Origin of the sequence: Mangrovibacterium sp., assembly GCF_041596335.1 — a bacterium.
Taxonomy (GTDB): domain Bacteria; phylum Bacteroidota; class Bacteroidia; order Bacteroidales; family Prolixibacteraceae; genus Mangrovibacterium.
On the sequence record NZ_JBFHIT010000032.1, the window covers coordinates 1 to 55,644 of the forward strand.

Annotated in this window: 59 protein-coding genes; 13 read left to right on the plus strand and 46 right to left on the minus strand. The window is 42.4% G+C overall.

The features are described 5' to 3' along the window. Positions 1–168: 168 nt before the first annotated feature. The 6 genes from ABZD21_RS12070 to ABZD21_RS12095 all read right to left on the minus strand — a co-directional run bounded on the left by ABZD21_RS12070 (position 169) and on the right by ABZD21_RS12095 (position 7,265). Positions 169–1,371, minus strand: coding sequence for a DUF3883 domain-containing protein (locus ABZD21_RS12070; RefSeq protein WP_372775260.1), 1,203 nt, complete (start codon positions 1,369–1,371; stop codon positions 169–171). A gap of 167 nt (positions 1,372–1,538) precedes the next feature. Further along, on the minus strand, positions 1,539–2,687 hold the full coding sequence (locus ABZD21_RS12075; protein ID WP_372775261.1) for an HNH endonuclease: 1,149 nt from the start codon (positions 2,685–2,687) through the stop codon (positions 1,539–1,541). 170 nt (positions 2,688–2,857) lie between these two features. Further along, positions 2,858–4,390, minus strand: a complete 1,533-nt coding sequence (locus ABZD21_RS12080) for a hypothetical protein (protein ID WP_372775262.1) — start codon at positions 4,388–4,390, stop codon at positions 2,858–2,860. Beyond that, positions 4,387–5,982, minus strand: a complete 1,596-nt coding sequence (locus ABZD21_RS12085; protein ID WP_372775263.1) for an O-antigen ligase family protein — start codon at positions 5,980–5,982, stop codon at positions 4,387–4,389. The genes ABZD21_RS12080 and ABZD21_RS12085 overlap by 4 nt, the downstream gene beginning before the upstream one ends. Positions 5,983–6,058: 76 nt before the next feature. After that, complete coding sequence (locus tag ABZD21_RS12090; protein WP_372775265.1) at positions 6,059–6,484, minus strand: hypothetical protein; 426 nt, start codon at positions 6,482–6,484, stop codon at positions 6,059–6,061. Between the two features lie 4 nt (positions 6,485–6,488). Further along, the gene (locus ABZD21_RS12095) at positions 6,489–7,265 is read right to left on the minus strand and encodes a hypothetical protein (RefSeq protein WP_372775266.1); all 777 of its coding nucleotides are present in this window, start codon (positions 7,263–7,265) and stop codon (positions 6,489–6,491) included. A 992-nt stretch (positions 7,266–8,257) separates the two neighbouring features. Here ABZD21_RS12095 and ABZD21_RS12100 point away from each other — a divergent pair. Further along, the gene (locus tag ABZD21_RS12100) at positions 8,258–12,508 is read left to right on the plus strand and encodes a hypothetical protein (protein WP_372775267.1); all 4,251 of its coding nucleotides are present in this window, start codon (positions 8,258–8,260) and stop codon (positions 12,506–12,508) included. Between the two features lie 120 nt (positions 12,509–12,628). Here the strand turns inward: ABZD21_RS12100 and ABZD21_RS12105 are convergent, their stop codons facing one another. From ABZD21_RS12105 to ABZD21_RS12145, 9 genes are all read right to left on the minus strand, one after another. After that, positions 12,629–13,180 carry a 2-oxoacid:acceptor oxidoreductase family protein gene (locus ABZD21_RS12105; RefSeq protein WP_372775268.1) on the minus strand — a complete coding sequence of 184 codons (552 nt, stop codon included), beginning with the start codon at positions 13,178–13,180 and terminating at the stop codon, positions 12,629–12,631. Continuing rightward, positions 13,177–13,992 (minus strand): thiamine pyrophosphate-dependent enzyme, encoded by an 816-nt coding sequence (locus ABZD21_RS12110; RefSeq protein WP_372775269.1) that lies wholly within the window; start codon positions 13,990–13,992, stop codon positions 13,177–13,179. Before ABZD21_RS12110 ends, ABZD21_RS12105 begins: the two co-directional genes overlap by 4 nt. A 3-nt stretch (positions 13,993–13,995) precedes the next feature. Then, positions 13,996–15,090, minus strand: a complete 1,095-nt coding sequence (locus ABZD21_RS12115) for a 3-methyl-2-oxobutanoate dehydrogenase subunit VorB (protein ID WP_372775270.1) — start codon at positions 15,088–15,090, stop codon at positions 13,996–13,998. Between the two features lie 23 nt (positions 15,091–15,113). Continuing rightward, positions 15,114–15,344, minus strand: a complete 231-nt coding sequence (locus ABZD21_RS12120) for a ferredoxin family protein (protein WP_372775271.1) — start codon at positions 15,342–15,344, stop codon at positions 15,114–15,116. 190 nt (positions 15,345–15,534) lie between these two features. After that, positions 15,535–16,095: a Crp/Fnr family transcriptional regulator gene (locus ABZD21_RS12125; RefSeq protein ID WP_372775272.1), complete on the minus strand. Its 561-nt coding sequence runs from the start codon at positions 16,093–16,095 to the stop codon at positions 15,535–15,537. 14 nt (positions 16,096–16,109) lie between these two features. Continuing rightward, a complete protein-coding gene (locus ABZD21_RS12130; protein WP_372775273.1) occupies positions 16,110–17,426 on the minus strand; it encodes an aminotransferase class I/II-fold pyridoxal phosphate-dependent enzyme in 1,317 nt (438 codons plus the stop codon). Between the two features lie 129 nt (positions 17,427–17,555). After that, complete coding sequence (locus tag ABZD21_RS12135) at positions 17,556–18,086, minus strand: flavodoxin (RefSeq protein ID WP_372775274.1); 531 nt, start codon at positions 18,084–18,086, stop codon at positions 17,556–17,558. An 11-nt stretch (positions 18,087–18,097) separates the two neighbouring features. After that, the gene (locus ABZD21_RS12140) at positions 18,098–18,937 is read right to left on the minus strand and encodes a prephenate dehydratase (RefSeq protein WP_372775275.1); all 840 of its coding nucleotides are present in this window, start codon (positions 18,935–18,937) and stop codon (positions 18,098–18,100) included. 181 nt (positions 18,938–19,118) lie between these two features. After that, on the minus strand, positions 19,119–20,387 hold the full coding sequence (locus ABZD21_RS12145; protein WP_372775276.1) for a hypothetical protein: 1,269 nt from the start codon (positions 20,385–20,387) through the stop codon (positions 19,119–19,121). Positions 20,388–20,644: 257 nt separating this feature from the next. On the opposite strand from ABZD21_RS12145, the gene nrfH reads away from it, so the two are divergent. The 6 genes from nrfH (at position 20,645) to ABZD21_RS12175 (ending at position 27,696) form a co-directional block, all read left to right on the plus strand. Continuing rightward, positions 20,645–21,217 carry a cytochrome c nitrite reductase small subunit gene (gene nrfH, locus ABZD21_RS12150; protein ID WP_372775277.1) on the plus strand — a complete coding sequence of 191 codons (573 nt, stop codon included), beginning with the start codon at positions 20,645–20,647 and terminating at the stop codon, positions 21,215–21,217. An 11-nt stretch (positions 21,218–21,228) separates the two neighbouring features. Next, entirely contained in the window at positions 21,229–22,743 is a 1,515-nt protein-coding gene (gene nrfA, locus ABZD21_RS12155) for an ammonia-forming cytochrome c nitrite reductase (protein WP_372775278.1), read from the plus strand. A 16-nt stretch (positions 22,744–22,759) separates the two neighbouring features. Next, positions 22,760–23,977 (plus strand): hypothetical protein, encoded by a 1,218-nt coding sequence (locus ABZD21_RS12160; protein WP_372775279.1) that lies wholly within the window; start codon positions 22,760–22,762, stop codon positions 23,975–23,977. A 113-nt stretch (positions 23,978–24,090) separates the two neighbouring features. Further along, complete coding sequence (locus ABZD21_RS12165) at positions 24,091–25,335, plus strand: cytochrome c biogenesis protein ResB (protein WP_372775280.1); 1,245 nt, start codon at positions 24,091–24,093, stop codon at positions 25,333–25,335. Further along, on the plus strand, positions 25,322–26,122 hold the full coding sequence (ccsA, locus tag ABZD21_RS12170; RefSeq protein ID WP_372775281.1) for a cytochrome c biogenesis protein CcsA: 801 nt from the start codon (positions 25,322–25,324) through the stop codon (positions 26,120–26,122). Before ABZD21_RS12165 ends, ccsA begins: the two co-directional genes overlap by 14 nt. A gap of 53 nt (positions 26,123–26,175) precedes the next feature. Then, entirely contained in the window at positions 26,176–27,696 is a 1,521-nt protein-coding gene (locus ABZD21_RS12175) for a PepSY domain-containing protein (protein WP_372775282.1), read from the plus strand. On the opposite strand, the gene ABZD21_RS12180 is transcribed toward ABZD21_RS12175, so the two are convergent. Continuing rightward, the gene (locus tag ABZD21_RS12180) at positions 27,693–30,032 is read right to left on the minus strand and encodes a BamA/TamA family outer membrane protein (RefSeq protein WP_372775283.1); all 2,340 of its coding nucleotides are present in this window, start codon (positions 30,030–30,032) and stop codon (positions 27,693–27,695) included. The genes ABZD21_RS12175 and ABZD21_RS12180 overlap by 4 nt on opposite strands. Positions 30,033–30,411: 379 nt before the next feature. On the opposite strand from ABZD21_RS12180, the gene ABZD21_RS12185 reads away from it, so the two are divergent. After that, positions 30,412–31,173 carry a TrmH family RNA methyltransferase gene (locus ABZD21_RS12185; protein WP_372775284.1) on the plus strand — a complete coding sequence of 254 codons (762 nt, stop codon included), beginning with the start codon at positions 30,412–30,414 and terminating at the stop codon, positions 31,171–31,173. Between the two features lie 94 nt (positions 31,174–31,267). Here the strand turns inward: ABZD21_RS12185 and ABZD21_RS12190 are convergent, their stop codons facing one another. From ABZD21_RS12190 to ABZD21_RS12205, 4 genes are all read right to left on the minus strand, one after another. Beyond that, positions 31,268–32,821: an FAD-dependent protein gene (locus ABZD21_RS12190; RefSeq protein ID WP_372775285.1), complete on the minus strand. Its 1,554-nt coding sequence runs from the start codon at positions 32,819–32,821 to the stop codon at positions 31,268–31,270. A 150-nt stretch (positions 32,822–32,971) separates the two neighbouring features. After that, complete coding sequence (locus ABZD21_RS12195; protein WP_372775286.1) at positions 32,972–33,799, minus strand: outer membrane beta-barrel protein; 828 nt, start codon at positions 33,797–33,799, stop codon at positions 32,972–32,974. A 49-nt stretch (positions 33,800–33,848) separates the two neighbouring features. Next, complete coding sequence (ubiE, locus tag ABZD21_RS12200; protein WP_372775287.1) at positions 33,849–34,571, minus strand: bifunctional demethylmenaquinone methyltransferase/2-methoxy-6-polyprenyl-1,4-benzoquinol methylase UbiE; 723 nt, start codon at positions 34,569–34,571, stop codon at positions 33,849–33,851. Beyond that, positions 34,571–35,608 (minus strand): AIR synthase-related protein, encoded by a 1,038-nt coding sequence (locus tag ABZD21_RS12205; RefSeq protein WP_372775288.1) that lies wholly within the window; start codon positions 35,606–35,608, stop codon positions 34,571–34,573. The genes ubiE and ABZD21_RS12205 overlap by 1 nt, the downstream gene beginning before the upstream one ends. A 113-nt stretch (positions 35,609–35,721) precedes the next feature. Here ABZD21_RS12205 and ABZD21_RS12210 point away from each other — a divergent pair, with 113 nt between their 5' ends. The 3 genes from ABZD21_RS12210 to ABZD21_RS12220 all read left to right on the plus strand — a co-directional run bounded on the left by ABZD21_RS12210 (position 35,722) and on the right by ABZD21_RS12220 (position 38,632). Continuing rightward, complete coding sequence (locus ABZD21_RS12210) at positions 35,722–36,480, plus strand: SDR family oxidoreductase (protein ID WP_372775289.1); 759 nt, start codon at positions 35,722–35,724, stop codon at positions 36,478–36,480. 80 nt (positions 36,481–36,560) lie between these two features. Beyond that, complete coding sequence (locus ABZD21_RS12215) at positions 36,561–37,640, plus strand: Ldh family oxidoreductase (protein WP_372775290.1); 1,080 nt, start codon at positions 36,561–36,563, stop codon at positions 37,638–37,640. 353 nt (positions 37,641–37,993) lie between these two features. Further along, positions 37,994–38,632: an RNA polymerase sigma factor gene (locus tag ABZD21_RS12220; protein ID WP_372775291.1), complete on the plus strand. Its 639-nt coding sequence runs from the start codon at positions 37,994–37,996 to the stop codon at positions 38,630–38,632. Position 38,633: 1 nt separating this feature from the next. Here ABZD21_RS12220 and ABZD21_RS12225 read toward each other — a convergent pair whose 3' ends face one another. Beyond that, positions 38,634–39,770 (minus strand): OmpA family protein, encoded by a 1,137-nt coding sequence (locus ABZD21_RS12225; RefSeq protein ID WP_372775292.1) that lies wholly within the window; start codon positions 39,768–39,770, stop codon positions 38,634–38,636. Positions 39,771–39,967: 197 nt separating this feature from the next. Between ABZD21_RS12225 and ABZD21_RS12230 the strand changes: the two genes are divergently transcribed. After that, positions 39,968–42,424: a hypothetical protein gene (locus tag ABZD21_RS12230; RefSeq protein ID WP_372775293.1), complete on the plus strand. Its 2,457-nt coding sequence runs from the start codon at positions 39,968–39,970 to the stop codon at positions 42,422–42,424. Positions 42,425–42,517: 93 nt separating this feature from the next. Next, positions 42,518–42,940, plus strand: coding sequence for a hypothetical protein (locus ABZD21_RS12235; protein ID WP_372775294.1), 423 nt, complete (start codon positions 42,518–42,520; stop codon positions 42,938–42,940). 121 nt (positions 42,941–43,061) lie between these two features. Here ABZD21_RS12235 and ABZD21_RS12240 read toward each other — a convergent pair whose 3' ends face one another. The 25 genes from ABZD21_RS12240 to rplV all read right to left on the minus strand — a co-directional run. Continuing rightward, positions 43,062–44,108, minus strand: coding sequence for a glycosyltransferase family 9 protein (locus ABZD21_RS12240; protein WP_372775295.1), 1,047 nt, complete (start codon positions 44,106–44,108; stop codon positions 43,062–43,064). A 1-nt stretch (position 44,109) separates the two neighbouring features. Next, complete coding sequence (locus tag ABZD21_RS12245) at positions 44,110–44,484, minus strand: DUF6165 family protein (RefSeq protein WP_372775296.1); 375 nt, start codon at positions 44,482–44,484, stop codon at positions 44,110–44,112. Positions 44,485–44,809: 325 nt separating this feature from the next. Continuing rightward, on the minus strand, positions 44,810–45,307 hold the full coding sequence (rplQ, locus tag ABZD21_RS12250; protein ID WP_372775297.1) for a 50S ribosomal protein L17: 498 nt from the start codon (positions 45,305–45,307) through the stop codon (positions 44,810–44,812). A gap of 6 nt (positions 45,308–45,313) precedes the next feature. Then, a complete protein-coding gene (locus tag ABZD21_RS12255) occupies positions 45,314–46,306 on the minus strand; it encodes a DNA-directed RNA polymerase subunit alpha (protein WP_372775298.1) in 993 nt (330 codons plus the stop codon). A gap of 20 nt (positions 46,307–46,326) precedes the next feature. Beyond that, on the minus strand, positions 46,327–46,935 hold the full coding sequence (gene rpsD, locus ABZD21_RS12260; RefSeq protein ID WP_372775299.1) for a 30S ribosomal protein S4: 609 nt from the start codon (positions 46,933–46,935) through the stop codon (positions 46,327–46,329). 19 nt (positions 46,936–46,954) lie between these two features. Beyond that, positions 46,955–47,344 carry a 30S ribosomal protein S11 gene (gene rpsK, locus ABZD21_RS12265; protein WP_372775300.1) on the minus strand — a complete coding sequence of 130 codons (390 nt, stop codon included), beginning with the start codon at positions 47,342–47,344 and terminating at the stop codon, positions 46,955–46,957. Positions 47,345–47,358: 14 nt separating this feature from the next. Then, positions 47,359–47,736 carry a 30S ribosomal protein S13 gene (gene rpsM / locus ABZD21_RS12270; protein ID WP_372775302.1) on the minus strand — a complete coding sequence of 126 codons (378 nt, stop codon included), beginning with the start codon at positions 47,734–47,736 and terminating at the stop codon, positions 47,359–47,361. A gap of 27 nt (positions 47,737–47,763) precedes the next feature. Beyond that, entirely contained in the window at positions 47,764–47,880 is a 117-nt protein-coding gene (gene ykgO, locus ABZD21_RS12275; protein ID WP_081782363.1) for a type B 50S ribosomal protein L36, read from the minus strand. A 10-nt stretch (positions 47,881–47,890) separates the two neighbouring features. Next, on the minus strand, positions 47,891–48,112 hold the full coding sequence (gene infA / locus ABZD21_RS12280) for a translation initiation factor IF-1 (protein WP_107820959.1): 222 nt from the start codon (positions 48,110–48,112) through the stop codon (positions 47,891–47,893). A gap of 84 nt (positions 48,113–48,196) precedes the next feature. Next, positions 48,197–49,540 (minus strand): preprotein translocase subunit SecY, encoded by a 1,344-nt coding sequence (gene secY, locus ABZD21_RS12285; RefSeq protein ID WP_372775304.1) that lies wholly within the window; start codon positions 49,538–49,540, stop codon positions 48,197–48,199. 5 nt (positions 49,541–49,545) lie between these two features. Further along, positions 49,546–49,992, minus strand: a complete 447-nt coding sequence (gene rplO, locus ABZD21_RS12290; protein ID WP_372775305.1) for a 50S ribosomal protein L15 — start codon at positions 49,990–49,992, stop codon at positions 49,546–49,548. Between the two features lie 20 nt (positions 49,993–50,012). Further along, positions 50,013–50,192, minus strand: coding sequence for a 50S ribosomal protein L30 (gene rpmD, locus ABZD21_RS12295; protein WP_372775306.1), 180 nt, complete (start codon positions 50,190–50,192; stop codon positions 50,013–50,015). A 5-nt stretch (positions 50,193–50,197) separates the two neighbouring features. Beyond that, positions 50,198–50,713, minus strand: coding sequence for a 30S ribosomal protein S5 (gene rpsE / locus ABZD21_RS12300; protein ID WP_120272517.1), 516 nt, complete (start codon positions 50,711–50,713; stop codon positions 50,198–50,200). A gap of 5 nt (positions 50,714–50,718) precedes the next feature. Beyond that, positions 50,719–51,075: a 50S ribosomal protein L18 gene (rplR, locus tag ABZD21_RS12305; RefSeq protein WP_372775307.1), complete on the minus strand. Its 357-nt coding sequence runs from the start codon at positions 51,073–51,075 to the stop codon at positions 50,719–50,721. A gap of 14 nt (positions 51,076–51,089) precedes the next feature. Next, positions 51,090–51,647 carry a 50S ribosomal protein L6 gene (rplF, locus tag ABZD21_RS12310; protein ID WP_372775308.1) on the minus strand — a complete coding sequence of 186 codons (558 nt, stop codon included), beginning with the start codon at positions 51,645–51,647 and terminating at the stop codon, positions 51,090–51,092. A gap of 15 nt (positions 51,648–51,662) precedes the next feature. Then, entirely contained in the window at positions 51,663–52,070 is a 408-nt protein-coding gene (gene rpsH, locus ABZD21_RS12315) for a 30S ribosomal protein S8 (protein WP_372775309.1), read from the minus strand. Between the two features lie 17 nt (positions 52,071–52,087). Beyond that, on the minus strand, positions 52,088–52,357 hold the full coding sequence (rpsN, locus tag ABZD21_RS12320; RefSeq protein ID WP_372775310.1) for a 30S ribosomal protein S14: 270 nt from the start codon (positions 52,355–52,357) through the stop codon (positions 52,088–52,090). A 3-nt stretch (positions 52,358–52,360) separates the two neighbouring features. Next, on the minus strand, positions 52,361–52,918 hold the full coding sequence (gene rplE / locus ABZD21_RS12325) for a 50S ribosomal protein L5 (protein ID WP_372775311.1): 558 nt from the start codon (positions 52,916–52,918) through the stop codon (positions 52,361–52,363). Next, positions 52,918–53,241 (minus strand): 50S ribosomal protein L24, encoded by a 324-nt coding sequence (rplX, locus tag ABZD21_RS12330; RefSeq protein ID WP_372775312.1) that lies wholly within the window; start codon positions 53,239–53,241, stop codon positions 52,918–52,920. Before rplX ends, rplE begins: the two co-directional genes overlap by 1 nt. A 17-nt stretch (positions 53,242–53,258) precedes the next feature. Next, positions 53,259–53,624 carry a 50S ribosomal protein L14 gene (rplN, locus tag ABZD21_RS12335; protein WP_372775313.1) on the minus strand — a complete coding sequence of 122 codons (366 nt, stop codon included), beginning with the start codon at positions 53,622–53,624 and terminating at the stop codon, positions 53,259–53,261. 2 nt (positions 53,625–53,626) lie between these two features. Continuing rightward, a complete protein-coding gene (gene rpsQ, locus ABZD21_RS12340; protein ID WP_372775314.1) occupies positions 53,627–53,884 on the minus strand; it encodes a 30S ribosomal protein S17 in 258 nt (85 codons plus the stop codon). A gap of 12 nt (positions 53,885–53,896) precedes the next feature. Beyond that, a complete protein-coding gene (gene rpmC, locus ABZD21_RS12345) occupies positions 53,897–54,094 on the minus strand; it encodes a 50S ribosomal protein L29 (RefSeq protein ID WP_372775315.1) in 198 nt (65 codons plus the stop codon). 2 nt (positions 54,095–54,096) lie between these two features. Continuing rightward, the gene (rplP, locus tag ABZD21_RS12350) at positions 54,097–54,531 is read right to left on the minus strand and encodes a 50S ribosomal protein L16 (protein ID WP_372775316.1); all 435 of its coding nucleotides are present in this window, start codon (positions 54,529–54,531) and stop codon (positions 54,097–54,099) included. Between the two features lie 26 nt (positions 54,532–54,557). Beyond that, positions 54,558–55,283, minus strand: a complete 726-nt coding sequence (rpsC, locus tag ABZD21_RS12355; RefSeq protein ID WP_372775317.1) for a 30S ribosomal protein S3 — start codon at positions 55,281–55,283, stop codon at positions 54,558–54,560. Between the two features lie 10 nt (positions 55,284–55,293). Continuing rightward, positions 55,294–55,644 (minus strand): 50S ribosomal protein L22 (gene rplV / locus ABZD21_RS12360; RefSeq protein WP_372775319.1); only part of this gene is annotated, 351 nt, incomplete at its 5' end.

Consider the following 55,644-nt stretch of genomic DNA (forward strand, 5'->3'; position numbering starts at 1 on the left):
GAGTAACCAGCCTGAACCGGAATGGCACAAAACAAACCGAAAAATATCCGCTTTTTAGCTACCCAGTGGCACAGTTTGAACCGAAATCACTGGCACAAACCACTCCGAAATCGGTGGCACAAAACGAACCAGAATAGCCAATATGCACTGTGTTAGCATTTCGTTGTTTTATTCAAAAGTTATTTTGTATGTCAAAGGCTCAATTATAAATTCTTCGTTATTTTCAAAATCAGGATTTTTTATCCTTAGTATTTTAGGCGTTTCTGAATTAATTCCAGACACGCAATAAACATAGTAATTTGAGTAGATCTTTGATTTAGAAAACTCATTTCGTGAAATGATGAAACTTTTACTGTTTTTGTTTTCAGAGACTGCTTTTACTTCTATTTGTTTTTGACTTCCGTCAGTTTCAAACGATAATATGTCAAATCCAAGTTTTGGATTATTTGAAACTAATCGAACTTTCTCCGCTAAATCAGGAAAGTCATTTTTTAAAAATTCAATTTCATCTTCTAACACAATTTTCTCAGCTAAATCACCAATTTCCATTAATCTTCGATGATTTTCGATGTAATCAATTTCATTTTCTAAATCTGGCAAACTTTCTAAATCAACAACTTTTTCCGGTTTATAAATCTCTAGTTCTGGTTTTGCCTTGTCTATCAAAATTTCCGTTTCTTCTCGTTCTTTTAATTTCGATTCTTTTTTTGATTTTGGCTTTTCGTCAATACTTCCGAGTTGAAACCCATAAATCCAAAGGAAAGAATGAGCATCAAGTAATGATACATTCTGGAACCTTTGTGAAAGCTGTTTTTTAAATTGTTTTATTATTTCATTGTATTCTAAATAATTTCGCCAAGAGCAATTATGGCTTGTTTTGAAATCAATGCCGAGAGAATTAAATATTTTATCAAATTGCTCTTGAGAAATTGGCATGTATTTCTGAAAGTTTTTTATAAAAAATAGGTAGGCAATAAGTTGATAAGAAAACCCTATTTCATGGAATTGATTAAAAGCATTTTCATCTTCAATTTTGGTTTTAAAGAAGTCAAAAAGTAATTTTTCATTTTCCCTATTTGCTTTTAATTTTTTGAAATCGTCTTTTTTTCGCCAGTCGATTAGATTATTGCTGTTTAAATTAATTGCGTTTTTCACACATTCTAAAATTCTTCCTGTTCCGAGGTCAGCATCTTTCCATGTGTTTGTCAACAACTGATTTTTTGCATCATCCTTGATATCATATTTGTAATTTTCATGTTTAACAAGCAACGGATGATTTTTAAAAATTGAAACTCTTTCATTAGAAATTCCATTTCCAATTTTGCTAAATTCTAAAAATGCCGTTTCAAATATTTTTTCACTTATTTCCATATTTTGTGTCTGTCTTTTATACATTGAATGCTAACGGAAAATTCTATGAGTAGTGGCAGATTGCGTGGTAATTTCCTGTCAAACCGTTACGCTGTTTGAGCGGACTACAAACCTTGATATTTACCAAATCGCCTGCCATTACTTATACAAAATGTTAGGCAATGTTTTTATTCTTCATCTGTTTCATCATCTTCAAATACTTCATCAACTTCTTTGAGATAAGCAATAATTGGTTTCCTATCTATTCTTTTCTCAGGAAGTCCAAAACAATATGGTCTGATGTCAACAATTATCTTCTTTTTATCGTCCACAACCTCAATGTTTACGTTACGTACTTTTCCATAAATCATATAAACATTTCTTTGAGCAGTTCGCCATTTTGCAGAGCTTGAACCAAAATATTTAGGGTCAACCAACCATTCTACAATAAACTGTTTCTTTCTAATGTGGAATTTCATAAATACCGTTTCTCCATTAATGTCACCAGGCAAAGTGGAACTATATAATCCTCCTACATAGTAACAGTATTCACCGACAATTCCAGATTTAATTGATGTTTTGGTTAATAGTAAATCTAAATCCTTGAATTCTAAGTGAGAAAGTATTCTTTTAAAAATATCAAAGTAATGAAACTTCAACATTGAAGACCCCCATGCAGCAAAGAAAATGAGAGGTGTATTAGGGTTTCTGGCTAAATCTGCAATTTTTTGAGAATTAAGATTACTATCTATATCTATGAGGTTTTGCTTGATTAGGTCTTCTGTATAAGAGGTTGTTGGTATTTCTGAAAACAACTCTCTACTCAATTCTAGTATCCTTGGTACATTTAGAAAATCAACCTCAAAAATATTTCCATTCTTTGATGCTTTCTCAACGTTTAGTCGTTCGACTTCTTTTTCCCATTTCTCTTTTGACTTATATATTTGGTCTTCGGTCAATTTTAGAGATAAACTTTTACCATTTTTATGAGCAGTATCATGACAAGTAGGACATAAAACGGCTAGATTATAATATTCATTATTCTGACTAATAGAATACTCTTCCATATGATGAATTATATATGAACTTCCTTTCGTCCCTTTACAGACACAACATACGTAGTTTGCACTTTCAAGTAAGTGTTCTATAGTATTTTCATCAATTGGATGTCTTTTTATTAATTCCTTAACAAGTTTAACCTCCTCAGAATCTAATCCATAACGTTCACATAAATTCTTTGTAGATGTCTTATCAAAAGTAGACTTTGGCAATCCTAAATGAGATAGCTTTTCTGCTAAATCACTTGCAACTCCATATTGGATATAAGTTTCTCTCATAAAGTTCGGTTCATCTTAAATATTGCCTAACGGTGGCGCTATGAATAGTTGCCGGTTGCGGAGTGCAATCTTGTCAAGTTACATTGCAGCTACTGCGGGCTGTGAACTTTCAATTTTCTACTTTCCCGGCAATTATTTATGAGTGCGTGTTACCAAACGTGATTTTAATTTCAATACCAGTTTATACTTTTTTTATCTTCACCAAACACAAAAATTCGCCCATTTGAACATAGCGAATCTGATAGAAAATAAAACCGGTTAGTTTCCAAGCTGTTTGATAAAAGCGACCACTCATTCTTTTTCAAATCTTCTTGTACAATTTTTATGCAAACCTTTTTGTAATTCTTGTTTTTTCCAAATTCAAAAATCATAGCATTATTCTTAGCGTTATTCAACTGCCTGTTATTGTAATTTTTCATGTCAGTTTTCTTATGAACTCCAAGCGATGAACCATATTTTATTTCACCATATCTATTAATAATAAATGGCTCACTAATCACTTTGTTTTCAGGTCGGTTAAATGAAGAAAGGCAATATATGTTTTCTTTTGAAACCTGAGAAAAATTAGCAACTAAAGAACTTGGTTTATAAGAATAATCCACAGGTTTCCATTCTCCCCGGTGCCATATGTTCAGGTAAACGGGTTCTGCATATAAACTGTCTAAAGTTATTGAGATACTTACTGTTTCAAAGTATTCGGAGGTGACATCTAAAGAATTGTCTTCAAAAAAAACTGGATGGATTATGGAATGGTTGTTTTTTATGGAATTGTCGTTAATGCTTGAAAATTGCTTTCGAAATACTTTAGGTGAATTTTTGTACCTCAGGTTAAACAACCCCGGACCATTATTTGAAAGGGCATCGAAAGGATAGTTTTTTCCGGTTTTAATATCATAGACAAAACACCAGCCATGTCCTACTTCATCGTTAGCCCTTTTATATTGAATACCATCAAAACCAGAGGGTATGCCTAATGTTCTAAGTCCCATTACAACAAGATTGCACATATCATCACATTTTCCTGCTTTATCGTGGAGCAATTCAGAATAACATCGTACCTCTTTCTGTTTAAAATAGCGTGAACCTCCATATTTAAACTTCTTTTGATATATATTGTCAATGAAATTTGTTGCGGCCAGGACGGTGGAGAAACCGTAAATAGAATCTTTCAGACCAGAGAATTCAGTTAACACAGAATCTCTCCAATTCTCTAATTTCTCATAACTGACACGGTAGGGCAAAATATTCTCATAAAATATTGAATCAGATATGTTTTGACAAAATGGGCTATTATATTTGACTTCAAATGCCTTGTCAATGTTGTTTATTAGAAAATCGGAAGTAATATGCTCCAAGTCAGGTAAAAACTCTTCTTTTACATGCAAATCACCATGGACTGCTTGAATTGAATCCAACCATGCATTTTGTTCTTTTTCATTTTTAAAGTTAGAAATATTGAACCCAACAGGGTTGCCATTACTGTTAACTAACTCGTTGATATATGTCCCTTTGTCTTTCATGTTGGAAATTAGATAATAAGCTGCATGTAACTTATCTTTTTCACCCTTTCCTTTGTAGTGTTCAATAACTTCTTCAAGTTGTTGCCGATTATCTTCTGCTAACTCTAACGAATCTGCGAGTTTGTCCGGATATCGGCTGCATGAGATAAGTAAAAGGCATAATATTAAAATTTTTATCTTCATAGTTTACTATCATTTAAAAATGTCTTTGCTTCATTTTGAATATAAAATACAGAGTTTGATGGTATTTTTACTTTCTTGTTAATAATTTCAATCGCAAACATCTCTGCCATATCCTTTTGGCTTGTTTCTTTATATATTTCAAAAAGGTTATACAGTGGCAAAAACCGGCACGGAACCATATTTGAGGCATGTTCATATATTTTAATTGCTTTTTCTGTTTCACCTTTTTTATGGTAATTATCAGCCAAAAGCATTTGTAAATCATAATCATTGAACTGATTTTTGCATTCGGTTAGAATTTCTATGCTTTTATCATACTGGTTTGCAACATTTAGTTCAGCACCATAGTTGTATAGGAAAAACGAATTTCTTTTTAATGATGTTAAGTATAGTTTTTCGTATTCTGGTAACATTTTTTCGGTATTTCCCCGTAATGAACGCATTGCAATTGTTTTCCACTTTATTTCTGCCTGAATTTGCTTGGTGAAATGGGAAAGGAAAAAAATACATGCACCAACAACTATGATTCTCGCAATAATTGAAACCGTAGTATTTTCTATCCTGATTTCTTTAGATGGCAATAATGCAAGAAGATAGAATGCAAGTATTAACCAAACTGGAATGTATAGCAACGGGTACGAAAAACAAGCAAACACAAGGAAAGAAACTAAACCACTAAAAACAAGCCCTCTATTTTCATTCTCGGATTTTATAACTTTCCATAAAACGAACAAAAAAAGTGTGAGCACAACAATTAAAACTACTATCCCAAACTCAACGGCAACTTTTATAAATTCATTAAAAGGATGTTTAGCATTGTCTGCAAGTTGTGCATATTTTGAATCGGAGTTATTTTTGAAGTATTCAGCCTGGTAATCCATATACTTAGCCTGAAATGCCCCATATCCTTGACCAAGAACAGGCTTGTCTTTTATCATTTCGGATGAAACCTTCCAAATTAAAAACCGACCGTTTGCTGAATCCTTTTTCTGATAGTAAAGAGCAAAGCTTCCTATTGAAATTAAAGTTAAGCTCAAAGCTATTAATAGTTTGTAATGCTTCAACTTTTGAAATTTGCCTGTAATGCTTGTTTGAAACAGGAGGAATAGAAGTGTCGAAATTAAAATTGCCAATACTCCTGTCCTTGAACCGGAAAGGAATACAGCCATTGCAATTACGACCAAACCAATAACAACTGCATATCGTTCAATCTTCTTCGCCTTTATAAACAAATACAAGCCTGTTGGAAATCCCATTGCCAAAACCGCTGCAAACCCCGCAGGATTGCCAAAACTACCAGTAACCTCAAAATTGGAATTCATTGGTTGAAGCCAACCAATGAATTGAGAAATACCATAACAAGCTTGAATAAAACAAATAATATTTATACCCCATAGCATTTTTTTAATTGAGAACATACCAATACACATTCGTTTCTTCATCATTGCAATAAATAACAGAATAACTAATATCATTATGACAGCAAAGTAGTGCTTTGGAGTACTTGTCGTGTCTACAAATTTCTCGGAAGTACAAAATGTACTTCCAAGAAATATTAATAAGACAATAAGAGTTTGTGATTTCTTTAACATTATCTATAGGTATTTGGAATAGGTACATTTGTCTGGACATTAAGTTAAGTCCCAAACAACCTTTGTTGCTTTTACTTTATTTTTCCTCTTCGGTGGAAAATAACGTATAACCCTTTTCAATAGAGCCTTTTTTAAATTTTTCATCCAAATTCTGAATCCCGAGAGAATCTATCGCCCTATTTGTATCATTAAAACTCTTTTTGTAAATTATGTAGTAGTACTTTGATAAACCTGCTTTTTCAAAGTCTTTAGGTTCAGCAAGAAGTACAAATTGATTGTCCTCAACTGTTAAGTGTTCCTCCAATAACTTATTTATCTTCTTTTTAGTTTCTAATTGGCTTTCTGTAAGAGTGCTATCGGGAAATCCTGAAATGGATAATAACTCTGTTAGTGTATCCTTTGGAATCGCTGCATATAATTCGTCAACGTTGGTTTTCAAACTTTTTTTGCTATTACAAGCAATAAAGAAGACAAAACAAAATAAATATAAATAGATTTTCATCAGCTTAATATTTAAATGTTCCTGTACCTCCATTGGTGCTTGAAGTCTTAAATGAGAATTTACAAGTAGTATTACTGCAATGTGGAGTAATTGTAGTTGTCCATGTGCCATTTACCCCAACTCCACCTTTTATCGCTTCGGTTCCGCACGTCCCAGCCTTTATATTAAACAGGGGTGTTAATGTAAATGGAGAATAACAAGTTACATTGATTGGGATTTGAGCATCCATTGGTAGCCATATTGTTGAACTTCCCCAGTCAAGCCCACCGGTGCTAACATTAACAGTTCTTTCACCAGGTTGCTCTTGACCAGATTTAAGTCTTACCTTAAACTTACTATCTATCTGAAGTGTATTCTTTATGTAGTCCTCTGGATTTGACAATTCTAATACCATATTTTTATTTCTTGACCATTTTTTAATAGAATCATTGGTTGCCTCTATTTCACGAATCATTCTTTCAAAATCTGAATCAAGAATATGTAGTTCTTTTGATTCTTCATGAGACATGTTAAGTACATATTTACCCTCTACAGCATCCAATTCAAGAAATCGAACTGCTATCATATTAGCTTCTTCGGAATCCCAATAAAATCCATCACTTTTAATATCTCTTAAATCGGAATAGTCCATTGTTAATAAATCATTCTTCTGATATTGAATTGAATTCATTGGGTCTTCAAAATCATCACTACATGAGGTGTAAATTGCTGTAAATGAACTAATTGCAGCAATAACAAATAAATATTTCAAATTTTTTAAGTAATTTTTATTTAAATCCATTTTAAATTTTTTTTTCAAAGTCAATCATATTATTTATTTAAACTTTGATAGTTAAATATTGTTTGAACTTTCTGGTTTAGAATATTTCGGCTTTCAAGGGTTGGGGCTTCTTTTGCTTTTTACCCGTTTCCGTAATTTAGAACTTACTTCTAATTCAATTCTAAATTAATTGTGCTCCATGTTAACTTGTGTCCATCGTGTCTTTTTTATCATGTTTGGTAACTCTGTTATCTGTCCCCTAAAGTTATCCAATGACAAAAGATTTTCAGATTTATGGATAACTGTTGTTCCTCCCATCCAATTTACGATAAATATTTTTTAGACTGATTTTAAATTTGGTGGAATTGGTGATCCTGGATGGCATCGTTCTGCACCCGGTGAACTTAACGATTGAGGAAATGCCGGAGAATGGTGCTCTTTCTAGGTTCTTGGCCGGAGGGCATTGTGGGGCGCGGGCTTTCGATAAGCAACAGAGGTATGCCGCGCTATCGTGGCAGGCTAAAGTTGTAAGTCGGCAACCTGCCACGCACCGGCGGCAGGCTTTTGCAAGGCAACAAAGCCTTGCCCTGAGCTACCGGTGTGTTCCCGCAAAATAACAAGCACCTGCCACGCGCCAACGGCAAGCCTCCGAAAAGGAACATTGGCTTGCCGGGCAGCAACGGCAAGCCTCCGTTATTCTACTTGCCGGAGCTCCGCTGAAGAGAAATACGACAGTTTGATTATTGGGGATTTACCTTCCAACAGGGAATGCAGATCACCAGAAAATGAATTGAATTATTTCCACTGCAGGGGATAACTGGTTCTTCCATAGCGGGAAAAGCAAGCCAAAACGAATCCGATAATCGATCGGCTTTCAGGTTCTATCTGCCAAATCTGAAAACGTTCTTATTTATTTCTTAAAAACTTCCGAAGTTTAACAAAACATCGTTAAACATTTTGCATCTTCCAAGGTCTAAACAACCATTTACACCAACTAAAACAAAAACCTAATCATGCTCCGAAAACTGAAGTTAATTCTGCTTGTCCTAATGGTTTCCATCGGGAAAGTTTACCCCCAGGATAGTTTCCCGCTACAGGTCAACAACCAACTCAATCGGTACATTCTGGGCAATATACAGGAAAAGCTCTACGTACAAACCAACTCCGGGCAGTACTATCCGGGCGACTCAATCTGGCTGAAAGCCACCCTCGTGAATGCGATCAACCATGTGCCACTTGGCAGTGAAAACCTTATTTACATCGATCTGATTTCGCCTGAAAATAAAATGGTTAGCCACGAAATGTTTCCGATCGACAGAGGCTTTACCGACGGATTTGTTGCCCTGAATCACAAGCTTCCGGCCGGGAAATACAAGCTGCTTGCCTACACCAATTATATGTGTAACTACGCCAGCGATTTTCTTTTTCAAAAGCCAATTGTTCTTCTACCCAAAGGCTCAGACCGAACGCAATGGGAGTTTAGCTCGCGGGTTGTTCCTTTCGTTTCGGGCGATTCGGTTTTTGTGAAAATCCATGCCCAAAGCCCGGAACGAGAGATCAACGAAGAAGTGGCCATCCGGGTTCAGTTGGCCCGGGGAACAATGCTCGGAGCTACTTGCATGGTTCGCAACAACGAAGGACGTTTTAGTTTCGCGGTGCCCGACTCGCTGAAATTGCCGGTGGCCCTTATATCGGTCAATCAGAACGGGAAAGCCAATGGCGGCGAAAAGCACCGGATAAAACTCTCGGTACAGAAGCCCGACTTGCAGTTTTTGCCCGAGGGAGGTGAGTTGGTGGCCGATCAGGAGAATGTGCTGGCCTTTCGCTGTATTGATTCGGATGGAAACCCGATGCCCGTGTCAGGCGAATTGCGCAACAACGACGGAAGCAGCATCGCCCGATTCAGCAGCGAATATCAAGGCCTGGGCAGTATCAAAATAACTCCCCGGTTCGGACAAAATTATCAGGCACGTATCAACTTCCGCGATTCGGTTTTCACTTACGAGCTGCCGCAAATAAAAGAAAAAGCATACTGCTTGCGCCTGTTGGAACAAAGTACGGACAGTCTTCGTTTTGCGATTCTGAAAAACTCCACAGTAACGGCGAACTACCTTCTGGTTGGCCACTGCCGGGGCAATACAAAGTTTATGAGCACCGGTATTCTCAACGACAACTATTTTGAGTTTGCGATCCCTACCGACGATTTTCCGGAAGGAATAATAACCTTCACGCTCTTTGTGAACCGCATTCCACGTGCTGAGCGACTGGTCTATCATGACAAAAACAACGACATTCAATTTAAACTGATCAACGAAACAGCGGGAGAAAAGCCCGGTTCGCCGCTTCGCTTTATGCTACAGGCCAACCACGCTGACGGACGCCCGGCGCAAGGAAACTTTTCGTTTCTGGCATGGAATCCATTGCTTGAAAGTTCGCTGGATTCGCTGGAAAACATTCGCAATTACGTTTTGTTTTCCTCCGATCTTCAAGGCGAGGTTTTGGCCAACACGGCAGTTTTTAATCCGACCGATCCGGCGCGGAGCCGAAAACGCGACCTAATGCTGTTAACCTACGGCTGGCGCAGATTTACCTGGGCTGATGTGGCCGGTTTTACGAACGAAACACCCACCCATGAACCGGAGCCCGGGATTTTTATGAACGGCAGAATCTACCGTAAAGCCTCGACCAAACCGGTTCCTAAAAACTTTGAAGTGTCGATTATTCTGATTCATGGAAAATCAACTCACATCGACAAAGCCTACACCAACGAAAATGGACAGTTCAGCTTCACCCTTCCCGCGTTTACCGATTCGGCCAGCCTGACCATACAAACCAAAAACCGCTGGGACAACCAAAAGGACTACATCATCGACCTAACCACAAATCTGGAGCATCTGAGACTCAACTCAATGAGCTTCGAAAAAATTTCGAAACGCGGATTGTCTCCCCTGGTACTTAATCTTCCGCCAACAAACTACACCGAACAAGAGCACACGACAAAAGACGCCACTGTTGCAAAACCCGGTTCCCCAAACATACGCAAACCACGAATTGACAACTATTATTTTCCGGGCAAGGATACCTTTATGATTGAAGAAGTGGTCGCCCGTTCAAATTTCCTGAACCGGCGCGATTCGTTGATTGCCCAAAGTGGCCAGCCCGATGTGGTGATTGAATCGGCACAATTGAAAAAACTGACTGAAGAAACAGCCTGGTATTCCGATCTTTGGGATTTACTGGCGGATCAGGTACCGGGGTTGAAAATTGAAAAAGGATTTTACGATCCGCGCATCGCTAAAAACAGCAACCTGGTCATCACCAACCAGTCCGACAACAGCAGCAGCAGTTCTGATGGAGAATCAACCTTTTCGGGCACTCCGGCAGTCTATTTTAATGTCGCCGGAAATCCGGATGGCTACCTGTACATTTTTGTCGACAAGGACTTTCTGAACAACAACTCATTTCCACTGTACGATTTTCTGAGCTACATGGATCCCAGCGAAATTGAAACGATCAATTTTATCGCCAAACCCCAAAAGTACGGCATTGATATGCCACTCGACTATTTCTCGGCCGAAGAGAGCATGGAGCTTATAAACAGCAACCTTCTGCAACCAGATGAAGAAGAAAACAGTGATATTATGGAAACCACTTCTACCGACCAGGAGGCACTCATGGAAAGTCTGAAGCGAAGCAGTGCACCGCCATCGTACCTGTTTATCACCACAAAGTCGAAAGCCGGAATATTTTACCAACGCACAAAAGGGCTGCAAACCTTGTTCCTGACCGGCCTTAGCCCTCAACGTGAATTCTACGTGCCCCGATATCAAAACAGCAGCTCAAGCAATCAAGCCCGAAAAACCATTTTCTGGCAACCACAAATTGTGACCGACAGCACCGGAAGCGCACAAATTGCCTTTCCAACCGGGGCGGGAATCGACAAGCTAAACATTCAGGTACAAGGGATTACCGCAAGCGGTGAAAGTGGTTCGAATACCTTTTCCGTTGCACTTAATAACCATTTAAAAGAAGAACCTATTCAGCCTCAACTTGCTGAAAACAAACAAAAGCCGAGCACCGAATCGCTCAATCCGTATCAATCACTCCGTTTGTATTCGGGCATTATTACCGATGCGGAAAGTGGCAAACCGATCCCTTCGGCCGATTTGATCCAGCAAGCTCCGTTCTACCATGAGCGGACGAACAACGATGGTGAGTTCTTCCTTTCGTCCGATCGGCTTCAGAAGAACGCTGTTGTGCTCGTTTCCGGGCCGGGCTACCAAAGTCGCCAATTAACCCTTCCGGCTCAGGCTGACTCTATTCTTCAGATTAAGCTTGAGAAAACGCCGGTTCTGACTGACCCGAATGCCGGAAGAGCGGTAACCATCGTTCGCAATGCCATTCAGGAATCGCGGAAATTATATGCCTCAGACGAAAGCTACCAGGGCTACAACCGCGAAACCGTAGCGATTGATCAGGATGTGTTCGGCATCTATGAAATGGCGTTCAACTATTCGAACGCCGGATATCCCGGATCTACCGGCGCGATGCGTTTTGAAACCGTGAAGTTTAAGAATATGGAAGACAAAAGTGGCCACCGTTTGATGTTGCTGAAACCGAACCACCGAAGTTCGTTTTATCCGTTGAAAGCTGATGTACTGGCCGCTACTCCCGAATTCTGGAGGCAGGAAACAAGCTATCAGTTCGATTACGATCTAATTGGCCAGATTGAATACGATGGCGAATTGTGTTACAAAATCCAGTTTCGCCAAAAGAGCGACTTGGTGGTGGCACTGCAAAGTGGCGTACTTTATATTGGCACCGAAACCGAAGCTCTGCGCTATGCTTCGTGGACAACATCGCCCGACAAACGGAAATATCTGAGTTACATCAGCTACCTTCAGTCCAATCCAATGGAGTACGATGTGCAGGTTACCGACGATTTAAACGAAGTGAACTACAGCCTCGTAAACGGAAAACTTCGCTTATTGGGAAGCAAGTCGCAAATTCAGATTTTGGTGAACGACCAAACCTATTTGCAGTTCGAGAATCAACTGTCGGTTGTTGGAATGAGTCAGCGCAACTACAAGGACATTCAGAATCAAACGACGGATCAGCTAATAGAAGATGAAAAAGCGAATCACATGATGATCAAGGATGCGCAATACCGGATTGATCCGTGGGTAAATCTGGGAATTGTGAAACCGGAGAAAAAGTTAATTGAAGATGCCAAATTTCTGCACGACATAACCATGTATCAATAGTCGGGCGGCAATTGCACCGATCGATTTAAAGCGCAGACAGCCAATGGTTGCCTGCGCTTTAAACAGAAAAAACCTGCTCCGTTTCCGAAGCAGGTTTTTTAATTATGTAATCATTCAAAATTAAACTTCCTGTACTGTTTGCAGATGTTTTTGTCCGGCTTCAATAGCCTGCAGGTTCATCGGAATGAGTTTGTGATGGCGTTCGGGCAGCGATTTTTCAAGGCCTTTTCGAATGCTTTCGAGCCCTACCACCGGCCTTGCTTTTAAATAAGCACCCAAAACAACCATGTTGAAGGTTTTCACATTCCCCATATCGGCTGCAATTAAAGTTCCTTCAATTTTATAAATGTTGATGTCTTTGCGTGTGGGTGGATGAACGATTCCGTTTGGATCGTACAACAAAGTGCCACCCGGTTTAACCTCATGCTCAAACTTATCGAGCGATTGCTGGTTGAGTATGATCGCCGTGTCGAACTCGTGCAAAATGGGCGAACTAATGCGGTTGTCGCTCAGAATAACGGTAACGTTTGCTGTACCTCCGCGCATTTCAGGTCCGTAGGATGGGAACCAGGTTACTTCCTGTCCCTGCATTACGGCTGAATAGGCTAATATTTTCCCCATCGAGAGGACTCCTTGCCCTCCAAATCCGGCAATGATTATTTCTTCTGTCATGCAAGTTCGGTTTTAGATTTCTGTTGAAAATAAGCTTCAGGTGAGGCTTTTTCGCCGTCTTTGATATCGCCTATCGGATAAAATGGGAACATGTTATCTTCCATCCATTGATTCGCCTCAACAGGTGTCAGTCGCCATCCGGAGCTACAAGTTGAAACCACCTCAATAAACGATGTTCCTTTTTTTGCCAGGGTATTTTCAAACGCTTTTTTCAGCGCCTTTCGGCATTTGCGCGATGCTGCCGGTGTGTGAACCGACTGGCGCGTTACAAAGGCTGTTCCGGGCAGCTGCCCGATCAATTCCGTAATTTTCAGCGGATAGCCGTTCCGTTCAACATCACGCCCGCAAGGCGTTGTGGCAGTGACTTGCCCCAATAAAGTGGTCGGAGCCATTTGTCCTCCGGTCATTCCGTAGATGGCGTTATTTACAAAAACCACAACCATATTCTCGCCCCGGTTACAAGCGTGCATAATTTCGGCTGTACCAATTGAAGCGAGGTCGCCGTCGCCCTGGTAGGTAAATACCACTTTGTCGGGGTTGACACGGGAGATACCTGTGGCGACTGCCGGAGCACGGCCATGAGCGGCTTCTTGCCAATCGATGTCGATATAATTGTAGGCGAACACGGCGCATCCAACCGGCGACACGCCAATGGTTTTGTCCTGAAGACCCAATTCCTCGATTACTTCGGCCAGCAATTTATGCACCACCCCATGACTACAGCCCGGGCAATAGTGCATCGTGTTATCGTTCAGCAATTTTGGTTTCGAATAAACCAGGTTTTCCGCTTTGATAATATCTTTTAGTTCCATTGTTTATCCTCCAATCAGTTTTTGTTCCAATGCCTCAACCACTTCACCGGGAGTTGGAATAATCCCCCCCATCCGACCGAAGTACACAACCGGTTTCGAATCGCCTGTGCAACCCACTGCCAGACGAACATCTTCAACCATTTGTCCGGCATTCATTTCAACGGTGAGAAAACCCTTTACCCGTTTCGCCAGATCCGCGATTGGCTGTGTGGGGAAAGGGAAAAGAGTAATCGGACGAAGAAGCCCAACTTTAAGGCCTTTAGCCCGGGCAATGTCGACCGACTTTTGGCAAATACGGGCCGACGAACCAAAAGCCACTAATATATAGTCGGCATCATCGCAATTAAACAATTCGTACCGAACATCCTCTTCCTGCATTTGCCGGTATTTCTCCTGAAAACGGATGTTATTATGTTCCATTAATGCGGAATCCAACTCCAACGAAGTGATCACATTTTTTGAACGATTGGCCTTTTTACCGGTAGTAACCCAGCTACCAAATTCGGCTTCAATTTCCTCGGTTGTTTTCCGGGGGATATAATCACTCAACTCTACTTTTTCCATCATTTGGCCAATCGCTCCATCGGCTAAAATCATGGCCGGATTGCGGTATTTAAAAGCCAGCTGAAAAGCCAACTCCACCGAGTCGTTCATTTCCTGAACCGATGACGGGGCAATCACAATCAAGCGATAGTCGCCATGTCCGCCACCTTTTGTCGACTGAAAATAGTCGGCCTGAGACGGTTGAATTGTTCCCAACCCGGGTCCGCCACGTTGAACATTGACAATAACACAGGGCAATTCGGCTCCTGCAATATAGGATATTCCTTCAGCCATCAGGCTAATTCCCGGGCTCGATGAGGAAGTCAATACTTTTTTCCCGGTTCCGGCAGCGCCGTAAACCATATTGATAGAGGCCACTTCACTTTCGGCTTGTAAAACCACCATACCGGTTTCATTCCAGGGTTCTCTGGCCATGAGGGTTTCCATCACTTCCGATTGTGGTGTGATCGGGTATCCGAAATAAGCATCACACCCACAGCGGATCGCTGCTTCGGCAATTACTTCGTTCCCTTTCATCAATCTTAATTCTCCCATTACTTTTTCGTTTTTTTTGAGGTTTAGGCACTTACTTTCACCCTGTAAACAGTAATACAGGTATCCGGACAGATAACGGCACAATTAGAGCAGCCGATGCATTCTTCCGGCTTGTCCATAAATGAATAGTGATATCCTCGACTGTTAACTTGCTTGTTTTGCGCCAGAACTTGTTGCGGACAGGCAACCACACAAAGGCCGCAGCCTTTACATTCTTCCGTGTCAACCACAACAGCGCCTACTACTTTTGCCATAATTAGATAGTTTTATCATTGACTGAACTATTCAGCGATAACAATTTGTCAAATTTCCCGGAGGAAAACCATGACAAAGCAAAGGATTGCTGAACAACATACCCAATAGGTTTTTTGTCAACTTTTGTTCAGTTTCCTACAAAACTATCCGAAAAGGGGAGTTTTAATCGCAACAATTGTTGCATAATACCTATATTTTATTGAGGATACGAGTGAAAATATTGCGGTGGATACCAAGGTAGGACGCCACATGTTGTCGTTGGACACGGGAAACAATTTGGCTATGCTCCTTGACAAATAACTTAACACGCTGCGAGGCTGAAAGCGACTGCAAGGTATGCACTCTCTGCAGAGCCTGCACATAGCTTTCTTCGGCCATGATCCGCACCAGGCGGTGCAGTTCGGGGTTGGTTTCGAGTAGCTCCTCGTACTCATTTCGTTCAATGCAAATCAGCTCCGAATCTTCATAGGCACGAATAACTTCATTTGATTCCCCTCCGGTCATAAACGTTTCGTGGCTACTGACTATACCATTGTCGGGAATATAAAAAAAACGGGAAATCCATTCGTGGCCCGATTCTGACGTATAGGAAGCATACAGAAGACCACTCAAGAGGATTCCAAGCTTGCGGTTGGGGTCGCCATAATTCAAAAATGTCTCCCCTTTTTTAAGTTGAATGGGTTGACGGTTTTTAAAGAATTCCTTCAATTGCTCGAAGGTTTGCTGGTACCCGGGTCCAATGCAGCTCATCTTTCTACCTTAATTTAGTTGAAAGGGAAATCCTTGTGGAATTGAATTAAGCGCTGCTCCAACTCACCAAACTGGCTTCGTTTAACATGCGACACACAAGCCCGAAGCCCTTCTTTTTCGCTTCCGGTATTTTTTAATGTGATCGCGCTAATTCCGTAATAGAGCAGATTATGCAACAACTCTCCGCCTGTCATTCCAGGATACGAAATGGTAAAGTAAAATCCATCGGCTATTGGTTCGTCTCCGTCTTTCTCGTATACAATTTGAAATCCGTTTTTCAAGAAAAGCTCCTTCATAACTTTAGCCTTGGCACCGTATTCTTTCACTTCGTCAACAAAATTGAAACGGCCTTCGTTGGCGGCTTTTAGCATGGCAGCCAGCGCATATTGCGCCGAATGGCTGGTTCCGGACGAAATGGCGTACAGCACGCGCTGGGTAATTGTATTGCCAAAAGAATTGCTGTGAAAGCGGGTCTTCAGGCTTTCGTAGTCGCGGTTGTACAAGGCATCGGAGATGACCATGATCCCGATTCGCTGCCCGGCATATGAAAATATTTTTGAGCTTGAAATAAACAGCACATAATTGTTGGTGTAGTGAGCAACAGTGGGTTGGAATGGCGGTTCTCCCGGGCTGTAAAAGTTTTGTCGGAAATCCATCGCAAAATAAGCCAGATCTTCCATGACAATAACATCGTACTTTGTAGCCAGCTCTCCAATAATCTGTAATTCGCTTTCAGTAAAACAAATCCAGCTTGGGTTGTTTGGATTTGAATACACAATTGAGTTAATGTGTCCTTTGACGAGGATACTTTCGAGCTTTTCCCTCAGCTTTTCGCCCCGGTAATTAAACACGTCGAAGCTTTCGTATGGATAGCCCATCACCGTCATTTGCTGCTTTTGAACCGGAAAACCCGGGTCGATAAACAGCACCGTGTTCTTTGACACATCCACCTGACTGGCAACCATAAATGCAGCGTAAGTTCCCTGCATGGAGCCAACTGACGGGACACAGCCCTGTGGCTTCACGTCCACATTCATGAATAACTTGACAAAACGCGATGCCTCCTCCTTTAATGGTTTAATACCGTCAATCATCGGGTAAGCCGAAGCGACACCGGATTTCAGCGCCTCAATTTCTGCTTCAACCCCAACTTTTGCCGGTGGCAATCCGGGAACTCCCATCTCCATCCGAATGTACTTTTCAGTACTTTCTTCCTCAATGGCATTCACCAGGCCTACAATCTCTCGAATTGTGGCATTGCCAACTTCGTCAATTCGCAAGCGCCCCAGGCACTTATCGACCAAATTACCGTCTATCGGAGTATTTTTCATGATGGTTTTGAATGATTACCGGCGATCGTTAATGTCAATTTATTTTGAAAAACACGAAAGTCAATCGCACCCTATTGTCGCTTGGAGTTTCGCAACAATAGGCAACAATTGACTTCTTGTGGCTATTGTTTATAAACCGAAAGCGGTTTTAACTTCTTCAGCCCATGCGGCAACACGTTCTTCAGTCAATTCAGGTTCAAAATCCTCATCAACCGGCAGCCCGACAAACACACCTTCAATCACTGCTTCCGACTCCTCGAATTCGTAAACCGAAGGATCAACGGATGCTACAACCTCGGCGTCAGGGCTGGCTTTTTTGATTTCTTTATAAAGACGCCCCATGGCATTAACGAAATGACTGGGATAGGTAATATGATCTCCCAACCCAAAGATGGCCACCTTTTTACCGGTATAATCAACTTTGGAAACCTCGGGGAAAAACTTCGCCCAATCGGTATTGGAGTATTCCGAATCCCAAGTCTCTTTACCAACTGTTGAGATTCCAAAAATCAGCTTATCGTATTTTTTCAGGTCCTCAGCTGAGGCATCGTTTACCGACACTAATTCAACCAAGCTTTCGCCAATGGCGGCTTGAACTTTTTTAGCCACCCGGTGAACTGATCCCTTTTCCGGACCAAAAAATAATCCTATTTGACTCATCATTATATTTTTTACTGGTTAGTGATTTCTAATTCAGCACGTACATATTCGCCTAAAATAGACAAACTGGAAACATTTTTCAAGACTCGGTGAATCGCTTTTTCATAATTCTCTTCCGAATTGTACTCGAGATCCACATGAATGGTGTATTCGTTTGGCTTTCCAACAATTGGTATCGACTGAATCTTATTGAGGTTAATCTGATTTTCAGCGAATATATTCAACACCCGGGCCAACGCTCCGTAATAGTGACCAACCTCGAAAGCCAACGAAGCCTTATTGCTTCCTCCGTTTTGATTGGCATGCTTGCTGAGCACCCAAAAGCGCGTATAGTTTTTCTTGTTGGTTTCAATACCACTATCCAAAACATTGAGTCCGTAAATTTCGGCCGTACGCAAATTGCCAATGGCAGCCGAATCGGTCAATTTATCGGTGACCAAAATTTTTCCCGACATCGCGGTGTCCTGATTTTCGATAATTCGAGCCTGCGGAAAGTACTTCTCGATATATTCAACACACTGGCGAATAGCGATCGGGTGAGAATAGATGTTTTTCACATCTTCCTTTTTGGCCCCCGGCAACATCATTAGGTTCATTTGGATGTGAATGTAGGTTTCACCGGTTACATGTAAGTGATAATCGCGAATCAATGAATAATTCTGCAGAATACTTCCGGCAATGGAATTTTCGATGGCCATTACCGCAATGTCCACCTTGTCAGTATCAACCAGTTCGCAAACACGTTGAAAAGAACGGCACTCCACAATTTCAATTTCTTCATCACCGAAATACTTGCGTGCAGCATCTTCGTGAAAGGAACCCGCGATTCCCTGTATGGCAACTTTCTTCATAATTTATACCGTTGATTTGAAAATCCTGTATGGATTTGACCGGCCCAATTTACACAAAAAAGCTGCGAAAAAGGTACCCGGTGAAATAACCGAAGGGGAAAATTAACAAAAAGTAGCCTCCTTCGTTAATTTTCCCCTTCAATATGACGATCTCTCCAAATTAGGAGTTTTCTGTTCGCAATTAAAAAGCGTATACCATTGACAGGCTTACGCGCTTATTGGTTGCGCGATGCGTATCAGCATAAGTTCCGTCGCTAAAATCGAAGCCACTTGTTCCATAACTGGCCGAAGTAATCTCACATTCAGCAACAAAGCGAAGCTTCGCAATGTTGTAGGCAATATGCGGCGCAACCCGGCCAAGGTTCTGAATTCCCGGCAGCAAGCCCGCTACCAGAGCCGAACCATTGGAGTTGTACACCTCATCGGCAGTTCCAAGGTTTTTTCCGTAGCCTGCAAAAAGCCCAACTTGCCATTTCTGTCCATAAACAATATTCACCAAACCGGTGCAGTTTGTGTAATTTGTATAGGTTTCAGCTCCGGTTTGCTCATCCTTCGATGCGACAGCGTAACCACCAAGCAATGTTAGGTGTGTCATGTTTTGCCCGTAGAAAGACTTAATGGTCACCATCAGCTTTTCGTGGGAATACTTTACGTATGCCATGCTTCCTTTGCTAATTAAAAACTCATCAGCATTGAATGTTCCGGCATCTCCGTCGGTTGTCATGCGAGGTTTAATGCGTTTCATTTCTACTCCGGCTCCCAACGTCCAGTCGGCAGATTTATATTCGGCTACCAATGCCAGTTCCGGCACTATTCCGTTTCGTTGAGCCTGATTGGCGGTACTGTAGTCGCCGGTATCAAACGAACGCGATGTGAATTGGCTTTCGTAAACAGCAGCAACTCCCACATCTAATTTCCCAATCTGGTAATCGTATCTAATTTGTGGCGACCTGTTGAACGACTGGAAAGGAGCTCCGGTATTGAAGGCACCAACCTGAGGGTAAACACCTCCGCCAAAGAACGGATGCCAGCTCTGCCCAACCAATAACTTCGACTTTTCCCAGTTAAACACCACATTGGCGTGCCGAATGCGAAAAAGCGTCGGCTCCGACTTTGTGATTCCACCAAAATCGAACTCCAATACGGCACTGGTTTTTGCACCCAACAACTCAGGACCTTGGATTTTCAATCCCATCCGCGACGCTAAGGCTGTCAGATTGGCGCTGGTTTGTTCGTTTAAATCGTCCCCATTGGCATCCTGCCCGGAGTACAATGGAACCAGATAAAAATTTTCATACGCTACGTCGTTTCCTTTGTAGGTATCCAAATAATAGTCGGTACGAACAAAACCATAAAAATCTAGCTTGAAGTCATTCAGGCTGGGTTGTTGCGCGCTGGCGCCAATAAATAAAAGGGATGCGACAAGGGCTCCCGCAAATCGTTTTAGCATGAGATAATTTTGGTTAATTATTTTTTTGCTGATGCACATCCCCAAACAATACTTGGTCCTTCAATTTCAATAAATTAAATTGAATGTTCACCTGCAAATCGGCCACAAAGGTAGAGGCATAAAACGGATTGCGAAAATCCGCTTTTCACTTTCCGGTTAATTTCACATTTTATTCAAACAAAAATGCTGTTTTGTAACATCGGTTACAAAACACCTACTCCAGACCACGTATCTTTAATGTGAAAAACTAAACTAAAATGATCCAAAGATTCTATCCGCCAAAAAGATGGAGGTTTCCGGTAATAGTTATACTTGGGGTATTTTCAGGTCTGGTGTGCCTGTTGTTATACTTATCCAAGGCCCACTCCTATCTGTCAGATGATCCGCAGACTTGCGTAAACTGCCACATTATGGCACCACAGTACGCTACCTGGAATCACAGTTCGCACCGGCAATGGACGAATTGCAACGATTGTCATGTACCACATAACAATGTTTTCAACAAATACTTTTTCAAGGCTAAAGATGGACTTCGCCATGCGACCATCTTCACCCTACGCCAAGAACCACAGGTAATCTTCATTCACGAAGAAGGAGCCGAGGTCGTTCATAACAACTGTATTCGTTGTCACTCCAATCAACTGATGGATGCCAGGCAAAGCGCATGCATCGGCAATTACGAAGAGAACCGCACCTCCCGCAAATGTTGGGAATGCCACCGGGAAGTTCCACACGGGCGGGTGAACAGCCTGTCGAGCACCCCGAGCGCACGTGTACCGTTACCCGAAAGCCCTGTCCCCAATTGGATTAAAAACTTGAATAACAACTAAATCTGCATCATATGAAATCGCTAAAAACAAAAATTGAAGAAAAACCGATTATTGGATGGCTCCTCTTTTTTGCCACCCTCATTGTCGTTTTCTTATTAGGCCTTTTGGCTTCATCTATAATGGAACGTCGCGCCGAAGCGAGCTTCGTAAATGTTCCGAAAGTCAAGCTTACGGAGTTCGAACCCCGTAACGAAGTCTGGGGTGAAAACTTCCCACGCGAATTCCAATCGTATTACAGAACAGCTGACACCACTTTCCGCAGCAAATACAATGGCAACGAAATGATTGACATGCTGGAAGTTGACCCGCGCATGGTCGTATTATGGGCAGGATACGGCTTTTCGAAAGATTACAATCAGGGCCGCGGCCACTACTATGCTGTGGAAGATGTACGAAATACCTTGCGTACAGGAGGCCCAACAAACGACGACGAAGGTCCGATGCCATCGACCTGCTGGACTTGCAAAAGCCCCGATGTTCCGCGCGTGATGCAGGAAGAAGGAGTTGCCGAATTTTACAAAGGGAAATGGGCTCGTTTAGGATCTGAAATTGTTAATCCAATTGGATGCGCCGACTGCCACGACCCCAAAAGCATGAATCTTCGTGTTACCCGTCCGGCATTGGTGGAAGCATTTCAGAAAATGGGCAAAGACGTAAACAAAGCCAGTCATCAAGAAATGCGCAGCTTGGTTTGCGCCCAATGCCATGTTGAATATTACTTCGACAAATACACCGTTGAAGGCGCTAACTACCTCACCTTCCCATGGGAAAAAGGAATGACGGTAGAAGCAGCCGAAGAGTACTATGATGAAATGAACTTTAGCGACTGGACACATTCGTTGAGTAAAGCACCGATGCTTAAGGCGCAACATCCGGGTTACGAAATATACATGCAAGGAATCCATGCTCAGCGTGGTGTATCATGTGCCGACTGCCATATGCCATACAAATCGGAAGGTGGACAGAAATTCACAGATCATCACATTCAATCCCCACTAAACAATGTTGCCAACTCCTGTCAGGTTTGCCACCGTGAGGAAACCGAAAAATTGATTCAAAATGTTTTCGAACGTCAGGATAAAATCATTGAAAACCGGGACAAACTGGAAGAGTTGATTGTTCGTGCTCATCTGGAAGCAAAAAAAGCATGGGATTTGGGAGCTAACGATACCGAAATGCAAGACATTTTGATGGGAATCAGGCATGCGCAATGGCGTTGGGACTATGTAGCAGCCAGCCATGGTGGCTCATTCCACGCTCCTATTGAAACAGGAAGAATCATATCAACCGGCCTGACAATTGCCCAGGAAACGCGCATTAAACTCGCTCGCCTTCTGGCAGCCAAAGGATTCAACGAAGAATTACCGTATCCGGATATCACAACTAAAGCCAAGGCACAAGAGTTAATCGGATTGGATATGGATCAACTAAACGCTGAGAAAAAAGTGTTCAAACAGACCATTGTTCCGCAGTGGATAAAAACAGCCCAGGAGCGCGAATCGAAATGGGGCGTATCGATGAACTAACTCTTAAATCTAAAAAATGAAGAAGAACATATTAATACTCGCTATCGCCCTTATTGTAGTCGCGACTAGCCAAAGTTACGCCCAATTTAGCCTCAATGGCGAGTTCCGCCCCCGCAGCGAAGTTAGCCACGGTTACAAAAGCCTGGCAGCTCCTGATCAGGATGCTTCATGGTTTACCTCGCAACGCAGCCGGCTGAATGCCTTTTACACAGCCGACAAACTTGTTACAATGCTGAGTTTGCAGGATGTTAGGGTATGGGGCAGTCAGGCGCAACTGGTTGGGAACGAAGACTACGCGATATCTGTTCATCAGGCATGGGCAGAGGTTTTGCTAAGTTCTGAATTCTCAATCAAAGCAGGTCGACAGGAAGTAGCGTATGACAATCACCGGATTTTTGGGAATGTCGGCTGGGCACAACAGGCTCGCTCGCACGATATGATTATTTTCAAATATCAGGATGCCATCAACCTTCATTTTGGTTTGGCACACAACGAAAACAGCAACCCGGACGACAATCTTTACGACGGAAACGATGCCTACAAAAACCTTCAATTTCTTTGGTTCAATAAAAAATGGGACAAGGCAAGTCTGAGTTTACTGGCATTAAACAACGGGGTTCCGGTGACGGTGGACGACAGTCAGGAGGTGAAATACAGCCAGACTCTGGGCGGATATGGAACCTTTGCGATTGGTTCGGTGAACTTCGCGACCAATGCCTATTTGCAAACCGGTAAATCAACATCCGATATTGACATTAGCGCTTACAACCTGCTCTTGGAGGCATCGGTGAAACAAGGATTCACCCTGGGATTTGAGCGTCTTTCGGGAACGTCACACGACGACACAAAAAATAAATCCTTCACTCCACTGTATGGTACCAACCACAAATTCAACGGGTTTATGGATTATTTTTACGTTGGAAGCCACATCAACAACGTGGGGCTTGATGATTTTTATCTAAAGTACAGCTTCAAAAAAGATAAATGGAATTGGGATGCGCACCTGCACTATTTCGCAGCGGCAGCCGACATCAGCGACGAGGACTCAAAAGGACTGGGCACTGAAATTGATTTGCAGGCCAGCTACAAAATTAGTCCGGAAGTAAATTTCAGTTTTGGCTACTCCATGCTTTTCGGAACCGACAGTATGGAACAGCTAAAAGGCGGCGACAAATCGACAACAAACTACTGGGGTTATGCCATGCTAACGGTAACCCCGAATTTCATTAAATAGACAAGTAAATCATTACCGGGACAGGTGTCGCCAGGCAAAATGTGCGGCACCTTTAATTTTTACGGATGTTCTTCCTGAAGGAAGAACAACGTCCAATTCAAACACCAAAAACGATGAACAGAAAAACCTGGCAGGCCCCCTGGTCATATCGGGAAGGAATTATTATAGTGGGAGGACTGGTGGCTCTGGGTACTATTTGGCAAATCATGCTGGGTAGTTCAGGCATTCAAATTCCAAGCTGGCCCGGCAATTTATACCTGGCATTGGCATTTGCTGCCTCGCTGATAGTCTTTCATCTTCTGATACCGAAGTCGGCTTTCGTTAAATGGCTGCAGTCAATTCCGGCAGCCGTAACTTCTGCCGGCCTGTTTTGCGGTCTGGCAATTCTTATGGGAATTATTCCCCAGTTACCGGCATCGCAGCCAAGTGCAATCAGCCTGTTGGGACTCAACAAGATCACAAATACATGGTTTTATTTGCTGGCCAATGTTTATTTCCTCGCCTGTTTGGGCATGGCGACACTCAAACGCCTCATCCCCTTCAAACTAAAAAACGGAGGGTATATTTTAAACCATTTGGGACTTTGGATTACACTGACAGCAGCCAGTCTGGGCAGCAGCGACTTACAACGTCTGAGCATGGATTGCTATGAAGGAAAAATTGAATGGCGGGCAAAAACGGAAACAGGCCAACTGGTTGAAATGCCGCTGGCCGTTAGTTTAATAGACTTTAAGCTCGACGAATATTTACCCAAAATAACTTTGATTGATCACCAAACCGGAAAAATTGCGGTGAACCGCCAAAAGAGCCAATACTTTTCGCTTGCTGATGCTCCCGGAACACTCGAGAACTACCGTATTGAAGTTGAAACCTATTTGCCCGAATCTGGTTTTACAGGCGATCATTTTGAGCGGGTTAATGAAGTCGGTGCACCACCGGCAGCTCAGCTAAAAGTAAGAAACAGTGAAACCGGTGAAATCACAACCGGATGGATCAGCTCCGGAAGTTTCCGACAGCAACCCTTCGCGTTCCGACTCTCCGACCAATACTCGTTGGTGATGTTGCCTCCCGAACCGCGGAAATTCCAGTCCGACATACAGGTTTTATTCCCCGACGGTACACAAGCCGAAACAACACTGGAAGTTAACAAACCTTTCTCCATCAACGGATGGAAACTCTATCAACTAAGTTACGATTCGGAAAAAGCCCGTTGGTCGGATCTTAGCGTGATCGAGCTGGTTCGAGACCCTTGGTTGCCGGCAGTATATTTCGGTGTTTTTATGCTACTGGCAGGAACCTTGTTTTTACTTCGCGATGGAGCGGCAAAAAAGAAAGGAGTGCAAAATGGGATGGATTAACTTTGAAGAATTTGCCGCAATAAGCTTGCTTTGCTGGATGACGGCATTCGTGCTGTTGGTTTTCAAGCCCAAAAGCAGAAAAGCCCGAACCGGCTCCATCATTTCTGCCACAGCCGGAACGCTCGCACTTGCCGTTTTCATCGTCCTGCTATGGGTTCACATTGAACGACCTCCAATGCGAACGTTGGGCGAAACACGACTTTGGTATTCGTTGCTGCTCCCCGCCATCGGAATCGTTAGTTTTCAACGCTGGAAATACAACTGGCTGCTCATTTACAGCCTGACAATGGGAGCTCTGTTCATTTTTATCAACTTACTGAAACCGGAAACCCACGACAAAAGTCTGATGCCTGCTCTGCAAAGCATTTGGTTTGTTCCGCACGTGATTGTTTATATGTTTGCCTACGCGCTTCTGGCTGCGTCGAGCCTTGCCGGACTAAAAGCCATTTATATGGATTATAGAGGCAAAAAATGGTCTGAAGTTCCCGAACTTGCCGACAACTTTGTTTATCTCGGCTTCGCTTTCCTCACTATGGGTTTGCTTTTTGGTGCGCTGTGGGCCAAAGAAGCCTGGGGACACTACTGGACCTGGGACCCAAAAGAAACCTGGGCGTTCATTTCCTGGACGGCTTACCTGATTTATATCCACTACCGATATCGCCATCAGAACCGACACAAACAAGCCATGTGGATTTTGGTAATTTCGTTCGCGTTGCTGCTGGTCTGTTGGTTTGGGGTGAACTATTTACCCACGGCCCAAACCAGTGTGCACACCTACAGCAACTAGCACAAATCCGGCAAATACCGCCAAACTCTATTGTTGAAGAAGAAATTGAAGGAATGAAAAATAAATCGCTGAAGCTTTTCAGGAAACTCCATAAATGGCCTGGACTTGTCATCGCCCTTCTGGCCATTATCTTTGCGCTATCCGGACTTGTTATGAACCATCGCCAGTTGTTTTCGTCGGTTGATGTTGACCGCGACATGCTTCCTCCCGGATACCAATACAAAAACTGGAACATGGCTGCTGTACGGGGAGCGCTTGTTACTGAGGATCATTCGGAATATTTTTACGGAAACATTGGGATTTGGCAAAAGAAAGGCACACAGTTCGTCAATTTTAATCAAGGATTTCCGAACGGAATTGACCACCGAAAGATCGCTCAAATGGCTGAAATGCCAAACGGTAATTTGTACGCGGCAACCTTGTTCGGGCTATACAGCCGACTGCCACAGGATAGTAGTTGGAAAAAAATAGAGCTTCCGGTTCGGGAAGAACGATTGACCGGCTTATTTCTGAAACAAGACAGTTTGATTGTTCTAAGCCGAAGCTTTCTGCTAAAATCGGCCAATGGAACCGATTTCGAATGCATCCAACTACCTGCTCCGGCAGGATACCGAGCCAGAGCAAGTCTATTCACGACCCTATGGCAACTACACAGCGGCGAGCTTTTTGGCCTTCCCGGAAAACTGTTTGTCGACTTGCTGGGTCTGGTCACCATCTTCCTGTCAATATCAGGCTTGCTCCACTTTTTTCTACCTAAGCTTGCCAAACGTCGAAAAGCAAAGCAAAAAAACACAAAACACCTCACCTCCACCCGTCGAATAAACCTGCGGTGGCACAATGTGATCGGCTACATTTTCATCCTGTTTTTAATCATCAACACAACGGCCGGAATGTTTCTGCGACCTCCCCTGCTCATTCCAATTGCCAATAGCACTGTTGGCCTCATTCCGGGCACACACCTTGACAATCCAAATCCTTGGTTCGACAAACTACGGGCAGGCGTGTGGGATGAAACACTTCAGCAATATCTGATTTCAACTTCAGATGGGTTTTATTTTCTGAACGAACATTTGAACGCTCCACCACAAGCGGCTCGCATACAAGTGCCGGTGAGTGTGATGGGATGCAATGTTTTACAGGAAACAGGTTCGGCTCAATATATGGTCGGATCTTTCAGCGGACTATTTATCTGGGACATTCAGCAACAATTGGTTGTGGATGCCTTTACGGGTATGGCTCCTCAAAACACCGGCGGACGTCCTGTTTCGGATCACATGATTAGTGGCTATGCCAAAACGGCAAGCGGCCTTAATATTCTGTTTGACTACAATAAAGGGATGCAGATTTTCGAGCATTCGGAAAATCCGGAGATGCCCGACGAGATCGTTCGTCAATCACCATTATCGCTCTGGAACACCGCTTTAGAAATTCACACCGGCCGAATCTTCGAACACCTGCTCGGCCCATTTTATATTTTGTATGTTCCGCTATCCGGCATCTGCCTGCTGATGGTACTTATCAGCGGATTTCTGATCTGGTGGAAAGCTTACCGAAAAACAAAAAAACAACATTAGAATGGATACCCAATGGCGAAGCTGAGGTTAAAATGCTCTGATGTAATTGGGTAATTACCGATAATAAACCTGCGTCCTTCTGGCAATGACGGGTCGCGCAGCTTGAAGCCGAGATCGAGCCGAAAAACAAAATAATTAAAATCGAAACGCAAACCGGTTCCTGTTCCAATAGCGATCTGCTTGTAGAACTCATCAAATTTAAACAGTGCTCCATCGCGGTTATCAGATGAATTGATCGCCCAAATATTACCGGCATCCAGGAAGAAAGCCCCTTCAACAATCCCCAGTAAAGGATAGCGGTACTCAATGTTTCCTTCCAATTTAATGTCAGCCGACTGATTCGGATACTCATCTTCAGCAGCTTCGTAGGTTCCGGGCCCCAACGTCCGAACCTGCCAGGCCCGAATACCGTTAGCGCCTCCTCCAAAATACTTCTTTTCAAAAGGCATAACATCAAAATTCCCATAAGGCATTGCGACCCCCAAAAATGCCCGACTTACAATTGAGTTGTATTCGTCTAACCGATATCCGTACCGGTATTCAAAATCGGTTTTCATGTATTGTGCAAACCGTGTACTAAAAACGCGGTAATAGCTTAAAGTCTCCTCGGTGTCTGAATCTACAGTCTCATATTTTGATCGCCCGCTCAACTGCGCTGCTGCTGCCAACAGATTGCCTGCCGATTCGATCGACCATTTAAAATAGTGGTAGGTGTTATCGATTTCTGTTTTCTGGGTATTATCAAGCAAGGTGTAGTTTGTTGCCATTATCAAGTGGTCGGTAAAACTACTCTTGATGTAAAGATCTTCAATCGAACTGATAAATTCTTCGTTAAACTCAGACAAATTAACAAGGTTCCAGTCAACAATATTGAGATAGTTAGTGCGAAACGCCTTACTTTTCCAGGAATAGCCGAACTTAAAGTTGGCAATTGTTCGCGTATAATCCGGACGACGCTGGTAGTTATATCCGGCTGTAAATACTGTTTTAGGCACTTGATACTTAAAGAACCGTTGCCCGTTAAACGGACTCAAAAATTTAGGGATGGTTATCGAAGCTTCCAAACCAAGCTCTCGGGTATTAAAATTAAGCGCGTTATCAGAGATCAGTGCTTCCTGACGTTCCAATGCCGCTTTCAGAGTTACATCCAGAATTTCGGCTCCGCGAAACAGGTTTAGATGTTGGTAATTTAAATTTCCGGCAACACCTAGATTCCCCGATGAGTTGGTTCCTTCCAGTTCGACCGAAAACCCCTGCCGGGCAAGCGGTGAAAGTTGCACACTACAATCGATCACCCCAATGGAATCATTCCCCAAGCCCGGAACCGGATCGAAACTCAGATTGACAGCCTTAAACTGCTGAAGCTGATTGAATGAGCGAAACGTTTTTTCTACGGTAGCCAGCGAATAATACGTGCTGTCTTTCATCCGATTGACACTTTCCAGCAACTCGGGATTGTAACGCATCCTTTCCTTATAAATAAATGTGTAAGGCGGCTCAAAAATTGTGTCAGTCGCTTCCACCGCTTCATCATCCGTAAGTTGCGGTGGCGTAAAGTTGGTATTCACCCGGTAGTTCCGAACAACAAATTTCTTGTGGTGCAACACACTATCCGACTTATCCTGCAAATCAGCATCACCGATCTGAATTACCAGGTCTACTTCTCTGTTATCCAATGCCGTATCAGCCAAATACTGAATAAAATCGGTTGAAAAATTATAATAGCCTCTGTTTTTAAGCTGCGTCGCCAAACGAATTCGCTCCGAATTCAGTTGATCGACATCGAAAATATCTCCCGTTTTTACAACCTGCCGAACAGTATCCGAAAAAAGAATCGGTCTCAGTTTTGCGTCCTCTATTTCATAGCTATAATTGCGAATGCGGTAGGGCGAGCCGGTTTCAATGGTATAAATTAGTTTTACTTTTTTACGCTTGGGATGATAAACCGGCGTTCGTTGAATATTTACCTCATAGTAGCCTTTATTCTTCAAATAAATCCGGAGATTCTCCATCGACCGCTGGGTTAGGAATTCCTGATATATTACCGGGGCTTCACCAATCCGTTTAAACCAATCATTCGTCTTCTTTTTCGAAGACAGGTTGTACATGCCTAAATGAAATTTTATAAACCCAAGAATTTTTAAATTCTCGCGCTGCCCAACTTGCTTCTTCAGCTCCTCTTTGCTAACCTGGTTATTGTCTACTTTCATCACCAAATCGCTAAGTAAATAGCTATTCTCGGGAACAAATTTCGTTGATGAACAAGCCGAAATAGCAACCGCTGCCACAATCGCACAAAAGAGGTTTAAATATTTCCAATTTCTAAAAATCATCATTCGTTCACCGTTTTTTTTGCTGTAATAACCCGAGCAAAAACTATTTCTGCAAAGATTGAAAGTTTTTTGAATTCTGAGGCTAATTTGCACCAATTCTGTATAAGCAGATCGCCGAATAAGCTGAATCGTTTCCAGTTGCCTTCAACCGATCATCGAAAACAGACTGCCTGCCGGTAGGTCAATTTAAATTGAATCCAAAATCGCAAGATGTAATTTATCTTCTAAGACACAAGGGCTGCAATAGGTTTCCCGATGAGGTCAAGTCAATCAAGGAAGGAGACCTCCCCTTTTTACCGACAGGGTTCATTCGAGTCATCCGGTCGAAGATTGAGCAAGAGCATTTCACTTTATTTTTTACCTTCGTATTCAAATCTCAGGCATGCTTAGCAAAAATAAGATCAAATACATTCAATCGCTTTCACGAAAAAAAATCAGAGATACCGAAAAGGCCTTTTTAGTTGAAGGCGACAAAATGGTTACCGAAGCGCTTGAATCATCGCTGACGGTAGAAACACTCTGCGCGACAACTGACTTCTTAAGGGCCAATCGTCGAATCGTTTCCGGCGATACTGAAGTGATCGAAGCCACTGCCGACGAAATTCGCAAAGCAAGCCTGTTGCAGTCGCCGCAAAACGCACTGGCCATTGTGTCCATGCCCGAAATAGGCTTCGACCTTGGGGTACTGAATGACAAGCTAAGTCTGGCGCTCGATTTTATTCAGGATCCGGGGAATCTGGGAACGATAATCCGACTGGCCGACTGGTTTGGAATTAAGCATGTGATTTGTTCCGAAAACACAGTCGACTGTTTCAACCCAAAAGTGATTCAGGCCAGCATGGGCGCTATATTTCGGGTTCAGATGCATTACATCAATCTGCCAGCAGTTCTAGGCGAAGCTTCTCAATCCGGAATTCCCATCTTCGGCGCATTTCTGGAGGGTGAAAACATTTACAAACAGCCCCTAAGCAGTTCAGGTATCCTGGTGATGGGAAACGAGGGAAATGGAATTAGCACTGAGGTCGGAGCACTGGTTTCGGATAAAGTTCACATCCCCTCATTTGCAGCCGAAGGCAGTGAGTCGTTGAATGTGTCGATGGCGACAGCGATCTGTTTATCAGAATTCAGACGAAGACAGCTTTAGGATCAGCACGATAAATCGCGCCTTCAAATTCGAAAGATACTGAATGGGCTTCAGTATGGCCATTCCGAAACCGAATACATCAATTGCTATTTTCCTAGGTCAGTCGTGCGGCCAAAGCCTCGGCACAACGCTCTCCATCAATTGCCGACGAAGCGATACCTCCGGCATAACCGGCTCCCTCGCCACAAGGATAGAGATTTTTAATCCGAATATGTTGAAGATCGCTCTCATTGCGGGGGATACGCATCGGTGACGAGGTGCGAGACTCAACTCCAATCACAACTCCAAGTTCGGTGTTGAAACCACGGGCTTTCTTGTCCATCAAAACAATTCCTTCGCGAAGCCGGGCACTAATTCGCTTGGGCAGTTTATCATGCAAAGCAGACGAAATAATTCCTGGTTTATAGGACGACTCCGGCAAATCGGCCGACCGACGACCAGATACAAAGTCGCTGATGCGCTGAGCCGGAGCGAATTGCGTATGCCCGTTCAGCTCAAAACAAAGCTTTTCGATCGACTTTTGGAACTCCACACCCGCGAAAACTCCAAATCGCTGAAATTCGCGCAGATCTTCCGGTTGAACTTCAACGACCAAACCAGAGTTGGCAAAAGGTGAATTTCGTTTCGAGGCCGACATTCCATTGACCACCAATTCTCCCGGAGCAGTAGCTGCCGGAACAATAAAGCCCCCCGGACACATACAGAACGAATACACGCCACGGTCATTCACCTGCTCGACAAAGGAATAGGTCGCTGCCGGCAAATAAGGCCCGCGATTGTCCTGATGATATTGAATGGTATCGATCAATGCCTGGGGATGTTCAATACGCACTCCCATAGCAAATGGTTTGGCTTCGAGATTAACCCCGTTGCGGTTTAGCATTTCGTAAATATCACGTGCTGAATGCCCTGTTGCCAGAATAACTGAAGCACATTCAAACCGCTGTCCGTCGGTAAGTACCAAGCCGGTACATTCATCGCCATTCAAAATTAAATCGCTAACCCGACTGTTGAAATGAATTTCACCACCACACGACAGAATCTGCTCCCGAATTCGGGAGATTACGCCGGGCAACTTATCAGTTCCAATATGCGGATGCGCATCAATCAGAATTTGCGGGTCGGCTCCGAATTGCACCAAAACTTCGAGAATCTTCTCAACACTGCCACGCTTTTTCGAGCGCGTGTATAGCTTTCCATCCGAAAAAGTGCCGGCGCCACCTTCACCGTATCCGTAGTTCGAATCCGGGTCAACCAAATGCTCGCGATGGATTTTCGCGATATCCCGTTTTCGATCGCTAACATTTTTTCCACGTTCAAAAATCACCGGTTTGTAACCCAGTTCAATCAAACGAAGTGCCGCAAACAATCCGGCGGGGCCACTACCAACAATGCCAACAGCTGTTTTACCAGCCACATTTCCATAGTCGTAGATCCGGCGCTTGGTCTCTGGTTCTTCACCCAAATAAACCATCACTCCCAAATTTATTTTGATTTGGCGCTGCCGGGCATCAATCGAGCGGCGACGTACAACAATGGCTGTTATTTCTTCCGGATCGACCCCTAACTTCGAGGCAACTATAGGACGATAATATAATTCATCTGACGCCTGTTTGGGCGTCAGCGACAGGTTAAAATCTTTCTTCATTCAAAATCAAATAAGGTCTCGATCTATCTCACTTCCGTTTCAATGCTGTTTTATTGCGACGATGGGAATGCGACAAGTCGCTGTTAAATAGCTCTCTTACATTGCGAATGCGCAAAATTAGGCATAATCGCGCAATAAAATCAGCTTAAACTATTCGAAATGAAAACTAAGGGTGAAGATATTGGAATTGACACTCTGGATCGCTTGCGAGTAATATTTACGCTGATCAGCCGGAGCATCGCCAATCAGGTTATTTAGTCCCAGACTGACCTTCAATTCTGTCGAGAAACGGAAAAAACGAAGGTAGCTATCTAGTCCAACACCGGCTTCGAAGTACAAACCGCCGCGTTTTAGCTGAACCAGATCTTCCTCTCCCGACTTCGAAATATCAATCCGATAGGCCAATCCGCTTATAATGTAAGGGCTTTGATTATTCAACCGGCTGGATTTATATTTAACCAGCAAAGGGAAATCCAGGTAGGTTGATTTAACTGAGATATACTGCAAATCGTTATTACCGGCATAAATATCATAAATCGGTAGGTGTCGGGCATTCGGAGTTGTACCATCCTGTATGGAATAAGCCATACGCCGCTCACCAAACGATAGTCCGGGCAAAAAGCGCAGATCGAAATATTCGCCCAAACGGAAATTAGTTACAATAGAGACCGTGAGGCCCGGAACCAAGGTTTCAATGTCCGCACGCACCGTATCCTGCCCGGAGATCTGCTTTCCGTCGACGTTAATCAATGTATTATCTTCAACAAATTCGCTATTGTTACCAATTGGCGACCAATGGTTCAGGCGATAGTCCTGCATATTTAGCCCCAGGCTAAAACCGAAATGAATTTTCTTATTGTCGAAATTGGTAAGGTGCAATACATGAGCTCGTTGGCCAAAACTCGTTAGGCCAATCAATAGAAACAGGACGATGTAGATATGCTTTTTCAAGGGAAACACGTTTGCATTCTTATTCAAAACAGCAATTTCAATAAAATATTGTTCAACGGACTCTGAAAACAGATTTTTATTTCCGTCCCAAATAGATGGTCGCAATTCCAAAGGTCAAACGCCATTGGCGGCTTTCAGAAAAACCTGCTTGCCCAAGTATCCGGAGAAATTCCTGATCATCAGGGAAAGCCATCACCGATTCGGGTAAATAACTGTACGCCGAAGCATCTTTTGAAATTAGTCCTCCCAAACGAGGCAGGATATGGAAAAAATAGAACTTATAAAACTGTTTAAACGGAAAATACTTCGGCTTTGAAAACTCGAGGATAATTGCCACTCCACCTGGTTTCAACACCCGGTAAAACTCGTGCAAACCTTTCCCCAGATTTTCAAAATTCCGAACACCGAAGGCCACTGTAATTGCATCAAATGAAGCTGGTTCAAAAGGCATATTCTCCGAATCGCCTTTCTGAAAGCTGATCAGTTGATCCAATTTTAGTCGTTTAACTTTCTCTGCTCCGACTTTTATCATTTGCTCCGACAGATCAAATCCGACAATCTTGTCGGGAGAGATCCTCGAGGTTGCAATCGCAAAATCTCCGGTTCCGGTTGCTACATCCAAAACCGTCGATGGTGCATAGCCTTTCAATATACGAACGGCCTTCTTTCGCCACAGCTTATCGATACCCAAACTCAGAAAATGATTCAGGAAATCATATTTGGGCGCGATATTGTCGAACATCTGTTCAACCTGCTGCTTCTTGTTTTTATCGGAATCCTGATACGGAGAGACAGTCATTAAACTAGCGGATTCATTTTATCAATAAAACCAAAAGACTCATCATCGATTCGGATTTCACCTTTAGTGATATGTCCGAGCGTGAAGAAAGGCAGTTTAGTTGTACTCATGAAATCGACAAAATCATCGGCTTTGTCTTGAGGTACACCAACAATCAAACGCCCCATCGATTCTCCGAACAAGAAAGCATCCTGCCGGATTTCGGCATCCGTTGTAATATCGAATCCCAAGCCGGTGGGCATACCGGCACGTAAGAGCGAAAAGAACAATCCACCTTTCCCAACCGGGCTAGCTGACGAAATCAACTCTTTCTCAATCAGCTCACTTGTCACCTTGTGCAAGCGTGCTTCAAAGTCAATATCGTATACAGGAAGTGGCGATTCGCCTATTTCGTGATAGTACTCCAGGTACTCTGAAGAGTTAATGTCATCGTAGGAATTACCGATCATAAAGATGTTATTTCCTTTCGATTTAAACTGATGAGTCAGCACTTTGCCTTTGTCCTTCACGCTTCCCATCATACTAATAATAATGGTTGGCGAAACGGGGCCATGAGCCGAGAAGTGGTCGAAACGAATTTTGCGATCAGAAATTTTCAGCCCGAATTTTGCAGCGGCATTCTCCAAGCCCTGCTTGGCACCCGAGGCAATAAACTGCCCATTAGGATCGCCAATATAAATGTGATACAAGAAAGCACTAACGGCTTGTGGCTTCGCGCCAAAACAGATCATTCTACGGGCCGCGCGACTAATTAAAATTTCGGTTGCCCCTTTAGGATCATCTTCCAGGTGATGATGGAATGCATGAGTTGTCATTGACATTACCTCACCATTATCGGTGGTGAAAATTCCGGCATCATCAGTATCATCACTAGCCAAGTTCTCAAGCTGAACTCCTTCGTCACTAAAATCGTTGAAATAATTAACCGGTGCCAAATTCGGATTCACCATTAGGTTAAAAACAATTTCATGAATATCTTTGGGCTCTTCAATCTGATCGATTGAGAATACTTGTTTGTTTTCAGTCACTTCAGCCATAATGATTTTGTTTTAACGCTTATTATAAAGGAAACAAAAATAGTCAAGTAGTTGATTTTTCCATACAAAATGGGAATTTAAATTTGAGAACGACCAATTCAAACAAGGAAAATATGACCTCAAAAATTGCCTTAATAACCGGAGCAACAGCTGGAATCGGACTCGAATCGGCGCGTATACTGGCTCAAAACGGATACAACCTGATATTAACAGGAAGAAGAATTGAACGCCTGGAGAATATAAAAGTGCAGCTAAAAAAATACGGCACCGAAGTGCTAATCCTTCAATTTGATGTTCGATTGAAAAAAGAAGTCGATTCGGCCTTGATGTCAATCCCGGAAAATTGGCGACAAATCGATGTTTTAATTAATAACGCGGGATTAGCTGCCGGATTGGCCACCATCGACCAGGCTGATGTTGACGATTGGGAGCAAATGATCGACACCAATGTTAAAGGTTTACTTTATATTACCCGAACCGTTTCTGGCTGGATGATTGAACAGCAAAAGGGACACATAGTCAATATTTCGTCTATTGCCGGAAAAGAATCGTATCCGAGCGGGTCGGTATACTGCGGAACCAAACATGCCGTCTCGGCCATCAGCAAAGCGATGAGAATTGAGCTGGCTCCACACAACATTAAAGTAAGTACCATTTGCCCGGGAGCAGTAGAAACCGAGTTCTCACTGGTTCGCTTCAAAGGCGACAAAGAAAAAGCATCAAAAGTTTACGATGGGTTCACCCCTCTGGATGCCATAGATATTGCGGAAACAATTTACTTTGTGGTTTCACGGCCGCCACATGTCAATATCGACGACATTTTGGTGATGCCCACGGCACAAGCGTCGGCTCGGGATGTGTTCCGGAAGTAGGCGAAAGAAGCTGAAACCCGAAAGCTGGCAGTGCAGAGACTAATAACTCAATACTAACGTCTAAAATCAAAACAAGAATAATGACCATATCAGCATCATACTTAAAAGAATTTACCCAACAAGTTTTTGAAAAAATGGGTTGCCCTGCAGAGCAAGCCAACGAAGCGGCTGAATGTTTGAACCAGGCTGATCTCAGGGGAGTTGATTCCCATGGAGTTGCCCGTTTAAGCGGCTACATTCGCCTTTGGGAACAAAAGCGGCTAAATGCCACTCCAAACATGCGCATTGTACACGAAACACCTTCAACAGCTGTACTCGATGGTGATCTGGGTTTAGGATTAGCCGTTGCTCCGCATGCCATGCGAATTGCCATGGAAAAAGCCCGCAATGTGGGAAGTGGATGGGTAGCTGTGAAAAACTCGAACCACTACGGCATTGCCGGGTTCCACGCCATGATGGCTTTGGAGCACGACATGATTGGCATTTCGCTTACGAACGCAAGTCCGCTTGTATCGCCAACCTTTTCAAAAAGTCGCTTTCTGGGAACCAACCCCATTGCTGTTGCGATTCCTGCCGGGAAGGAAACTCCCCTGGTAATTGACATGGCAACAACAACGGTGGCCAACGGCAAACTGGAAGTGTTGCAGCGCAAGGGCGAAGAAATGCCAGTGGGCTGGGCACAGGACAAGGATGGACAAGCCACCACCGACCCAACGGTTCTGAAAAAAGGGGGATCGATGTTGCCTTTGGGTGGCGACCGCTTGCATGGTGGACACAAAGGATATTGCCTTGGCGCGATGGTCGATATTTTCTCGGCAGTTCTGTCAGGTGCAAATTATGGCCCCTGGGTGCCGCCTTTTGTGGCTTTCCTCGATCCGCCGGCAAACCCGGTTGGCGACGGAATAGGGCACTTCCTTGGTGCTTTCCGGGTTGATGCATTCCGCCCGGCCGATGAGTTTAAAGCCCATATGGACAACTGGATTTCAACCTTCCGCAACGCTGAAGTTTCCGACGGACAAAGTCGCGTGCTTGTTCCCGGTGATCCGGAACGTGAAATGACTGCCGAACGTTTAGCGAATGGTATTCCCGTTCAGCAAGCTGTAATTGAAGACCTTAAATCGTTGGCTCAAAAGTTCAACCTGAGCTTCGATCCAAAATAAAAACAAATGCCCTGCTACTACTGAAAGGTTTCCCAAAAGGGAAGCCTTTTTTGCAGGACAATCATTGGGGGCTTGATACTCGAAAACAGGTCGTTTTCTCAGTTTCAGAAGACACACGAATCAACATGCAAGTTTTTTCCCCGACGGAACACCAATGCAAAGGCGTTAAAAGCTGAGCTGCCGAACTGACAGATTCGACGAACCAGCTAATCAATTGAGAGCATAAAATAATTAAAAAGAGATGATGTTCAGCCCTATCATTTCATTCCGGAGACTCCTGTTTCGAACAGGATTTAATTGACTTTCTCAGTTTAATTGTATATCTTTTATCTTATGACACTAAACTGATCGCTATGCACTTAACAAAATATACCACATTCCCGATTACAAACAATGGAAAAACACCGTTTCCTAAAACGCCGAAAGAAGGAAACCTGCCCAATTTAACAGACAGCTCAAACAACAATCAAGCGTTTACAGCTATCTATGAGCGATATAAAAGGCAGGTATTTAAGAAATGTCTTCTTTTCGTTAAAAACCGTGATGAAGCGAAAGATCTCACACAGGATATTTTCCTGAAGATTTTCATAAAAGCCCACACATTTAATGGGCATTCAAAATTTTCGACCTGGCTTTATGCCCTTGTCCACAATTCTTGTGTCAATTATGTACAGAGAGACTTGCGAAAATCGCACATGGATCGACTCAGCTCAGTTGGCAAGTACGAATTCGCCCTATTGTCTTCGATCCCCGATGATGAAGAAAATTATGACAAGGAAATGCTTGAATCAAGCATCGTTAAATTAAACAAAGCCTTAGACATGATCCCGGAAGAGGATAAAGCACTACTGATCATGAAGTACCAAAACAATATCCCCATCGAAAAACTAGAACACATTCTGAATATAAAAAACAGTGCTGTGAAAATGAGATTAAAAAGAGCCAAAGATAAATTAGTCTTGGCCCTCAATAACACTGAAGATAACCGTTAAACTACCTTCTCACGATTATCGAAATCTCCACTCTTCTGGCTTGTGAATCCGAAGACGCAGTGTAATCAATTCCTTTGTACTGAGATAATATACGAGTGGCTGGGATCCCCTTTAATATGATAGCTCTCTTTACAGCCTCTGTTCTTAACATCGACAATTTCTCGTTATAGGCAGGGCCTCCCATCTTGCTGGCAAACCCGGTAAGCATAAGATCGAGCTTGTCGTTTGTTTCAAGAAGCTCACCTAACTCTGTCAGCATCGATTCTCCATCCAGACCAATGGTTGAAGAGTTATTCTCAAAATAAACCACCTTTGCAAAGCCTGCATATTTTGATCTCATCGCATCAAAATTGTTTGCAGAAACACTTTTAGTGGCCATATCCTTTCGTAATGCAACTATTTGCTGTCTTAAAGAGTCCATTTCTTGACTATAGGCAGGTGTCTGCTTGTCACTACTTAGCGCACTGGCTTTATGTAACGAATCGATTTGGTTTTGCAGATTGGCAATTGCCATCTCATCGCTCAAACTTACCTGTGGAGCACTATAGATTGTATCTGGAAAGATTGTGGGTGGAGCTATAAAAGTCTCCCGTGATACAGATCGCTCTACCGGATAAGCCACCGTAGTCTGGCGTGAATTTAATTGACTAGCCAATTCCGATATCTGATTTTGCATCCGTGTAAGCTCATATTGCATATCGCGAAGGTCCTGAGATTTATCCTCCATCTGCACAGGTGCAGCAGTGCTGGCCTTTGGAACATTCTGCAACTTTGCTAACTGTTCCTGAAGCATTGAAAGTTGAATTTTCAGAATCTTGTTTTCAAGCATCAAATCCTCTTCTTGATTCAACTTTGCTTTGGAGCTAACGTTTGCGTTAGGTGTTATTTCTGTTTTTGAAACTACTTTTGTTTTGGGAGCTACTTCTTCAACCACCAAAGAGCTATCTGCGACATGCGTCTGAACGACAGTGCTTTTCCCCCGTTTATAGTCAACTAATGTTTTAATTAGGGAATGAATATCTTCCTCTGCTAATATCACTTTGCTCTCTTGCGAGAGGGAGTCCACAGCCGGATTTTGCCCACTCAACATTTCTGGAAACCACATAACAATAAGTACGATAAGAGCTGCTATTTTCATATTGATCATCATTTAGTACTTTCTTTCATTATTAAGACACCAACAAACAGCACGGGTCACAATAATATATAATTATTTTCCGTGAGAAGTAGTGACTTTGTACCGAATAGTGGGTCTTACTAGTATACTATGCATATCAAAAGATCATGTTTTATAAAATTAACATTACTTAACCGAACTCTCTAAACAGAAATATCATGATAAAGAAAATTGCAATATCACTGCTCTTTTTTCTCATTGGACAAGGAGCTTGGGCTCAGGTGAAGGATATCAGCTTTACACTTTCTCCTGTCGGAGAATATACCTTTTGGGACGATAAAGCCGGAATAAACGACGGGACGATGATTGGTGGTAAAATAGGTTTCGGATTCGGTGAATACGTCGAGTTACGAGGCATCTATCTTCAATCGATAGATCTAAACACCTATTTTGATGATTTTGGCATCCCCAATTACAACAAGGACTTTCTTGTTGCCAAGGATGTAACAGTGAGTCGATGGGGTGGTGAATTTAAGGCCAATATCGGCACAAAAAGATTCAACCCTTACATCACATTGGGCACAGGAGTTCAGACCATCGAGATGGATGAACAGGAAAGTACCGACCAGATTTATGCCAATTTGGGACTTGGCCTTACATTTAAGCTGGGAAACAGAACAACTTTCATGTTGGAAGGGAAGAACACCACATACAATTTTAATGCAGGTCAAGAATTCCTGACAGACTCGGAGCGGGCTTTATTTGGTCTGACTGAAGCTGACTTTTCCCGCAAAAGATTAAGCAACTGGTCTGTACAAGGTGGCTTGCAGTTTTATCTTGGAGGAAGGGAACCAGGCACCTTATCCGAGTTGGATCAAGCTTACCTCGATCAATTTAGAGGGGGATTCAAAGGGTTAAAAATCGTTGTAGAGCCCAGTGGACATTATATCGACTTTGACAGCAATTCGACCTTCCGAGACACTTATTTACTCGGTGCTTACGCAGGCCTTGATTTTAATGAATTCATTGGAATCCGGGGATTCTACTTTCAGGCCACTAATGACGACGAATTATCGTTCGATTTTGACAAGCTGGCAATGTATGGACTGGAATTCAGGGCTCGCTTGAATGACGGCACCGGGGTTACACCTTTTCTCACCTTAGGTGGAGGATATCTGGATCCTGAATCCAGTTATCTTGGAAAAGACGATACTTCATTGAAAGGAACCGGCTTTGCTACCGGTGGGCTTGGCATGGACATTCCTCTAAGCAGAAACCTGGCAATTATCGGTGGCGTTCGTGCCATGTTCTCTTCAAACGAGAGTGCTGAAGACATATCCGTTTCAAACGATATCCAGACTCATCTAATGTACAATGCCGGATTGACATTTACTTTGGGCAAAAACTCAAAATCGCCTCAGGCGATCTATCAGCGAAATGTTGATCGGGAAATCGAAGTTCAAAAAGCAATCAATGCTCAAAAGATTCAGAAACTAAAAGAAGATCATCAAAAAACAATTGCGGACCTGGAAGCAGAGTTAAAGATAGCTTATGAGCAAAAAGACGTCAACAAAGCAGTTGAATTGTTGGAAGAAAAGAAAGAAGCAGAAGAGGCTCTAGATCAAATAGAAGTACTGGAGGTTCAAAATAAATCTGTAACTCCACCTGTTGCTGAAAAAGTTGAAACTCCTCCTGCACCCGAAAAAGTGACAGTTGTTCAACCAGAACAGGCATTAGTAGTTGAGCCAGCAAAACCAGTCATGGCAGCAGAAAAACCCGCAGCATTGGCACCTGAACCCGCTAAACTAATTCAGATGTCTCCCGTTGAGTTTGAGCTGCTGATACAACGTATCCTACAAAGCTTGGACGCAACTCCAGCGACCAGTCCTGCTCCTAGCCTTGTTGCACCTATTCAAAAACAACAATCTCCACTGCATCAACAGGAAGAAATAAATTCGCTTAAAAAGCGGATTGATTATCTTGAGAATCTTTTGATGGAAATGCAGCCAGCTAAAGGGATTGATGTTCCGGCTCCTATTCCTTCATCAGAGCAACCTGAAGTAGAAGTAGAAGTGGAAGAAAGCTCAACTGACGTTTCTGTAATTATTATGGAGCGATTGGACGAATTGAATCGAAAAATAGACGAGACCAACTCTCGGATCAACACCAAAAATCTTGACGGACAAACTGTTATTGTAACACCACCTACAGAAGAGAAGGCAACCATCACCCGCGTTAATAAACAAGGAAAAGTGGTTGATGTTAAGAAAATAAAGAGTACAAATTCGCTCCTGATGTATAAGAATAGCTCGGCTATCTTAGGCTTCAACTATGGTGGTGCTTCAACTGCTAATATTGGGGTGAGATTACACTATGACCTGAATAACACACCGTTCGAGTTCATGCCTGAAGGTTATGTTGGATTTGGCGAAGCAACTTCATATGGTATGTCAGGAAATGTCATCTACCAGTTTATGAAAAGCCATCCAAATGTTCAGCCTTACTTGGGATTAGGACTTGGTGTTGCCAGTATTGACTCTGATTTTCATGGCAACTACAATGTCATAATCGGAGCACAGCTTCCAGTATTGTATCCCAATTTGTACGTGGACTACACGATGAGAAACAGTTTCGAATACAACCAAATCGCCGTTGGATATAAATTTTCTTTTTAATACAAAAGCTCATCCCCCTAAGCACCAAGCAAAACTGAGTTTGATTCACGGCGATGAATTATGAATAAAAAGTAACTAATAATAAAGAAGAATATGAAACGACTATTATTAACCCTAAGCCTTATCGCAGTAAGCTTACTAATTATCAATTGTTCGAAGAGCGATGACGATGAACCAACAGGGACAGCAGGTTTATATGGCACCTGGGATCTGGACTACTATATTGACAATGGTCAGTTAGTGGAAGAAATTCCCTGTGATGAAAAAGTAACCTACGTGTTTTTGAAGAATTCGAACTACACTAAAACGACTTATGCAGGAGAAGGCACTTCGAAATGTGTGGTTGCCATGATTATTAACGGCACTTGGAGTAACACGACAGAAAGCGAGTATGAGCTTACTCCCAATGGGAGTGACACGAATGAAAATTTAACGATCGTATTTCAGGATGAATTCACTAAGTTCACCGTTTTACACAGTGCCTCTTACACCGAGGTTTATTCTAAACGAAACTAGTTTCTACTGAAAGTAAAGTTCGTTTTCACTAATTAAAGTACTACAAAGGCCATCTCAAAGTAACTTTGAGATGGCCTTTGAATTGAGCCCCTGTCCCACACTACGACTACAAGGCAGTCTATTAATGTAACGGATAACCGAGAATAAACCCAATGCGTTCAGCAACATCGTTTACCGAAATATACTTCATACAGCGCACATCGCCGTAGATACACTTTTTATTGCCAAACACCGAGCATGGACGACAATCAATTGCACTCCCTTTATACTGTACCAGGTTTTCAGCGGGTTGATGAAAAGGACCAAATCCGAGCGAAGGATGTGTGGCTCCCCAAACCGAAACCACAGGAATGCCCGCCATTGCAGCCAGATGCATATTGGCCGAATCCATTGAGAGCATTACACTCAAATGAGGCAACAGCTTTATCTCATCAGCAAATTTAAGATGGTGAGCGGCAACAACAGAACCAGGAAAGTCTGCTGCCAGTTGATCCAGAATACTCAATTCTTTCTTTCCCCCACCAAACAAAATCACTTTACTATCAGGTATTTGTTTCAATTTATCCAACAAATCTCTAATCTTCCCTACTCCCCAGATCTTTTGTGCGTGCTTTGCAAACGGAGCGATGCCGATTAAAACCTTTATTTTTCGTGGATCAATTTTCAACAAATCAAGGGATTCTTCTTTTACACTTGCCGGGAACAGGGGTGGTTTTGGAACAATAAAACGATATCCGGCACTGGAAAACACCGCAGCGTACCGATCGATGCTGCTCGGCAATGTCTGGTGTAGTTTTGTTTTTAGTGCCTTCTTCTTCTCGTTTCGCCCTTTATTCAGCGAATGAACTTCGTAGCCTGATGTCCTAAAAAAAAGATTAAGAATATGCGTTCTAAGTACTTGGTGCAGGTCGAATACCTGAACGGGATCGATTTCTTTTTTCAGCATTCTAAAAAGCTGAAAAAGCCCATTTACCCCTTTGTGTTTCCCTTTTAAATCGGCTGAAAGTAAATGCAAACGATCAATACCCTCGAAGACCGGAAAAAGAAACTTTTGTGTCAAAAGGTAAATCTCCAGGTCGCTATTCGATTGCAATAAGCCTTTCAATACAGGGAGAAGCATTACAACATCCCCCATAGCCGAAAATCGATACACCAAAATCCTTCTCATATCAGGCGTAGTCTTCGTATGATTTCTCCTCAATGAGTAAAGATCCTGTTAGTTCATTTATCTGCCGTTTCACCTCAGAACGCTTATCGTTGGTAAAATAAACCGACCGAGCCACTTCCACGAATTCCGTTCCAAAGTCCTTTGCTTTTTCCAATTCGCGAATCCGGTCTTCAATATCCCACAACTGCTTATTTATACTTAACAATTGCTGATACAATAAGTGATCTTTCGCTATGATTTTACTTACTGCTTCATCAAGCACCTGATATTCTGCCTTCAGATTAATCAATTTCTTTTCATCCTTGATATTCTCCAGCTTAATTTCAATAATAGTCAACTTATCGGCGATTTCACCGTTCGATACCTCTATTTTCATAATTCAACGTATTAGTTTTCTTTTTGTAGTATATCGCTTAACAAAGTTAATCAATTCGTCGTATCTGCTACAGGCAGTTTTCTTTTGGCCGAGATGCTAAAGCCATATATAGCTCATTTTAGGTTACATGACACCAACAAAATGAAAATAAAAAACCACCTGCTTTGCAACACCCCTCTCAAACGATCGTTTCAAGGCGAATGAACTTCATCCATTTTGTATGGAAACAGAACCTGTTCCACGAATTTTTTGTTCCCCGTAGTCATAAAACAAAAAAAGCTGACCTAATTGGTCAGCTTTTCTATATGGTAAGGTTTGGAAAACCTTATTCCGCTTTTGAATCTTCGCTTTTAGCTTCGTCAGCAGCAGGAGCTTCTGCAACAGGGGCAGATTCTGCTTTTTTAGCTCCACCACGACGAGAACGACGGGCTTTGCTTTTGCTTTCTTTTGCTTCCAGCATGTTTTCGTTGAAGTCAACCAATTCGATGATACACATTTCTGCGTCGTCACCTAAACGGTTACCGGTTTTCAGAATACGGGTATAACCACCCGGACGATCACCAACTTTCTCCGCTACATCGCGGAACAACTCAGCTGTTGCTGTTTTGCTTTTTAAATAGCTGAAAACAGTACGACGAGAATGTGTCGTGTCATTTTTTGCTTTTGTAATAAGCGGCTCAACATACATCTGCAATGCTTTCGCTTTAGCTGTTGTCGTGCTAATTCTCTTGTGGAAGATTAATGAATTAGCCATGTTTGACAACAAAGCTTTACGATGAGCACTTTTTCTTCCCAGATGGTTGAATTTCTTATTGTGTCTCATTTGTGCTTATTCCTTGTCTAATTTATACTTACTAATATCCATTCCGAATGTCAGATTCATTACGTTGAGCAAGTCATCCAACTCTGTCAATGATTTCTTACCGAAGTTTCTGAACTTAAGCAAGTCGTTACGATTATAGGTAACCAATTCGCCTAATGTTTCCACATCAGCAGCTTTCAAACAGTTTAGTGCGCGAACTGAAAGATCCATGTCTACTAGTTTGGTTTTCAGAAGTTGACGCATATGCAGCACTTCTTCATCAAACTCTTCATTGGCAAATTTCTCATCAGAATCCAGAGTAATCTTCTCATCAGAGAACAGCATGAAGTGATAAATCAGGATCTTAGCAGCTTCTTTCAAGGCATCTTTTGGATGAATTGAACCGTCGGTGTTGATTTCCAAAACTAACTTTTCATAGTCGGTTTTTTGCTCAACACGATAGTTTTCAACCGCATACTTCACATTTCTTATTGGTGTGAAGATTGAATCAATCGGAATTAAACCAAACTCAGCATCAACCGGCTTATTTTCAGCACTAGGAACATAACCGCGACCTTTGTTGATCGTGATTTCCATTTGCACTTTAACATCAGCTTCCATGCGGCAAATAACCAACTCGGGATTTAACACCCGAAAACCGGTCATAAATTTGTTGATGTCGCCGGCTGTGAAATTTTCCTGACCTGTAATGGTGATAGAAACCTTCTCACTGTCCAGATCTTCAACTTCTTTTTTAAATCGAATTTGTTTTAGATTAAGGATGATTTCAGTTACATCTTCCATCACACCCTTAATGGTAGCAAATTCGTGGTCTACGCTTTCAATTTTAACAGTTGTAATCGCGTAGCCCTCCAAAGATGATAACAGAATTCTACGTAAGGCATTACCGATTGTAATACCATAACCCGGTTCCAATGGGCGGAATTCGAATTTTCCGAACCGCTCATCAGATTCTACCATTATTACTTTGTCAGGTTTTTGGAACGCTAATATTGCCATAATAATACTGAGTAATTTTATTATTTAGAATACAACTCGACGATTAGTTGTTCTTTGATGTTTTCAGGAATTTCTTCCCGTTCAGGACGATTAAGGAATTTTCCGGCCATTGCTGAGCCGTCCCATTCTAACCAAGCGTATTTGTTATAGCGATGTGTAGTCAAAGAGTCAGAAACAACTTCCAACGATTTTGATTTTTCGCGTACGCTTACTACATCACCCGGACGTAGTTGGTAAGAAGGAATATTCACGATATCGCCATTCACCATCACGTGTTTGTGTGAAACTAACTGACGGGCTCCTGCTCTTGTACGTGCTAAACCTAAACGATAAACAACGTTATCTAAGCGTGACTCCAACAGTTGCAACAATACTTCACCGGTAATACCTTTAGAAGCTGATGCTTTTTTAAACAGATTAGCAAATTGCTTTTCAAGAATACCATATGTGTATTTCGCTTTTTGCTTTTCTTTCAATTGCAACCCGTATTCTGATTTTTTACGACGGCGACTTGCCAACCCGTGAAAACCAGGAGGGTAATTTTTCTTTTCAAGTACTTTATCAGGTCCGAAAATTGGTTCACCAAATTTCCGCGCGATTTTTGATTTTGGTCCGATATATCTAGCCATTATTCTACTAAATTAAAAATTAAACACGTCTTCTTTTAGCAGGACGGCAACCATTATGTGGAAGCGGAGTCACATCAACAATCTCGTTTACCTGAATACCCACGCTATTAATAGCACGGATAGCAGATTCGCGACCATTTCCGGGGCCTTTTACAAAGACTTTTACTTTTCTGAGTCCTAGGTCATATGCAGTTTTTGCACATTCTTCAGAGGCTACCTGAGCAGCATAAGGCGTGTTTTTCTTTGATCCTCTAAATCCTTTTTTACCAGCCGATGACCAAGAAATAACTTCTCCGCTATTATTTGTCAACGAAATGATAATGTTATTGAATGAGGAATGAATATGCGCCTGGCCAGTCGCTTCAACGTTAACGACTCTTTTCCTAGTAGTTCCAGTTTTTTTTGCCATAATTTACCTATCGATTATTTAGTGGCTTTTTTCTTATTAGCTACAGTTTTCTTCTTTCCTTTACGTGTACGAGCATTATTTTTAGTGCCTTGTCCACGTACCGGAAGGCCAATACGATGACGGATTCCACGGTAGCAACCGATGTCCATCAGACGTTTAATGTTCAACTGGTTTTCAGAGCGAAGTTCACCTTCTACTTTGAAACTTTCGCTGATTACTTTACGAATAGCAGCAAACTGGTCATCATCCCAGTCTTTCACATGCATATTTACATCAACGCCAGCTTGTTCGAGGATGTAGCGAGACCGGCTCCGGCCAATGCCGAAAACATAGGTCAAGGCTATCTCACCTCTTTTATTATCAGGAATATCAACTCCAACAATACGAGCCATAAAACAAATTTTTACAAAGTTAATTAATTATCCTTGACGCTGTTTGAACTTAGGATTCTTTTTGTTGATCACGTACAAACGGCCTTTTCTGCGTACTATTTTGCAGTCGGCACTGCGTTTCTTAATGGATACTCTTACTTTCATGATTCCTTATTTAATTTTTATATCTAAAAGTAATTCGTCCTTTAGTCAGATCGTAGGGTGACATTTCAACCTTCACCTTGTCTCCAGGAAGAATTTTGATATAATGCATCCGCATTTTACCAGAGATATGTGCTGTTATCACATGTCCATTTTCAAGTTCGACCCTGAACATGGCATTAGATAATGCTTCGATAATTGTTCCGTCTTGTTCTATTGAGGCCTGTTTTGCCATAGTTTACTTATCTCTTTATTTTTTAACCGATATAGCGCAAACTATATCGGTTGAATTATTTGTCAAATAAAGGCATTAAGACTATTAATACATTGCTGCACCACCTCCGGTACGACCTTTAATCCGACCTGATTTCATCAGACCATCATAATGACGCATCAATAGGTGACTTTCGATTTGTTGTAATGTATCAAGCACAACACCAACCAAAATTAACAACGATGTTCCTCCGTAGAAATAGGCGAACTGCGTATTAATTCCGGCCATCATGGCGAACGCGGGCAGAATAGTTACAATTCCCAGGAAGATAGATCCTGGAAGTGTTATCCGAGACATGACGGTATCGAGGAATTCGACTGTTTTCTTTCCTGGTTTGACACCAGGAATAAAACCACCGTTTTTCTTCATGTCTTCGGCCATTTGCACGGGATTTACGGTAATGGCGGTGTAAAAGTACGTAAACAAAACGACCAATGCAAACTGCGAGAAATTATACCAAAATCCGGTATGATTTGACATGGCGGACGCAAATCCACTCACGCTTTCGGAATTAGCAAATCCTGCAAGACTTATTGGAACAAACATGATAGCTTGGGCAAAGATAATCGGCATTACCCCAGCAGCATTCACTTTCAACGGTATGTACTGACGTACTCCCCCGTATTGCTTGTTTCCGACTATTCGTTTTGCATACTGAACTGGGATACGGCGGGTACCTTGTACCAGCAGAATACTTCCCATGAAGATCACGAATAAGAAAACAAACTCAACAAGGAACATCACCATTCCACCACCTTGCTGTTCCAAACGCGAAATGAATTCCGCAAAGACAGAGAATGGCAGACGGGCAATAATACCGATCATGATTATTAACGAAATACCGTTACCTATTCCTTTATCGGTGATGCGTTCACCCAACCACATAATAAACATCGACCCAGCAGTTAAAATGATTGTTGATGTTACTTTGAACATCCAGCCGCTAACTGCAAAGGCTTCAGCCGGTAATTGAAATGTTAAGTTGGCCAAATACGCAGGTGCCTGGAATAAAAGAATCAACACGGTCAGATAACGAGTTATCTGGTTGATTTTTCTTCTTCCTGATTCCCCTTCTTTTTGTAAACGTTGGAAATATGGGACGGCTATCCCCATCAACTGAATTACGATAGAAGCAGAAATGTAAGGCATAATCCCTAAAGCGAATACGGATGCATTTGAAAAGGCACCTCCCGAGAACATATCCAATAACCCCAGCAACCCATCTGAAGTCTGTTGTTTCAATTGACCCAGTTGTGCAGGGTCGATTCCCGGTAATGCTACATACGATCCTAATCGATAAATTAACAAAAGAAATAAGGTTAACCCCAAACGGGCTCTCAGATCTTCGATTTTATAGATATTCTTTAGGGTTTCGATAAATTTTTTCATTAGGTTTAGAGTATTTCAGTGGTTCCTTCTAATTTTTCGATGGCTTCTTTTGCTGATTTTGAGAACGCATGAGCTTTAACTTCCAATTTAGCAGTTAACGCACCATTTCCCAAAATTTTTACACGGTCATTTTTTGAAGCCAAACCTGCATCAACCAACGTTTGCACATCAATGACTGAAAGCGATTTGCTTTCAGCCAATGTTTGCAATGTGTCGAGATTGATGGCTTTATATTCTACCCTGTTAACATTTTTGAATCCGAATTTTGGTACCACACGTTGCAAAGGCATTTGACCACCTTCAAAACCACGGGTACGGCTGTATCCAGAGCGTGACTGAGCACCTTTGTGACCTCTTGTAGAAGTACCGCCACGTCCGGAACCTTGACCACGACCAATACGCTTCACCTTTTTAACGGATCCTGCTGCAGGTTTAAGATTATTTAATTCCATAATTTCAATCTTAAAATATTTTAAATTTCTTCGACTTTCAATAAGTGTCTCACTTTGTTTACCATACCCATTAATGCGGGAGTAACCTCGTGTTCCACTGAATGATTCAATTTTTTAATTCCAAGAGCTTCGACTGTCGCCTTTTGGCTCTTCTCGGAACCAATTACGCTCTTTACTAAAGTAACTTTAATCTTAGCCATAGTTCCTATCCTTTAAATACTTTTTCCAATGAGACACCTCTGTGTTGTGCAACGGTATATGCATCACGCATTTCGAGCAATGCATTGAAAGTTGCTTTTACCAGGTTGTGTGGGTTCGATGATCCTTTTGATTTCGCAAGGATATCGTGTACACCAACACTCTCCAGTACGGCACGCATCGCACCCCCGGCTTTTACTCCGGTACCGTGAGAAGCTGGTTTCAAGAACACATTCGCGCCCCCGAACTTAGCAACTTGCTCATGAGGAATAGTTCCTTTATTGATTGGAATTTTCACCAAATTTTTCTTTGCCGCGTCAACGCCTTTTGCAATGGCTGCAGTCACTTCGCTGGCTTTTCCAAGACCCCATCCTACGATGCCATCTTCGTTACCAACAACTACAATTGCTGAAAAGCTGAATGTGCGCCCCCCTTTGGTTACTTTTGTAACACGGTTAATAGCAACTAACCGGTCTTTCAATTCTATGTCTGTCGTTTTGACTTTTTTGATATTTCCTGACATAATTCTTAAAATTTAAGGCCACCTTCACGGGCAGCATCAGCTAATTGTTTTACTCTACCGTGATACAAATAACCATTACGGTCGAATACGACGTTTGCAACACCGGCAGCAACAGCTTTTTCAGCTAGAGCTTTACCAACTAAAGCAGCTTTTTCTGTTTTGTTTCCGGCAGCAGCAATGATTTCTTTATCCAATGAAGAGACTGCCAACAAAGTTGTGCCTTGCAGGTCGTTCACCAATTGGGCATAAATTTGTTTGTTGCTTCGGAAGACATTCAAACGTGGTCTTTCGGCAGTTCCGGAAACGATTTTCCGGATTCTCATTTTTATTCTAAATCTTCTTTCTTGTTTCGTTAAAGCCATGGTTTCAAATTTTACTATTTAGCACCTGCAGATTTACCGGCTTTGCGACGTAACACTTCGCCTGCGAATTTCACACCTTTACCTTTGTATGGTTCCGGAGCACGCAGTGAACGGATTTTTGCCGCTACCTGACCAATAAGCTGTTTATCACAGCTTTTCAGAGTTACTGTAGGATTACTACGTTTGTCGGTCAATGCTTCAACTTTCACCTCTGCCGGAAGTTCCAGGAAAGTGTGGTGAGAGTATCCCAATACCAGGTCAAGCAATTGACCTTGGTTTTCTGCACGGTAACCTACACCGACCAATTCTAATTTAATTTCGTAACCTTCAGAAACACCTTTAACCATGTTGCTGATCAATGAACGATACAGTCCGTGCATGGCACGGTGACGTTTTTGATCGGTTGGACGTTTAACCAACACTTGGGTTCCTTCAACGGCTACTTCGATATCCGTATCCACCTGCTGAGTGAGCTCACCTAATTTACCTTTTACAGTTACCAGGTTTTCTGGAGAAACGCTAATTGTTACGCCGGCTGGAATTTCGACTGGTAATTTACCTATCCTTGACATTCTTTTTCCTCCTTATTAATAAACGTAACATAAAACTTCACCACCTACTCCTTGGTCTTGAGCTTCTTTATCAGTCATAACACCTTTTGAGGTAGATATAATCGCAATTCCTAAACCATTTAGTACACGAGGAATGTTCTCGTTGTGGCAGTATTGTCTCAAACCTGGCTTACTAATTCTTTTGATTGATTTAATAGCCGGAGTTTTAGTCTCTGGATGATATTTCAACGCAATTTTGATATTGCCTTGATAGTTTACATCATCTTCAAATTTGTAATTCAGGATATAACCTTTTTCCTTCAGGATTTTGGTCATTTCCTTTTTTATGTTTGAAGCAGGAATATCAACAACGCGGTGTTTCGCTTTTTGAGCGTTACGGATGCGTGTTAGAAAATCTGCTATTGGGTCTGTAATTTTGCTCATTACTTTTTGATTATTGATTACCAACTAGCTTTTTTAACACCCGGAATCAATCCAGATGAGGCCATTTCCCGGAAGTTAATCCTTGAAATTCCAAACTGGCGAATATATCCTTTCGGACGTCCGGTTAATTTGCAACGGTTGTGCATACGTACCTTTGAAGAGTTCTTAGGTAATTTTTGCAAGCCGATATAGTCACCTTCTGCTTTAAGTTGTGCCCTTTTTTCTGCGTATTTTTCAACAAGTGCTGCCCTTTTTACTTCACGGGCTTTCATGGATTCTTTAGCCATAGCTTAGTTCTTTTTTACGTTTTTAAAAGGTAAACCTAATGATTTCAACAAGGCGAAGCCTTCTTCATCTGTCTCAGCAGAAGTTACAAAAGTAATGTTCATACCGTTAATACGGTTAACCTTGTCAATGTTGATTTCAGGGAAAATGATTTGTTCCGGGATACCCAGAGTATAGTTTCCTTGTCCGTCCATTTTACTCTCAATACCTTTGAAGTCACGAGTACGTGGCAAAGATACATTGATTAAACGATCCAGGAATTCATACATGCGCTCTTTACGGAGTGTAACACGCACCCCGATTGGCATCTTTTTCCGCAATTTAAAGTTCGAAATGTCCTTTTTCGATTTGGTTTGGACTGCCTTTTGTCCGGCGATCATTGTCATTTCTTCTGTAGCAACTTCAATGATTTTCTTGTCGGCAATTGCAGCTCCAACTCCTTGGTTCAGGACAATTTTCGTCAATTTCGGAACCTGCATTACAGATTTGTAATCGAATTCCTTCATTAAAGAAGGAATTACTTCTTCCGAATATTTTGTCTTAAGTGTCGGTGTATAAGCCATTACTTAATCTCCTCTCCAGATTTTTTTGAATAACGTACTAATTTACCGTTGTCGTCGAGTTTCCGACCGATGCGTGTGCGTGATCCTGATTTAGGGTCTAACAACATCAGGTTAGAAATGTGGATTGGCGCTTCCTTTTCAACGATACCACCCTGTGGGTTTTCCGCATTGGGTTTGGTATGTTTTTTTACCATATTAACGCCCTCCACAATTGCTCTGTCTTTGTCGCGGATAACTTCCAGGACTTTTCCTTGGCGGCCATTATCATTACCGGCAGTTACGACAACTGTGTCTCCTTTTTTGATATGTAATTTCTTCTGCATTTCTTTTCTTTTAGGCATTAAAGTACTTCTGGTGCAAGTGAGATGAATTTCATGTTTTTATCACGAAGCTCTCTTGCCACAGGTCCGAAAATACGGGTACCGCGCATTTCGCCGGCGTTGTTTAATAAAACAACAGCGTTGTCATCGAAACGAATGTAAGAACCATCCTGACGGCGGTTTTCTTTTTTCGTGCGAACAACAATGGCTTTTGAAACAGTTCCCTTTTTCATATCACTACTCGGGATAGCACTTTTAACAGTTACTACCACGATATCGCCCAGCGATGCATAGCGCTTTCTTGTACCGCCTAAAACGCGAATACAAAGCACCTCTTTGGCACCGCTATTATCGGCTACTGAACATCTTGATTCCTGTTGTATCATGATTACTTAGCTCTTTCTAAAATTTCAACTAATCTCCAACGTTTGCTTTTGCTCAAAGGACGTGTTTCCATAATTTTGACCGTATCGCCAACGTTGCTGTCTTGTTTTTCATCATGAGCGTAGAATTTGGTCGTTTTGTTAACGAATTTACCGTAGATCGGATGTTTTTCTTTCATCTTAACGGCTACAACAATGGTTTTTTCCATTTTATCGCTAACAACAACCCCGATACGCTCTTTTCTCAGATTTCTTGTTTCCATCAATTACACAAATTAATTTTGATTCAACTCCCTCTGACGCAGTACGGTCTTAAGGCGTGCAATATTTCTCCGGGCAACTTGAATTTTCATTGGGTTATCCAGAGGTGACACAGCATGGTTCATATTCAGACGTACCAAGGTTTCAGTTTCAAGCTGGATTTTTTCCAGGATTTCCTTGTCAGTTAATTCTTTAATTTCTGAAGTCTTCATAATTAGTCTTCTTTTTCAGTTTCAACAAAATCACGTCTTACAATGAACTTCGTAGTTACCGGCAGTTTTTGTGCGGCCAAACGAAGGGCTTCTTTTGCCATTTCAAATGGAACACCATCAGCTTCGATCAAAATACGACCTGGGCTAACCGGAGCAACGAATGCTTCAGGAGCACCTTTACCTTTACCCATACGTACTTCAGCGGGCTTTTTGGTAATTGGTTTATCGGGGAAAATACGGATCCAAATCTGACCCTGACGCTGCATGTAGCGTGTTACCGCAACCCTCGCCGCTTCAATTTGGCGACCGGTAATCCACGCTTCTTCCAACGTTTTTATTCCGAAAGAACCGAATGCCAATTGGTTTCCGCGTTGAGCGTTACCTTTCATCCGGCCTTTTTGGACTCTTCTAAATTTTGTTCTTTTCGGCTGTAACATCCTTTTTTAATTAAAAGGTTTTCGAATTATTTTCTTTTCTTTTTGAAACCGCCGCCTCTGTTTCCTCCACGTGGATTTCCACCTGGTTGGTTAGACTTTTGTCCAACGTTTGGAGACAGGTCGCGTTTTCCGTAAACTTCGCCTTTACAAATCCAAACTTTAACACCCAACAAACCTGTTTTAGTTAAAGCTTCTGCTAAAGCGTAGTCGATATCGGCACGCAATGTGTGCAATGGAGTACGACCGTCTTTATACATTTCAGAGCGTGCCATTTCAGCACCGTTTAAACGACCTGAAACCATAATTTTGATTCCCTGTGCTCCCATTCTCATTGTAGAGGCAATAGCCATTTTCACAGCACGACGGTAAGCAATTTTACCTTCGATTTGACGTGCAACATTGTTCGCAACGATACGGGCATCGAGTTCAGGACGTTTTATCTCGAAGATATTGATCTGAACTTCTTTGCTGGTGATCTTTTTAAGCTCTTCTTTCAGCTTGTCAACTTCCTGACCACCTTTTCCAATAATAATACCGGGGCGAGAGGTGTGAACAGTGATGGTAATCAGCTTTAAGGTACGCTCAATAATGATCTTTGAAATACTTGCTTTAGCCAAACGGGCGTTCAGGTATTCGCGGATCTTTGTGTCTTCAACCAGCTTGTCACCATAATCGTTTCCACCGAACCAATTGGAATCCCATCCACGGATAATTCCCAAGCGATTTGCGATTGGATTAACTTTTTGTCCCATGTATTACTAATTATGCGTTTTCGATTTCTATGTTTTTACTATCGAGGCAAAGTGTTACGTGGTTTGAACGCTTGCGGATTCGGTGTGCACGACCTTGTGGAGCCGGGCGAAGACGCTTTAGTTGGCGTCCTGAATCAACAGCAATTGTTTTCACGAATAATTTACTTTCCTCCAAACGAGTTCCTTCGTTTTTAGCCTGCCAGTTTGCAATGGCTGACATCAACAGTTTTTCAACTTTTCTGGAAGCTTCTTTTGACGAAAACTTCAGTACATCAAGAGCCCGGTTTACTTCCATTCCACGCACCATGTCGGCAACTAAGCGCATTTTGCGGGGTGAAGTAGGGCAATCTTTCAATACTGC

Excerpts from the sequence above, each read along its gene's own strand:
- ABZD21_RS12145 (WP_372775276.1), bottom strand. The coding sequence starts at position 20,387 with ATGCTAAAACGATTTGCGGGAGCCCTTGTCGCATCCCTTTTATTTATT.
- rplP (WP_372775316.1), bottom strand. The coding sequence starts at position 54,531 with ATGTTACAGCCGAAAAGAACAAAATTTAGAAGAGTCCAAAAAGGCCGG.
- rplX (WP_372775312.1), bottom strand. The coding sequence starts at position 53,241 with ATGCAGAAGAAATTACATATCAAAAAAGGAGACACAGTTGTCGTAACT.
- ABZD21_RS12140 (WP_372775275.1), bottom strand. The coding sequence starts at position 18,937 with ATGAAGAAAGTTGCCATACAGGGAATCGCGGGTTCCTTTCACGAAGAT.
- ABZD21_RS12160 (WP_372775279.1), top strand. The coding sequence starts at position 22,760 with ATGAAGAAGAACATATTAATACTCGCTATCGCCCTTATTGTAGTCGCG.
- rpsN (WP_372775310.1), bottom strand. The coding sequence starts at position 52,357 with ATGGCTAAAGAATCCATGAAAGCCCGTGAAGTAAAAAGGGCAGCACTT.
- ABZD21_RS12080 (WP_372775262.1), bottom strand. The coding sequence starts at position 4,390 with ATGAAGATAAAAATTTTAATATTATGCCTTTTACTTATCTCATGCAGC.
- ykgO (WP_081782363.1), bottom strand. The coding sequence starts at position 47,880 with ATGAAAGTAAGAGTATCCATTAAGAAACGCAGTGCCGACTGCAAAATA.
- ABZD21_RS12130 (WP_372775273.1), bottom strand. The coding sequence starts at position 17,426 with ATGAAAAATACTCCGATAGACGGTAATTTGGTCGATAAGTGCCTGGGG.
- ABZD21_RS12075 (WP_372775261.1), bottom strand. The coding sequence starts at position 2,687 with ATGAGAGAAACTTATATCCAATATGGAGTTGCAAGTGATTTAGCAGAA.
- rpmD (WP_372775306.1), bottom strand. The coding sequence starts at position 50,192 with ATGGCTAAGATTAAAGTTACTTTAGTAAAGAGCGTAATTGGTTCCGAG.
- secY (WP_372775304.1), bottom strand. The coding sequence starts at position 49,540 with ATGAAAAAATTTATCGAAACCCTAAAGAATATCTATAAAATCGAAGAT.
- ABZD21_RS12100 (WP_372775267.1), top strand. The coding sequence starts at position 8,258 with ATGCTCCGAAAACTGAAGTTAATTCTGCTTGTCCTAATGGTTTCCATC.
- ABZD21_RS12125 (WP_372775272.1), bottom strand. The coding sequence starts at position 16,095 with ATGAGCTGCATTGGACCCGGGTACCAGCAAACCTTCGAGCAATTGAAG.
- rpsM (WP_372775302.1), bottom strand. The coding sequence starts at position 47,736 with ATGGCTCGTATTGTTGGAGTTGATATTCCTGATAATAAAAGAGGTGAG.
- ABZD21_RS12095 (WP_372775266.1), bottom strand. The coding sequence starts at position 7,265 with ATGGATTTAAATAAAAATTACTTAAAAAATTTGAAATATTTATTTGTT.
- nrfA (WP_372775278.1), top strand. The coding sequence starts at position 21,229 with ATGAAATCGCTAAAAACAAAAATTGAAGAAAAACCGATTATTGGATGG.
- ABZD21_RS12255 (WP_372775298.1), bottom strand. The coding sequence starts at position 46,306 with ATGGCAATATTAGCGTTCCAAAAACCTGACAAAGTAATAATGGTAGAA.
- ABZD21_RS12070 (WP_372775260.1), bottom strand. The coding sequence starts at position 1,371 with ATGGAAATAAGTGAAAAAATATTTGAAACGGCATTTTTAGAATTTAGC.
- ABZD21_RS12135 (WP_372775274.1), bottom strand. The coding sequence starts at position 18,086 with ATGAGTCAAATAGGATTATTTTTTGGTCCGGAAAAGGGATCAGTTCAC.
- ABZD21_RS12215 (WP_372775290.1), top strand. The coding sequence starts at position 36,561 with ATGACCATATCAGCATCATACTTAAAAGAATTTACCCAACAAGTTTTT.
- ABZD21_RS12220 (WP_372775291.1), top strand. The coding sequence starts at position 37,994 with ATGCACTTAACAAAATATACCACATTCCCGATTACAAACAATGGAAAA.
- rplQ (WP_372775297.1), bottom strand. The coding sequence starts at position 45,307 with ATGAGACACAATAAGAAATTCAACCATCTGGGAAGAAAAAGTGCTCAT.
- rplN (WP_372775313.1), bottom strand. The coding sequence starts at position 53,624 with ATGATACAACAGGAATCAAGATGTTCAGTAGCCGATAATAGCGGTGCC.
- nrfH (WP_372775277.1), top strand. The coding sequence starts at position 20,645 with ATGATCCAAAGATTCTATCCGCCAAAAAGATGGAGGTTTCCGGTAATA.
- ABZD21_RS12090 (WP_372775265.1), bottom strand. The coding sequence starts at position 6,484 with ATGAAAATCTATTTATATTTATTTTGTTTTGTCTTCTTTATTGCTTGT.
- rplR (WP_372775307.1), bottom strand. The coding sequence starts at position 51,075 with ATGGCTTTAACGAAACAAGAAAGAAGATTTAGAATAAAAATGAGAATC.
- ABZD21_RS12165 (WP_372775280.1), top strand. The coding sequence starts at position 24,091 with ATGAACAGAAAAACCTGGCAGGCCCCCTGGTCATATCGGGAAGGAATT.
- ubiE (WP_372775287.1), bottom strand. The coding sequence starts at position 34,571 with ATGACTGTCTCTCCGTATCAGGATTCCGATAAAAACAAGAAGCAGCAG.
- ABZD21_RS12190 (WP_372775285.1), bottom strand. The coding sequence starts at position 32,821 with ATGAAGAAAGATTTTAACCTGTCGCTGACGCCCAAACAGGCGTCAGAT.
- ABZD21_RS12240 (WP_372775295.1), bottom strand. The coding sequence starts at position 44,108 with ATGAGAAGGATTTTGGTGTATCGATTTTCGGCTATGGGGGATGTTGTA.
- ABZD21_RS12110 (WP_372775269.1), bottom strand. The coding sequence starts at position 13,992 with ATGGAACTAAAAGATATTATCAAAGCGGAAAACCTGGTTTATTCGAAA.
- ABZD21_RS12120 (WP_372775271.1), bottom strand. The coding sequence starts at position 15,344 with ATGGCAAAAGTAGTAGGCGCTGTTGTGGTTGACACGGAAGAATGTAAA.
- ABZD21_RS12180 (WP_372775283.1), bottom strand. The coding sequence starts at position 30,032 with ATGATGATTTTTAGAAATTGGAAATATTTAAACCTCTTTTGTGCGATT.
- rpsC (WP_372775317.1), bottom strand. The coding sequence starts at position 55,283 with ATGGGACAAAAAGTTAATCCAATCGCAAATCGCTTGGGAATTATCCGT.
- rpsH (WP_372775309.1), bottom strand. The coding sequence starts at position 52,070 with ATGAGCAAAATTACAGACCCAATAGCAGATTTTCTAACACGCATCCGT.
- rplO (WP_372775305.1), bottom strand. The coding sequence starts at position 49,992 with ATGGAATTAAATAATCTTAAACCTGCAGCAGGATCCGTTAAAAAGGTG.
- ABZD21_RS12225 (WP_372775292.1), bottom strand. The coding sequence starts at position 39,770 with ATGAAAATAGCAGCTCTTATCGTACTTATTGTTATGTGGTTTCCAGAA.
- ABZD21_RS12245 (WP_372775296.1), bottom strand. The coding sequence starts at position 44,484 with ATGAAAATAGAGGTATCGAACGGTGAAATCGCCGATAAGTTGACTATT.
- rplE (WP_372775311.1), bottom strand. The coding sequence starts at position 52,918 with ATGGCTTATACACCGACACTTAAGACAAAATATTCGGAAGAAGTAATT.
- rpmC (WP_372775315.1), bottom strand. The coding sequence starts at position 54,094 with ATGAAGACTTCAGAAATTAAAGAATTAACTGACAAGGAAATCCTGGAA.
- ABZD21_RS12175 (WP_372775282.1), top strand. The coding sequence starts at position 26,176 with ATGAAAAATAAATCGCTGAAGCTTTTCAGGAAACTCCATAAATGGCCT.
- ABZD21_RS12105 (WP_372775268.1), bottom strand. The coding sequence starts at position 13,180 with ATGACAGAAGAAATAATCATTGCCGGATTTGGAGGGCAAGGAGTCCTC.
- ABZD21_RS12235 (WP_372775294.1), top strand. The coding sequence starts at position 42,518 with ATGAAACGACTATTATTAACCCTAAGCCTTATCGCAGTAAGCTTACTA.
- rpsK (WP_372775300.1), bottom strand. The coding sequence starts at position 47,344 with ATGGCAAAAAAAACTGGAACTACTAGGAAAAGAGTCGTTAACGTTGAA.
- ABZD21_RS12210 (WP_372775289.1), top strand. The coding sequence starts at position 35,722 with ATGACCTCAAAAATTGCCTTAATAACCGGAGCAACAGCTGGAATCGGA.
- ABZD21_RS12205 (WP_372775288.1), bottom strand. The coding sequence starts at position 35,608 with ATGGCTGAAGTGACTGAAAACAAACAAGTATTCTCAATCGATCAGATT.
- rplF (WP_372775308.1), bottom strand. The coding sequence starts at position 51,647 with ATGTCAAGGATAGGTAAATTACCAGTCGAAATTCCAGCCGGCGTAACA.
- infA (WP_107820959.1), bottom strand. The coding sequence starts at position 48,112 with ATGGCAAAACAGGCCTCAATAGAACAAGACGGAACAATTATCGAAGCA.
- rpsQ (WP_372775314.1), bottom strand. The coding sequence starts at position 53,884 with ATGGAAACAAGAAATCTGAGAAAAGAGCGTATCGGGGTTGTTGTTAGC.
- ccsA (WP_372775281.1), top strand. The coding sequence starts at position 25,322 with ATGGGATGGATTAACTTTGAAGAATTTGCCGCAATAAGCTTGCTTTGC.
- ABZD21_RS12185 (WP_372775284.1), top strand. The coding sequence starts at position 30,412 with ATGCTTAGCAAAAATAAGATCAAATACATTCAATCGCTTTCACGAAAA.
- ABZD21_RS12230 (WP_372775293.1), top strand. The coding sequence starts at position 39,968 with ATGATAAAGAAAATTGCAATATCACTGCTCTTTTTTCTCATTGGACAA.
- ABZD21_RS12115 (WP_372775270.1), bottom strand. The coding sequence starts at position 15,090 with ATGGGAGAATTAAGATTGATGAAAGGGAACGAAGTAATTGCCGAAGCA.
- ABZD21_RS12085 (WP_372775263.1), bottom strand. The coding sequence starts at position 5,982 with ATGTTAAAGAAATCACAAACTCTTATTGTCTTATTAATATTTCTTGGA.
- rpsE (WP_120272517.1), bottom strand. The coding sequence starts at position 50,713 with ATGTCAGGAAATATCAAAAAAGTCAAAACGACAGACATAGAATTGAAA.
- rpsD (WP_372775299.1), bottom strand. The coding sequence starts at position 46,935 with ATGGCTAGATATATCGGACCAAAATCAAAAATCGCGCGGAAATTTGGT.